Source organism: Corynebacterium sp. LaCa_23, assembly GCF_058182375.1.
The window spans coordinates 2,338,820-2,394,812 of the sequence record NZ_CP190825.1 but is presented as its reverse complement, the minus strand read 5'-3'; the positions used below and the strand labels follow the sequence as shown (position 1 = coordinate 2,394,812).

General features: G+C 58.1%; 54 protein-coding genes, 3 rRNA genes and 1 pseudogene (2 of these 58 cut by a window edge). 34 read left to right on the top strand and 24 right to left on the bottom strand.

What is annotated here, in order from left to right:
- The 3 genes in view from ACP8IT_RS11315 to ACP8IT_RS11305 are tightly spaced (at most 9 nt apart) and all read right to left on the bottom strand, a layout consistent with a single transcriptional unit that may run on beyond the window.
- A protein-coding gene (locus tag ACP8IT_RS11315) for an MFS transporter (protein WP_490290120.1) crosses the window boundary here: on the bottom strand, positions 1–116 show its beginning. The gene continues 1,186 nt to the left of window position 1, outside the view; the window shows 116 of its 1,302 coding nt (coding positions 1–116); it begins with the start codon at positions 114–116; its stop codon lies off the left edge, out of view.
- 3 nt (positions 117–119) lie between these two features.
- A complete protein-coding gene (locus ACP8IT_RS11310) occupies positions 120–2,309 on the bottom strand; it encodes a heavy metal translocating P-type ATPase (RefSeq protein WP_490290119.1) in 2,190 nt (729 codons plus the stop codon).
- 9 nt (positions 2,310–2,318) lie between these two features.
- Positions 2,319–2,519 (bottom strand): heavy-metal-associated domain-containing protein, encoded by a 201-nt coding sequence (locus ACP8IT_RS11305; RefSeq protein ID WP_023027975.1) that lies wholly within the window; start codon positions 2,517–2,519, stop codon positions 2,319–2,321.
- Between the two features lie 119 nt (positions 2,520–2,638).
- On the opposite strand from ACP8IT_RS11305, the gene trxA reads away from it, so the two are divergent.
- Both trxA and ACP8IT_RS11295 read left to right on the top strand, forming a co-directional pair.
- On the top strand, positions 2,639–3,010 hold the full coding sequence (gene trxA / locus ACP8IT_RS11300; protein ID WP_278722872.1) for a thioredoxin: 372 nt from the start codon (positions 2,639–2,641) through the stop codon (positions 3,008–3,010).
- A gap of 90 nt (positions 3,011–3,100) precedes the next feature.
- Positions 3,101–3,838: a PspA/IM30 family protein gene (locus ACP8IT_RS11295; RefSeq protein WP_005280399.1), complete on the top strand. Its 738-nt coding sequence runs from the start codon at positions 3,101–3,103 to the stop codon at positions 3,836–3,838.
- On the opposite strand, the gene ACP8IT_RS11290 is transcribed toward ACP8IT_RS11295, so the two are convergent.
- The gene (locus tag ACP8IT_RS11290; protein WP_023016349.1) at positions 3,835–4,989 is read right to left on the bottom strand and encodes an NYN domain-containing protein; all 1,155 of its coding nucleotides are present in this window, start codon (positions 4,987–4,989) and stop codon (positions 3,835–3,837) included. The genes ACP8IT_RS11295 and ACP8IT_RS11290 overlap by 4 nt on opposite strands.
- Positions 4,990–5,197: 208 nt before the next feature.
- On the opposite strand from ACP8IT_RS11290, the gene ACP8IT_RS11285 reads away from it, so the two are divergent.
- From ACP8IT_RS11285 to ACP8IT_RS11250, 8 genes and pseudogenes are all read left to right on the top strand, one after another.
- Positions 5,198–5,572 carry a GntR family transcriptional regulator gene (locus ACP8IT_RS11285; RefSeq protein ID WP_035108334.1) on the top strand — a complete coding sequence of 125 codons (375 nt, stop codon included), beginning with the start codon at positions 5,198–5,200 and terminating at the stop codon, positions 5,570–5,572.
- Positions 5,569–6,372, top strand: a complete 804-nt coding sequence (locus tag ACP8IT_RS11280; protein ID WP_490290118.1) for an ATP-binding cassette domain-containing protein — start codon at positions 5,569–5,571, stop codon at positions 6,370–6,372. Before ACP8IT_RS11285 ends, ACP8IT_RS11280 begins: the two co-directional genes overlap by 4 nt.
- Positions 6,369–7,349 carry a hypothetical protein gene (locus tag ACP8IT_RS11275; RefSeq protein WP_284612866.1) on the top strand — a complete coding sequence of 327 codons (981 nt, stop codon included), beginning with the start codon at positions 6,369–6,371 and terminating at the stop codon, positions 7,347–7,349. The genes ACP8IT_RS11280 and ACP8IT_RS11275 overlap by 4 nt, the downstream gene beginning before the upstream one ends.
- 583 nt (positions 7,350–7,932) lie before the next feature.
- Positions 7,933–9,451: ribosomal RNA gene (locus tag ACP8IT_RS11270) — 16S ribosomal RNA — on the top strand.
- 511 nt (positions 9,452–9,962) lie between these two features.
- Positions 9,963–13,042, top strand: a 23S ribosomal RNA gene (locus ACP8IT_RS11265).
- 160 nt (positions 13,043–13,202) lie between these two features.
- Positions 13,203–13,320 (top strand): 5S ribosomal RNA (gene rrf, locus ACP8IT_RS11260).
- Together the 16S, 23S and 5S rRNA genes form the textbook arrangement of a ribosomal RNA operon.
- A 256-nt stretch (positions 13,321–13,576) precedes the next feature.
- Entirely contained in the window at positions 13,577–14,539 is a 963-nt protein-coding gene (locus ACP8IT_RS11255; protein WP_490293048.1) for a hypothetical protein, read from the top strand.
- Between the two features lie 264 nt (positions 14,540–14,803).
- Positions 14,804–16,010 (top strand): annotated as a pseudogene (locus ACP8IT_RS11250) (IS256 family transposase).
- Positions 16,011–16,147: 137 nt separating this feature from the next.
- On the opposite strand, the gene ACP8IT_RS11245 reads toward ACP8IT_RS11250, so the two are convergent.
- The 4 genes from ACP8IT_RS11245 to ACP8IT_RS11230 all read right to left on the bottom strand — a co-directional run bounded on the left by ACP8IT_RS11245 (position 16,148) and on the right by ACP8IT_RS11230 (position 18,189).
- On the bottom strand, positions 16,148–16,594 hold the full coding sequence (locus ACP8IT_RS11245) for a hypothetical protein (protein WP_490290116.1): 447 nt from the start codon (positions 16,592–16,594) through the stop codon (positions 16,148–16,150).
- A gap of 89 nt (positions 16,595–16,683) precedes the next feature.
- Positions 16,684–16,905: an integrase core domain-containing protein gene (locus tag ACP8IT_RS11240; RefSeq protein ID WP_490290612.1), complete on the bottom strand. Its 222-nt coding sequence runs from the start codon at positions 16,903–16,905 to the stop codon at positions 16,684–16,686.
- Positions 16,866–17,159 (bottom strand): hypothetical protein, encoded by a 294-nt coding sequence (locus tag ACP8IT_RS11235; protein ID WP_490290611.1) that lies wholly within the window; start codon positions 17,157–17,159, stop codon positions 16,866–16,868. The genes ACP8IT_RS11240 and ACP8IT_RS11235 overlap by 40 nt, the downstream gene beginning before the upstream one ends.
- Before the next feature lie 46 nt (positions 17,160–17,205).
- On the bottom strand, positions 17,206–18,189 hold the full coding sequence (locus ACP8IT_RS11230) for a pseudouridine synthase (RefSeq protein ID WP_490290115.1): 984 nt from the start codon (positions 18,187–18,189) through the stop codon (positions 17,206–17,208).
- 183 nt (positions 18,190–18,372) lie between these two features.
- On the opposite strand from ACP8IT_RS11230, the gene ACP8IT_RS11225 reads away from it, so the two are divergent.
- The 3 genes from ACP8IT_RS11225 to ACP8IT_RS11215 all read left to right on the top strand — a co-directional run bounded on the left by ACP8IT_RS11225 (position 18,373) and on the right by ACP8IT_RS11215 (position 20,390).
- Positions 18,373–19,272: a universal stress protein gene (locus ACP8IT_RS11225; protein ID WP_023029486.1), complete on the top strand. Its 900-nt coding sequence runs from the start codon at positions 18,373–18,375 to the stop codon at positions 19,270–19,272.
- 179 nt (positions 19,273–19,451) lie between these two features.
- On the top strand, positions 19,452–19,703 hold the full coding sequence (locus ACP8IT_RS11220; protein ID WP_284609850.1) for a GlsB/YeaQ/YmgE family stress response membrane protein: 252 nt from the start codon (positions 19,452–19,454) through the stop codon (positions 19,701–19,703).
- Between the two features lie 78 nt (positions 19,704–19,781).
- A complete protein-coding gene (locus ACP8IT_RS11215) occupies positions 19,782–20,390 on the top strand; it encodes a TetR/AcrR family transcriptional regulator (RefSeq protein WP_005279669.1) in 609 nt (202 codons plus the stop codon).
- Here the strand turns inward: ACP8IT_RS11215 and yidC are convergent.
- The gene (yidC, locus tag ACP8IT_RS11210; RefSeq protein ID WP_284630714.1) at positions 20,347–21,291 is read right to left on the bottom strand and encodes a membrane protein insertase YidC; all 945 of its coding nucleotides are present in this window, start codon (positions 21,289–21,291) and stop codon (positions 20,347–20,349) included. The two genes, ACP8IT_RS11215 and yidC, sit on opposite strands and share 44 nt — an antisense overlap.
- Before the next feature lie 43 nt (positions 21,292–21,334).
- On the opposite strand from yidC, the gene ACP8IT_RS11205 reads away from it, so the two are divergent.
- Positions 21,335–21,997: a class E sortase gene (locus ACP8IT_RS11205; protein WP_284609849.1), complete on the top strand. Its 663-nt coding sequence runs from the start codon at positions 21,335–21,337 to the stop codon at positions 21,995–21,997.
- Positions 21,997–22,149 carry a hypothetical protein gene (locus ACP8IT_RS11200; protein WP_005285347.1) on the top strand — a complete coding sequence of 51 codons (153 nt, stop codon included), beginning with the start codon at positions 21,997–21,999 and terminating at the stop codon, positions 22,147–22,149. The genes ACP8IT_RS11205 and ACP8IT_RS11200 overlap by 1 nt, the downstream gene beginning before the upstream one ends.
- Here ACP8IT_RS11200 and ACP8IT_RS11195 read toward each other — a convergent pair.
- Positions 22,146–22,676 carry a DUF2020 domain-containing protein gene (locus ACP8IT_RS11195; RefSeq protein ID WP_284609848.1) on the bottom strand — a complete coding sequence of 177 codons (531 nt, stop codon included), beginning with the start codon at positions 22,674–22,676 and terminating at the stop codon, positions 22,146–22,148. The genes ACP8IT_RS11200 and ACP8IT_RS11195 overlap by 4 nt on opposite strands.
- On the opposite strand from ACP8IT_RS11195, the gene ACP8IT_RS11190 reads away from it, so the two are divergent.
- Positions 22,675–23,838: a sensor histidine kinase gene (locus ACP8IT_RS11190; protein ID WP_005279677.1), complete on the top strand. Its 1,164-nt coding sequence runs from the start codon at positions 22,675–22,677 to the stop codon at positions 23,836–23,838. The two genes, ACP8IT_RS11195 and ACP8IT_RS11190, sit on opposite strands and share 2 nt — an antisense overlap.
- Before the next feature lie 37 nt (positions 23,839–23,875).
- Positions 23,876–24,514 carry a response regulator gene (locus ACP8IT_RS11185; protein WP_023029700.1) on the top strand — a complete coding sequence of 213 codons (639 nt, stop codon included), beginning with the start codon at positions 23,876–23,878 and terminating at the stop codon, positions 24,512–24,514.
- 1 nt (position 24,515) lies between these two features.
- On the opposite strand, the gene ACP8IT_RS11180 is transcribed toward ACP8IT_RS11185, so the two are convergent.
- Together ACP8IT_RS11180 and ACP8IT_RS11175 are read right to left on the bottom strand one after the other, a co-directional pair.
- A complete protein-coding gene (locus ACP8IT_RS11180; protein ID WP_005279679.1) occupies positions 24,516–24,827 on the bottom strand; it encodes a histone-like nucleoid-structuring protein Lsr2 in 312 nt (103 codons plus the stop codon).
- Between the two features lie 185 nt (positions 24,828–25,012).
- Positions 25,013–25,645 (bottom strand): DUF6474 family protein, encoded by a 633-nt coding sequence (locus ACP8IT_RS11175; protein WP_284631857.1) that lies wholly within the window; start codon positions 25,643–25,645, stop codon positions 25,013–25,015.
- 68 nt (positions 25,646–25,713) lie between these two features.
- On the opposite strand from ACP8IT_RS11175, the gene ACP8IT_RS11170 reads away from it, so the two are divergent.
- Positions 25,714–27,147: a TM0106 family RecB-like putative nuclease gene (locus tag ACP8IT_RS11170; RefSeq protein WP_490290114.1), complete on the top strand. Its 1,434-nt coding sequence runs from the start codon at positions 25,714–25,716 to the stop codon at positions 27,145–27,147.
- Here the strand turns inward: ACP8IT_RS11170 and ACP8IT_RS11165 are convergent.
- From ACP8IT_RS11165 to ACP8IT_RS11155, 3 genes are all read right to left on the bottom strand, one after another.
- Positions 27,144–28,442, bottom strand: coding sequence for a copper oxidase (locus tag ACP8IT_RS11165; RefSeq protein WP_284609843.1), 1,299 nt, complete (start codon positions 28,440–28,442; stop codon positions 27,144–27,146). The two genes, ACP8IT_RS11170 and ACP8IT_RS11165, sit on opposite strands and share 4 nt — an antisense overlap.
- A 10-nt stretch (positions 28,443–28,452) precedes the next feature.
- The gene (locus tag ACP8IT_RS11160) at positions 28,453–29,604 is read right to left on the bottom strand and encodes an MFS transporter (protein WP_302526663.1); all 1,152 of its coding nucleotides are present in this window, start codon (positions 29,602–29,604) and stop codon (positions 28,453–28,455) included.
- 125 nt (positions 29,605–29,729) lie between these two features.
- On the bottom strand, positions 29,730–30,332 hold the full coding sequence (locus ACP8IT_RS11155; protein WP_005279684.1) for a superoxide dismutase: 603 nt from the start codon (positions 30,330–30,332) through the stop codon (positions 29,730–29,732).
- Positions 30,333–30,496: 164 nt separating this feature from the next.
- Here ACP8IT_RS11155 and msrA point away from each other — a divergent pair, with 164 nt between their 5' ends.
- Positions 30,497–31,144, top strand: a complete 648-nt coding sequence (msrA, locus tag ACP8IT_RS11150; RefSeq protein ID WP_490290113.1) for a peptide-methionine (S)-S-oxide reductase MsrA — start codon at positions 30,497–30,499, stop codon at positions 31,142–31,144.
- Here msrA and ACP8IT_RS11145 read toward each other — a convergent pair.
- Positions 31,141–32,883, bottom strand: coding sequence for an alpha/beta-hydrolase family protein (locus ACP8IT_RS11145; protein ID WP_284623346.1), 1,743 nt, complete (start codon positions 32,881–32,883; stop codon positions 31,141–31,143). The two genes, msrA and ACP8IT_RS11145, sit on opposite strands and share 4 nt — an antisense overlap.
- Positions 32,884–32,970: 87 nt before the next feature.
- Between ACP8IT_RS11145 and ACP8IT_RS11140 the strand changes: the two genes are divergently transcribed.
- The 4 genes from ACP8IT_RS11140 to ACP8IT_RS11125 all read left to right on the top strand — a co-directional run bounded on the left by ACP8IT_RS11140 (position 32,971) and on the right by ACP8IT_RS11125 (position 35,838).
- Positions 32,971–33,918, top strand: coding sequence for an L-lactate dehydrogenase (locus ACP8IT_RS11140; protein ID WP_005285324.1), 948 nt, complete (start codon positions 32,971–32,973; stop codon positions 33,916–33,918).
- Complete coding sequence (locus ACP8IT_RS11135; RefSeq protein ID WP_005279693.1) at positions 33,918–34,622, top strand: glycerophosphodiester phosphodiesterase family protein; 705 nt, start codon at positions 33,918–33,920, stop codon at positions 34,620–34,622. Before ACP8IT_RS11140 ends, ACP8IT_RS11135 begins: the two co-directional genes overlap by 1 nt.
- A gap of 20 nt (positions 34,623–34,642) precedes the next feature.
- A complete protein-coding gene (locus ACP8IT_RS11130; RefSeq protein WP_284623345.1) occupies positions 34,643–35,563 on the top strand; it encodes a DUF5926 family protein in 921 nt (306 codons plus the stop codon).
- Between the two features lie 86 nt (positions 35,564–35,649).
- Positions 35,650–35,838, top strand: coding sequence for a hypothetical protein (locus ACP8IT_RS11125; RefSeq protein WP_005285316.1), 189 nt, complete (start codon positions 35,650–35,652; stop codon positions 35,836–35,838).
- A gap of 8 nt (positions 35,839–35,846) precedes the next feature.
- Here the strand turns inward: ACP8IT_RS11125 and ACP8IT_RS11120 are convergent, their stop codons facing one another.
- Genes ACP8IT_RS11120 through ACP8IT_RS11110 form a run of 3 tightly spaced genes read right to left on the bottom strand, consistent with a single transcriptional unit; the run spans position 35,847 to position 39,033 of the window.
- Positions 35,847–37,130 carry an LCP family protein gene (locus ACP8IT_RS11120; RefSeq protein WP_490290112.1) on the bottom strand — a complete coding sequence of 428 codons (1,284 nt, stop codon included), beginning with the start codon at positions 37,128–37,130 and terminating at the stop codon, positions 35,847–35,849.
- 59 nt (positions 37,131–37,189) lie between these two features.
- On the bottom strand, positions 37,190–37,900 hold the full coding sequence (locus ACP8IT_RS11115; RefSeq protein WP_284610692.1) for a CPBP family intramembrane glutamic endopeptidase: 711 nt from the start codon (positions 37,898–37,900) through the stop codon (positions 37,190–37,192).
- The gene (locus ACP8IT_RS11110; protein ID WP_490290111.1) at positions 37,897–39,033 is read right to left on the bottom strand and encodes an amidase; all 1,137 of its coding nucleotides are present in this window, start codon (positions 39,031–39,033) and stop codon (positions 37,897–37,899) included. Before ACP8IT_RS11110 ends, ACP8IT_RS11115 begins: the two co-directional genes overlap by 4 nt.
- Positions 39,034–39,066: 33 nt before the next feature.
- Here ACP8IT_RS11110 and pheA point away from each other — a divergent pair, with 33 nt between their 5' ends.
- Together pheA and ACP8IT_RS11100 are read left to right on the top strand one after the other, a co-directional pair.
- Positions 39,067–39,975, top strand: a complete 909-nt coding sequence (gene pheA / locus ACP8IT_RS11105) for a prephenate dehydratase (protein ID WP_490290110.1) — start codon at positions 39,067–39,069, stop codon at positions 39,973–39,975.
- A 9-nt stretch (positions 39,976–39,984) separates the two neighbouring features.
- Entirely contained in the window at positions 39,985–40,638 is a 654-nt protein-coding gene (locus ACP8IT_RS11100) for a histidine phosphatase family protein (protein ID WP_490290109.1), read from the top strand.
- On the opposite strand, the gene ACP8IT_RS11095 is transcribed toward ACP8IT_RS11100, so the two are convergent.
- From ACP8IT_RS11095 to ACP8IT_RS11085, 3 genes are read right to left on the bottom strand one after another with little or no spacing between them, the layout of a single operon-like run.
- On the bottom strand, positions 40,635–40,982 hold the full coding sequence (locus ACP8IT_RS11095; protein WP_005279702.1) for a metallopeptidase family protein: 348 nt from the start codon (positions 40,980–40,982) through the stop codon (positions 40,635–40,637). The two genes, ACP8IT_RS11100 and ACP8IT_RS11095, sit on opposite strands and share 4 nt — an antisense overlap.
- Entirely contained in the window at positions 40,983–42,032 is a 1,050-nt protein-coding gene (locus tag ACP8IT_RS11090; RefSeq protein ID WP_005285303.1) for a septum formation family protein, read from the bottom strand.
- A 27-nt stretch (positions 42,033–42,059) separates the two neighbouring features.
- Complete coding sequence (locus ACP8IT_RS11085) at positions 42,060–42,809, bottom strand: GntR family transcriptional regulator (protein ID WP_023018149.1); 750 nt, start codon at positions 42,807–42,809, stop codon at positions 42,060–42,062.
- Between the two features lie 65 nt (positions 42,810–42,874).
- On the opposite strand from ACP8IT_RS11085, the gene serS reads away from it, so the two are divergent.
- From serS to ACP8IT_RS11055, 6 genes are all read left to right on the top strand, one after another.
- Positions 42,875–44,131 (top strand): serine--tRNA ligase, encoded by a 1,257-nt coding sequence (gene serS / locus ACP8IT_RS11080; protein ID WP_284610690.1) that lies wholly within the window; start codon positions 42,875–42,877, stop codon positions 44,129–44,131.
- A gap of 27 nt (positions 44,132–44,158) precedes the next feature.
- Positions 44,159–45,790 (top strand): lysophospholipid acyltransferase family protein, encoded by a 1,632-nt coding sequence (locus ACP8IT_RS11075; RefSeq protein ID WP_490290108.1) that lies wholly within the window; start codon positions 44,159–44,161, stop codon positions 45,788–45,790.
- 300 nt (positions 45,791–46,090) lie between these two features.
- Positions 46,091–47,815, top strand: a complete 1,725-nt coding sequence (locus tag ACP8IT_RS11070; RefSeq protein ID WP_005279711.1) for a glycerol-3-phosphate dehydrogenase/oxidase — start codon at positions 46,091–46,093, stop codon at positions 47,813–47,815.
- Between the two features lie 12 nt (positions 47,816–47,827).
- The gene (locus ACP8IT_RS11065) at positions 47,828–48,565 is read left to right on the top strand and encodes an MIP/aquaporin family protein (RefSeq protein WP_005279712.1); all 738 of its coding nucleotides are present in this window, start codon (positions 47,828–47,830) and stop codon (positions 48,563–48,565) included.
- 30 nt (positions 48,566–48,595) lie between these two features.
- Positions 48,596–50,143 carry a glycerol kinase GlpK gene (glpK, locus tag ACP8IT_RS11060; protein ID WP_005279713.1) on the top strand — a complete coding sequence of 516 codons (1,548 nt, stop codon included), beginning with the start codon at positions 48,596–48,598 and terminating at the stop codon, positions 50,141–50,143.
- Positions 50,144–50,165: 22 nt separating this feature from the next.
- On the top strand, positions 50,166–50,996 hold the full coding sequence (locus ACP8IT_RS11055; RefSeq protein ID WP_005279714.1) for a Cof-type HAD-IIB family hydrolase: 831 nt from the start codon (positions 50,166–50,168) through the stop codon (positions 50,994–50,996).
- Between the two features lie 22 nt (positions 50,997–51,018).
- On the opposite strand, the gene ACP8IT_RS11050 is transcribed toward ACP8IT_RS11055, so the two are convergent.
- A complete protein-coding gene (locus ACP8IT_RS11050; RefSeq protein ID WP_035108568.1) occupies positions 51,019–52,917 on the bottom strand; it encodes an N-acetylmuramoyl-L-alanine amidase in 1,899 nt (632 codons plus the stop codon).
- Between the two features lie 158 nt (positions 52,918–53,075).
- On the opposite strand from ACP8IT_RS11050, the gene glf reads away from it, so the two are divergent.
- The 3 genes from glf (at position 53,076) to ACP8IT_RS11035 (ending at position 55,503) form a co-directional block, all read left to right on the top strand.
- Complete coding sequence (glf, locus tag ACP8IT_RS11045) at positions 53,076–54,272, top strand: UDP-galactopyranose mutase (RefSeq protein ID WP_005279716.1); 1,197 nt, start codon at positions 53,076–53,078, stop codon at positions 54,270–54,272.
- Between the two features lie 62 nt (positions 54,273–54,334).
- Positions 54,335–54,547 (top strand): hypothetical protein, encoded by a 213-nt coding sequence (locus tag ACP8IT_RS11040; protein WP_005279717.1) that lies wholly within the window; start codon positions 54,335–54,337, stop codon positions 54,545–54,547.
- Between the two features lie 26 nt (positions 54,548–54,573).
- Positions 54,574–55,503, top strand: a complete 930-nt coding sequence (locus ACP8IT_RS11035; protein WP_005279719.1) for an alpha/beta hydrolase — start codon at positions 54,574–54,576, stop codon at positions 55,501–55,503.
- A 102-nt stretch (positions 55,504–55,605) separates the two neighbouring features.
- Here the strand turns inward: ACP8IT_RS11035 and ACP8IT_RS11030 are convergent, their stop codons facing one another.
- On the bottom strand, positions 55,606–55,993 hold the 3' portion of the coding sequence (locus ACP8IT_RS11030) for an aminotransferase class IV (RefSeq protein WP_035108575.1). The gene runs 365 nt beyond the window's last position; 388 of the gene's 753 nt are visible here — the last part of the coding sequence; its start codon lies off the right edge, out of view — the gene reads right to left on this strand; its stop codon occupies positions 55,606–55,608.

The following is a 55,993-nucleotide window of genomic DNA, read 5'->3' as shown; positions in this document are numbered from 1 at the left end:
GAAATAAGCCCCACATCCATAGCATCGAGCGCCCACCCTAGGCCGGAGCCCAAGAGTAGGCGCTTGTGTTTGCTGGTGACCGGGAGCCGGTCTAATCGTTCATTGCGGCTGAGCATGCGCTAATCATAGCGCTGGCTAGAAAATTTCCGAAGACGCAGGGAATTGGAGACGACGAATACGGAACTCAATGCCATAGCGATGCCGGCAAATAGCGGGTTGAGCAGGCCAAAGGCCGCTACGGGGATGAGAATAATATTATAGGCAAAGGCCCAGAACAGGTTGCCCTTAATGATCTGCAGCGTGCGGCGGGATAGGCGAATGGCATCGGCTGCGGACCGCAGGTCCCCATTCATCAAGGTGATATCGGAGGCCTCGATGGCAACGTCGGTACCGGCGCCCATCGCCAAGCCAAGGTCCGCTTGGGCCAAGGCCGCGGCATCGTTGACGCCGTCACCAACCATCGCCACATTGTGTCCCTCGGACTGCAGCTTCTTGATGACGTCGACCTTTTCCTCCGGAATCACGCCGGCCGTGACCTCGGTGATGCCAACTTCCTCTGCCACGCGCTTGGCCGCGCCCTCATTATCGCCGGTCAGCAGGTGCGGGGTCAGGCCCAGCTGCTTCATCTGCTGGACGGCCTCAGCGGAGGTGGGCTTGACAGTGTCGCGGACCTCAATGAGCCCAGCGAGCTCATCGTCTAGGTACACCGCCACCGGGGTAGCGCCCGCGGCCTCTGCCTCGCGGAAGGCCTCAGCGTACTGGCCTAGGTCTCCACGCGGCTTGCCGACGCCCACGCGCACCCCATCCGCCGTTGCTTCCACGCCAGCGGTGCTGGTGGAAAAATCGGTACCGGGCTCCACGTCGCGCTCGCGGGCAATGGCCTGGGCGATGGGGTGCTCGGAGTTCCGCTCGACGGCGGCGGCATAATCGAGGACATCGCCATGCACGGCCGTAACGGACATTTCCCCGGCGGTAACCGTGCCGGTCTTATCCATCACGATGGTATCGACCTGCTTGGTGGACTCAAGGATCTCCGGGCCTTTAATGAGCAGGCCTAACTGGGCGCCGCGGCCGGTGCCGACCAAGATGGCGGTCGGGGTGGCAAGGCCCAGTGCACATGGGCAGGCGATGATCAGCACGGAGACAGCGGCGATAAACGCCGGCGCCACGCCGCCAAAGATGAGGTGTACCAGCAGCGTGAGGACGGAAATGCCGATGACTACCGGCACGAAGACCTGCGCGATGCGGTCCACCAGGCGCTGCACGGGAGCCTTGGAGGCCTGCGCGTTGGTGACCAAGGTGGCCATTTGGGAAAGGACCGTGTCCTCGCCCACCTGGGTGGCCTTGACCTCCAACTTGCCGGAAGCATTAATGGTGGCGCCGGTAACGGTATCGCCCACGCCCACCTCTTCCGGGACGGATTCACCGGTGATCATGGAGGCATCCACGGCGGAATTGCCGGAGACGACCTCACCATCGGTGGCAATCTTTTCGCCCGGGCGCACAACGAAGACATCGCCTACCTGCAATTGGGAGATGGGAATGCGTTTTTCCTCGCCGTCCCGCAGCACGGAGGCTTCCTTCGCGCCCATGGATAGCAGGGTGCGCAGCGCCTCAGAAGACTGCCCCTTGGCCTTGACCTCGAACCAGCGGCCGAGGAGCAGGAAAGTAATGACCATTCCCACAGACTCAAAGTAGATATGGTCCATCTCGGCCGAGCTGGAGGACCACGACATGCTCATCGTCATGCCGGGCTCGCCGGCGTTGCCAAAGAATAGCGCGTACAGGGACCACAGGTAGGCGGCCGAGGTACCCATGGAAATCAAGGTATCCATGGTGAACGAGCCGTGCTTCAGGTTGGTCCACGTAGCGGAGTGGAAGGGGGCGCCACCAAAGATGAAGACCACGGTGGCCAGCATGGCGCAGGCCCACTGCCAGTTCTGGAACTGGAGGGCAGGCACCATGGAGACGACCATGATGGGGGCAGACAATACCGCGGAGATGATGGTGCGCCGCAGCAGGCTCTGTTGTTCTGCAGCGCGGGCATCATCAGCCGGCGTGCCCTCTGCGTCCCCGTCCTGGTCTGCGTCATCGTTGCCAGACATATCGAAAGCACTGTATCCGGCGCCTTCGACGACCTTGATCAGATCCGCGGGCGTGGAAGTCTCCGGATCGAACTCAATAGAGGCGGATTCGGTGGCGAAGTTAACGCTCGCCTCAACACCGTCTACCTTGTTGAGCTTGCGTTCTACCCGGGAAGAGCAGGACGTGCAGGTCATGCCCGAGACCCCGAGATCAACGTGTGACATGTTATTCGCCTACTTAAGGGTGTATCCGGCTTCGGCTACGGCGGCTGCTACTTGCTCATCGGTGAAATCGCTGCCGGAGACAGACACTGCGCCGGTGGTGTGGTCTGCGGAAACAGCGTCCACACCGGCGATTTCGCCGACCTCTTCGCGGATGGACATTTCGCAGTGTCCGCAGCTCATTCCTTCTACGGTGTAGTTCTTCGTTGCCATGACTATCATCCTTTCTCGATTGCTTATGCTTCCATGCTATACCCCCTAGGGGTATCAGGCAAGGAAGAAATTTAGGTACGGTGGGGAATAAACCATAATGTAAAGGAGTTACAACGAGTATGGCTACTATTGATGTCACTGAAGAGAACTTTGAACAGACCGTAACCGGCGAAGGCATTACGCTTGTCGATGCCTGGGCGGACTGGTGCGGCCCATGTAAGCGCTTTGCCCCTGTCTACGAGAAGGCATCCGAGGAGCACACGGATGCTACCTTTGCCAAGCTGGACACCGAGGCAAACCAGGGTCTTGCTTCCGCGCTGCAGATTCAGTCCATTCCTACCCTGATGATCTTCCGCGATGGCATCCTCGTCTTCCGCGAGGCTGGCGCACTGCCGCCCGCAGCGCTGGAGGATCTGCTCAAGCAGGTCAAGGACCTGGACATGGCTGAGGTTCGCCGCCAGGTTGAAGAGCAGAACGCACAGGAGGCATAGAATCTGAATTTTCAGAGCTTCCACGGCGCTTTCTGGTGAGTATCGCTAAACTCGCTAGAAAGCGTCTTTTTATGACCAAAGGAGATTGTGATGGCTAACCCCTTCAGCAAGGGCTGGAAGTACGTGATGAGTTCTCTCGATCAAAAGATTGATGAGAACGCCGATCCAAAGGTCCAAATCCAGCAGGCGGTTAAGGCCGCCAAGGAACAGCACCAAGAGATTTCTGATCATGCGGCAGAGATCATCGGGCACAAGTCTCAGTTGGAAATGCAGATGAACCGCCTGGTGAAGTCCCAGCAGGATTACCAATCCCAAACCCAGCGCGCATTGGAGCTTGCGGATTCCGCCGAGGACCCACAGAAGGCGAATGAGTACAACCAAGCCGCTGAGGTAGTGGCCTCCCAGCTCGTTGCGGTGGAACAGGAACTGGAAGACGTCAAGCAGCAGTACGCGGCGGCGGAGCAGGCGGCTGAACAGGCCAAGAACCAGCAAAAACAGTCCGAGGCCCGCTTGAAGGAGCAGCTGGCACAGGTCAGCCAGCTAGAAGCGCAGGCGGATCAGGCTGCAATGCAGGAAAAGAACGCGGAAGCGCTTGATTCCATGAACGAGCTCAAGCCCGACGATTCCGTGCCGAGCCTGGACTCCGTCCGCGCCAAGATTGAAAAGCGCTATGCCGATGCCCTTGGTGCACAAGAATTGCAGCAGGCAACCGGCGGCGACCGCATGAGCGAGATTCAAGCGGCCGGCAACGATATGAAGGCCAGCGCGCGGCTCGATGCGCTGCGCGCCGATATGGCCAAGAAGAAGGAAATCGAATCCGGGGATTAATTCTCGCGGCGGATATTAATAAGCACGCCGCGGATTCCTGAGTGGAACCCATCGCGTAAGTTCACGCGCTGGGTTTCCGTCAGGGTGTATTCATGCAGGGTTTCGCAGGCGAACTGCAGCAGCGGGCGGTCGATCTCCGGTGGCAATCCGCCGCCAGACAGTAAGTGGGCTTGGTCGCGCTGCTCTGAGTTGGCGGCATTATCAAACCACCATGATGCGTATTGCTGGCCCACATCGAATGGTGACTGGAACCCGGCAGAGCTCCAGACCTCTTCTGGCAGCGGGACGTACTTCGAGCGCAGCTTGCGCCGCGGTGCCATCATTGATGGTTTCGGCGCAGGCTTTGGTGCTGCTTGATCGGTAGCCTCGGCCTCTTCCGCGGCGGGCTTTTCCTGCTCTTGTTGGGCTGGGGTTGCGGCCTGCTGTGCGCTTTGAGGCGGCGCGGGCTTTGGGGTAGGTGCCGGCGTGGGCTTTTCTGGGGTGCCGAATGCGGTTTCTACCTCGGAGGGCTCTTCGCACTCGTCGCAGTGTTCGGTGCCCGGAAGCTCCTCTTCTGCTCCCTCTGCCTTCTGCGCTGCATCGCGCACAACTGGGGGAAGCGGTCCCTCGAGGACCTGCAGCTCCATGGAATCCGCGAAGTCCTCGCGTGGATCCAAGATGGTGGTGGAATCACACGTATGGCGCAGCGCCGCGGACATCGAGTCCCAGCCAAAGCCGTACAGGTGCACGCGGATGCCATTGTCTACGGCGGTCTGCGCGCCGGGGATCATGTCAGCATCGCCGCTGACCAGCACGAAGTCGGTGAACTGGTTCTTCACGGCGGCCATGACCATATCGGCCACAAGCCGGGTGTCGACGCCCTTTTGGGTGCGTCGCTCACCCCATTCAATGAGTTGTCCGGTGCGCAATTGCACGCCCTCGCAGGTGCGAAGGGCGCGTTGGTAGCGGTGCGGACCGGTATCCGGGATTCCGTCGTACCAGTATTGGCGCTGAATCGGGTTGCCTAATTGCTCCTCGATCATCCCGCCCATGGTGCTGACCACCTCGGGCAGATCGATTTCTAGCTGCGCGCGAGCCCCCGTTTCCCAGGAGTTATAAAAGCTCGCGAGCAGGTATGAGGTATCGACAAAGACAAGTGTGCGTTCAAGCATGGCTCCTAAGTTCCGTTCTAATTGTTCTAAATAAAATTCTTTGTTACCTCCAGTGTGCCTTATTCACCCCGAAACGTCGATCAGAATTCGCTAATTCCCAGTATATTGGCCGCAAATGAAAAGAATTCGGTGACCATTGCAGCGTCGGCAAGCGTGTTATATGGTTAGTTACACAACTAACTAAGTAACTAACGAGCCGAAGGTGATGATGGATAACTCCACGCAGCCGCTCTTTCGGCAGATTGCGTCCTTGGTGGAAGACACCATTGTGGACGGCACTCTGGCGGAGGGCGATAAGGCACCTTCCACCAATGAGCTGGCGGATTTCCACAACATCAACCCCGCAACCGCGCGAAAGGGGATCACCCTCTTGGTGGACTTAGGAGTGCTGGAAAAGCGGCGGGGCATCGGCATGTTTGTGGCCGAGGGTGCATCGCGTGCCATCCGCGAGCGCAGGCGAGGTGACTTCGCAGCGGAGTATATGGCCCCGCTTGTCGATGAAGCAGTACGCCTGGGCTACAACCGCGCCCAGCTCCATGACCTTTTTGATCGGGTTGCAGAAAGCAGAGGAATGTACTCATGATCACTACCCGCGATTTCACCTTTTCCGCAGGTCTTACCCATGGTCTGGTCGGCCGCAACGGAATTGGCAAGACCACCTTATTGCGAAAAATCGCCGGTCAAATTCAATCCGGCCGCATCACGGTCTTTGACCGCCAGCCCTTTGATAACCAATCCGTACTCAACCGGGTGATCCTCATGGGCATCGACAATCCGCTGCCGGATTCGTGGGGCAGCAAGAAGCTCGGCGCCGTTGGCCAAGCGCGGTGGCCCAACTGGAATGCTGAGCGCTACGAAGACCTCATCGCGCGCTTCGACATCCCCAATAAGGCGTATTCTGCGCTCTCGCGCGGGCAAAAATCGGCGTTGGGATTTGTCTTCGCCGTTGCGTCTGGTTGCGAAATAATGCTTTTGGACGAGCCTTATCTGGGCCTCGACCTGCCGCGTCGCGAACTCTTTTACCAGGTACTCCGGGAAGAGCACGGTCGTACCATCGTGGTATCCACCCATCACCTCAACGAGATAGAGGGCTTGCTGGACACTATTTCCCTTATGGGGGAGCACCCCATTAGCGGTCCCGTGGACGAATTTGTTGATTCCTTCCTGGAAATCAGCGGGCCCGAAGAGGCGATCTCCGCGGCCATTTCCGCACTGGACCTGCCGGTATTGGAGCACGCTTCAACCAGCCTGGGAGACCAGGTGCTTGTCGATGCCCGCACCTCCTCCCCCGATACCGTCTTCCGCTATGCCAACGAACATCACCTCCGGGTAACAGAGGTATCACTTGAAAAGGCTGTCCGAGCATTGGAGGAGCAGTCATGAAACTTCTATGGCACACAACGGAATGGGTTTGGGTTACAGTCCTCTTCTTCATTGCGCTTTACCCCGTACTTTTTGGCGAAAAGTGGGGAACTGTCACCTTGCTCTTGCCCCTTGTGCCCATCCTGACGTATCAACCCAGTTTTGATAAGTACCAAGTACTTGGCCTGAGCTCACAGATATGGAATGAACATCGCCGGATTATAGTCACGGTTTTCGCTGTCGTGGCCATGGCAGGAACGGCTGCACGGCAGGGCTGGTGGGCGTTGGCTGTTTATGCGGCGGCATTGGCATGGGCACTGTGGCGCAAACCAACCCCAACCAGGACGGGCTACTCGACGACCCCTTTGGGAATTGCATCCAAGCTTGGGCGTTTCCCGCCGACGCTCGACGCGCAGGCTGTATACCGCCGCCAGCTCCGCATGTGGCTGATGGTCGTCGTATTTTTAGCCATCAACGTTGTGCTTTCGCTAATGAGCACGCTGTGGGAACCGATGGAATTTATTGCTTTCATTGCTTGGGCACTCTCCGCCGTTTTCATCAGCCAGCCCATGGGCATATTGCGGGATACGCTCAGGGACTATGTCACGCTCGGCGGCACGCGTCGGCGCTGGGCTTCCATGACCGCAATGACCGGGCTCATCCTCATCCTTGGTTGCGCCGCCGTGGGCTTAGCCTTATCCCTCGGGGGAACCACGATCGAGATAGCCGCCGCCATGACCGCCATCGCGGCCGTCACCGTCCCGGGCCTTACGTACCTCGAGTTCCTAGAGAAGAGGACCCTTGGAGTTTTTGTCGCGTACCTCCTCGGTATCGCAGCACTGTTATGGCTTTTCGTCCAAGGCTATGTCTCGGCCGCGGTGGGGATGTTTATAAGCCTTGGCATCTACGCCGTATGGGCCGTAACCCTGCCGATATATGCACGCCGCATAAGCAGCCTGTGGGAGAAAGGCTTTGCGGGCTGGCTCGGCATGAAATAAATGCTTTCGAAACCAAGAGTGACCAGCGAGTTTGTGGAAATTTAAAGCGGTGTGTAACTTAATACGAGTCAGCGCGACCGACAGCGCCCCACAGAGACAGACACTGTCTCTGGCTGAAGCGGCGATAGGAAAACAGGCCCTGACGAAAACAATTTTTTACTCGCAACGAGTTCCATGCTTTTAGGCATGTAGCTGTTGTGTGCTGATGATGTCTGAGAACTCAATAGTGTGCCAATGTACTTATTTTTTATTTTTGTGTGCATGGTTGTGTGTTGATTGGTCTGTTGGCCGGCAAGCCTAGTGTGCTTGTTGGTTGGTGTGTGCCGGTAAGGTGTTGGAATACGCATCTTTTTGAATACTGTTTAGTGTTTCGGCTGCATTGATGGATTGGTTGGCATGTGATTGTGTTCAACTTTTTGTCTCCCTTTTTTGTGCCCCGTCGGGTTGGGGAGGCAGTTTATTTTTTTCTTTGTAGTAATTTTTGGACGCCAGCATGGGCCTGCTTTTGTGGGTTTGTGGTGGTTTGTTCTTTTGGTTAGGTTTGGGCTTTTCACGGCCTTTTCAGTGTTTTGCTGAAATTCTTTTTGTGGAGAGTTTGATCCTGGCTCAGGACGAACGCTGGCGGCGTGCTTAACACATGCAAGTCGAACGGAAAGGCCCTGCTTGCAGGGTACTCGAGTGGCGAACGGGTGAGTAACACGTGGGTGATCTGCCCTGCACTTCGGGATAAGCTTGGGAAACTGGGTCTAATACCGGATAGGAACCATCTTTAGTGTGGTGGTTGGAAAGTTTTTTCGGTGTAGGATGAGCTCGCGGCCTATCAGCTTGTTGGTGGGGTAATGGCCTACCAAGGCGGCGACGGGTAGCCGGCCTGAGAGGGTGTACGGCCACATTGGGACTGAGATACGGCCCAGACTCCTACGGGAGGCAGCAGTGGGGAATATTGCACAATGGGCGCAAGCCTGATGCAGCGACGCCGCGTGGGGGATGAAGGCCTTCGGGTTGTAAACTCCTTTCGCTAGGGACGAAGCTTTTTTGTGACGGTACCTAGATAAGAAGCACCGGCTAACTACGTGCCAGCAGCCGCGGTAATACGTAGGGTGCGAGCGTTGTCCGGAATTACTGGGCGTAAAGGGCTCGTAGGTGGTTTGTCGCGTCGTCTGTGAAATTCTGGGGCTTAACTCCGGGCGTGCAGGCGATACGGGCATAACTTGAGTGCTGTAGGGGTAACTGGAATTCCTGGTGTAGCGGTGAAATGCGCAGATATCAGGAGGAACACCGATGGCGAAGGCAGGTTACTGGGCAGTTACTGACGCTGAGGAGCGAAAGCATGGGTAGCGAACAGGATTAGATACCCTGGTAGTCCATGCCGTAAACGGTGGGCGCTAGGTGTGAGGGTCTTTCTACGACTTTCGTGCCGTAGCTAACGCATTAAGCGCCCCGCCTGGGGAGTACGGCCGCAAGGCTAAAACTCAAAGGAATTGACGGGGGCCCGCACAAGCGGCGGAGCATGTGGATTAATTCGATGCAACGCGAAGAACCTTACCTGGGCTTGACATACACCAGATTGGGCTAGAGATAGTTCGTCCCTTTGTGGTTGGTGTACAGGTGGTGCATGGTTGTCGTCAGCTCGTGTCGTGAGATGTTGGGTTAAGTCCCGCAACGAGCGCAACCCTTGTCTTATGTTGCCAGCATTTGGTTGGGGACTCATGAGAGACTGCCGGGGTTAACTCGGAGGAAGGTGGGGATGACGTCAAATCATCATGCCCCTTATGTCCAGGGCTTCACACATGCTACAATGGTCGGTACAACGCGTTGCGACACTGTGAGGTGGAGCGAATCGCTGAAAGCCGGCCTTAGTTCGGATTGGGGTCTGCAACTCGACCCCATGAAGTCGGAGTCGCTAGTAATCGCAGATCAGCAATGCTGCGGTGAATACGTTCCCGGGCCTTGTACACACCGCCCGTCACGTCATGAAAGTTGGTAACACCCGAAGCCGGTGGCCTAAACGTGTTAGGGAGCCGTCGAAGGTGGGATCGGCGATTGGGACGAAGTCGTAACAAGGTACCCGTACCGGAAGGTGCGGGTGGATCACCTCCTTTCTAAGGAGCTTTTATTTTGGCTGCAGTTGCAGCCATGACCCACAGTTGTGGGTTGTCCACTGTTGTTTGATGGTGGGTTGGTGGTTGAGTAGGCGAGTGTTCTGCTGCCACCGAATATGGCAATTCCGGGTAGGACATACACCTTAATCGACAGGACCGAGTGTTGAGACAGTGCTTTGTGACATGCGTAAAAGTGTCCATGCATACAGGAAGTAAAGTTGATTGGTAAGTCGTTGGTGCATTGTTGGGTGTCTGGGGCATTATCCCCCTTTTTTGTGTGCCTGACTGGTTGATGGATGCCATTCATTGTGGTGGTGTTTGTTGCTGGTTGGGGTGTTGTGTGAGAACTGTATAGTGGACGCGAGCATCTCACATGATGCCGCCTGCTTTTGTGGGTGGTGTTGTGTGTGTGATGTGATTTTTCTTTTTGTTTATTTTGTCAAGTTCACTTGTTGCTGCCACATGCTGGCTGCATGGCTTCGTGTTGTGTGGTTTGTGTGTGGTGGTTGGTGTGTTCGTTATTTAGGGCGCATGGTGGATGCCTTGGCATGCTGAGCCGATGAAGGACGTGTAAGGCTGCGTTAAGCCTCGGGGAGTTGTCAATAAAGCGTTGATCCGAGGATGTCCGAATGGGGAAACCTGGCCCTGGTTATGTGGGGTTACCCTTCAGTGAATTCATAGCTGTTGTGGGGGTTACGCGGGGAAGTGAAACATCTCAGTACCCGTAGGAGGAGAAAATAATAATGATTCTGCTAGTAGTGGCGAACGAACGTGGATGAGGCTAAACCGTGTGCATGTGATACCTGGTAGGGGTTGTGTGTGCGGTGTTGTGGGGCCTGATTTTGTGTCATCTACCAGTGGCACGCCCTTTTTGCATTGTTGTTAGGTGAAGTGGTTTGGAATGGCCTACCGGAGTAGGTGAGAGTCCTGTAGCTGAAGATGATGATGTGGGGGTTGTTGGGTTCCCGAGTAGCAACGGGCTCGTGGAATCTGTTGTGAATCTGCCGGGACCACCCGGTAAGCCTAAATACTCAGTGTGACCGATAGTGGATAGTACCGTGAGGGAATGGTGAAAAGTACCCCGGGAGGGGAGTGAAATAGTTCCTGAAACCATGTGCTTACAATCCGTCAGAGCGCTTTTTATTGTGTGATGGCGTGCCTTTTGAAGAATGAGCCTGCGAGTCAGCGGCATGTCGCGAGGTTAACCCGTGTGGGGTAGCCGTAGGGAAACCGAATCCTAATGGGGTGATAAGTGGCATGTCCTGGACCCGAAGCGGGGTGATCTACCCATGGCCAGTGTGAAGCAGCTGTAAGAGGTTGTGGAGGCGCGAACCCACGTAGGTTGAAAACTGCGGGGATGAGCTGTGGGTAGGGGTGAAAGGCCAATCAAACTCCGTGATAGCTGGTTCTCCCCGAAATGCATTTAGGTGCAGCGTCGCATTTAGCTTGGTGGAGGTAGAGCGACTGGTTGGTTGAGCGGGACTACAATCTTAGCAATGTCAGCCAAACTCCGAATGCCATCAATTGTGTTGTGCGGCAGTGAGACTGTGGGGGATAAGCTTCATAGTCGAGAGGGAAACAGCCCAGATCGCCGGTTAAGGCCCCTAAGGGTGTACTAAGTGGAAAAGGATGTGGGATCGCGAAGACAGCCAGGAGGTTGGCTTAGAAGCAGCCATCCTTGAAAGAGTGCGTAATAGCTCACTGGTCGAGTGGTTCTGCGCCGACAATGTAGTGGGGCTCAAGTACACCGCCGAAGCCGCGGCAAGCAACAATTTTTTGTTGTTTGGGTAGGGGAGCGTCGTGCATGGGTGGAAGCGTTACCGTGAGGAGGCGTGGACTGTGTGCGAGTGAGAATGCAGGCATGAGTAACGAATTGTAAGGTGAGAATCCTTACCGCCGGATGACTAAGGGTTCCTGGGTCAAGTTCGTCTTCCCAGGGTGAGTCGGGACCTAAGGCGAGGCCGACAGGCGTAGTCGATGGATAACCAGTTGATATTCTGGTACCCGTACATGTGCGCCCATGATAAAGCACGGATACTAACCACTGCGGATACGCTACCTTTTCACTTTTTTGAGTGTTGGTGGTGTTGATGTCGTGGGGCCTGATGTGTGGTTCAAGTGATGGGGTGACGCAGTGAGGTAGCCGCGCCACTTAGTGGATTGGTGGTGTAAGCGTGTAGGCCGTGTGGTAGGTAAATCCGCCACACTTTGTGGTTGAGGCGTGATGCGTAGACCCAAAAGGGTTGATGGTGGTGATCCTGTACTGTCGAGAAAAGCCTCTAGCGAGTGTGTGTATGGCCCGTACCCTAAACCGACACAGGTGGTCAGGTTGAAGATACTAAGGCGTTCGGGTGAACTGTGGTTAAGGAATTCGGCAAAATGCCCCCGTAACTTCGGGAGAAGGGGGGCCCTGTGACGTGAAGACCCTTGCGGTTGGAGTGTTGTGGGGTCGCAGAGAATAGAGGGAAGCGACTGTTTATCAAAAACACAGGTCCATGCGAAGACGTTAAGTTGATGTATATGGACTGACGCCTGCCCGGTGCTGGAAGGTTAAGAGGACCGGTTAGTTAACGTTTGTTAGCGAAGCTGAGAATTTAAGCCCCAGTAAACGGCGGTGGTAACTATAACCATCCTAAGGTAGCGAAATTCCTTGTCGGGTAAGTTCCGACCTGCACGAATGGCGTAACGACTTCTCTGCTGTCTCGACCACAGGCCCGGTGAAATTGCATTACGAGTAAAGATGCTCGTTACGCGCGGCAGGACGAAAAGACCCCGGGACCTTCACTATAGCTTGGTATTGGTGTTTGGTTCGGTTTGTGTAGGATAGGTGGGAGACTGTGAAACCGTCACGCTAGTGGTGGTGGAGTCGTTGTTGAAATACCACTCTGATCGGATTGAGCATCTAACCTTGGCCCATGATCTGGGTTGGGGACAGTGCCTGGTGGGTAGTTTAACTGGGGCGGTTGCCTCCCAAAATGTAACGGAGGCGCCCAAAGGTTCCCTCAGCCTGGTTGGCAATCAGGTGGTGAGTGTAAGTGCACAAGGGAGCTTGACTGTGAGACAGACATGTCGAGCAGGGACGAAAGTCGGGACTAGTGATCCGGCACCTACTTGTGGATGTGGTGTCGCTCAACGGATAAAAGGTACCCCGGGGATAACAGGCTGATCTTCCCCAAGAGTCCATATCGACGGGATGGTTTGGCACCTCGATGTCGGCTCGTCGCATCCTGGGGCTGGAGTAGGTCCCAAGGGTTGGGCTGTTCGCCCATTAAAGCGGCACGCGAGCTGGGTTCAGAACGTCGTGAGACAGTTCGGTCTCTATCCGCCGCGCGCGTTGAAACTTGAAGAAGGCTGTCCCTAGTACGAGAGGACCGGGACGGACGTACCTCTAGTGTGCCAGTTATCCCGCCAGGGGTATCGCTGGTTGGCTACGTACGGAAGGGATAACCGCTGAAAGCATCTAAGCGGGAAGCCTGTTTTAAGATGAGGTTTCTTTTGAGGTCCCCTAAAGACTATGGGGTAGATAGGCCAGACTTGGAAGCACTGTAAGGTGTGAAGGCTACTGGTACTAATTGACCAAAACAAACACACCACAACAACCCCCGAACACCACGTGTGGGGATGATTGTTGGGTGGACTTGTGAAGCGAGTAAACAAACAAAAATACACATTATCGTGTGTGTCGCGTCCACTATGCAGTATCTGACACAACACCACACACAAGTGTGGTGGGTAGTGTTCTGATAGGTTTGTCGGTGGTTCATAGCTGCAGGGAAACGCCCGGTCCCATTCCGAACCCGGAAGCTAAGCCTGTACGCGCTGATGGTACTGCAACCGGGAGGTTGTGGGAGAGTAAGTCACCGCCGACACCAAACAACAAAACAACAAAATAGTGATTCTGGTAGTCCCCGAAAGGCCACCACCCCGAATAATTGTGGGTGGTTGGTGTTTCGGGGACTACTTGGTGTTTTACCCCGCTTGTATTTGTGGGTTGTTCTCTGTCGAGCTGGGGGAATGCGTGGTAGGTGTCGTGGTGTTACCCCCTACTGTCAGGTGTGGTGGGTAGGGCGTACCCGTTATTTTCTCTTCACTTTGAAGTGGTCTTCTTTAACTAAAATAACATTCATGTTGAGGACTTCGAATACAGTACGAGGGAAGCTGGCCGAGCTACAAGTAGTGGCCGCACTCGAGAGTGCAGGAATTGCAACCAACTTGTTGACAATGGACGACAATGGGCTAGACATTAGCTGCCAGATCCCTATCCGTCCGCTCACGTTGAAACAAAGAAAAGGCATAAGAGCCGGATCGCCATTCACTTGGAAGATGAGCTTCGAAACAATAAGTATTCAAATTAAGTCCGGCGTTAGCCCTGTAAAGGTGCGAGACCTGCTTGGTTGGGATGCGGCCAATAAGTCATCCCCACTGGGGGCGCGAATTATGGCGGTATGGCTAGAACATAAAGAGCCTGACGTTGTATGGGTTTTCGATCCAGGCGCGATTTCTTCAATAGTTGAAGGACTTTCTGAAGATCAAGCTTCAGTTGCACTATCTGCGAAGGCTTACAAGAGTGCCGCAGTGAAGATTGATTGCACAAAGCCAGAAGTGCTCGGTCGATACTTATGGTTGTGGTCCAATTGTCCGGTAGCACTCGCGGAGGTTTGGGAAAAAGACATTCTTGAGTGTGCGCGAAACCCTACATGGCCCGACCTCGACGAACTCGAAGACCTTGCTTATGAATTCCTTCGGTGGGAATGTCGCGATGACGGACCTTGGGCCATTCAGGCTCTTTTTGACAAAGGTGGACCAAGCGCCGGTGAGGCCTTTCTAAATTGTAGAAATATCTTTAAGTCTTTTTACGTTAGGCAAGGCTTTGAGCAGTATTTAAACAACCCTACTGAAGCAGAATCTACTGTCATGGATCGTCTTTTCATTGGCGGTGACGTCTGGGCGGATCCTCAAAACCATCAGCAGGAGGGACCCGCTAACCAGTGGTGGACTCCGCCAGCGGTTGATCGAAAGAGTGTAGTTGAGCAATTTGATAAGCTCTTTGAGTTCTTTGCTTCTGAGAAGGGGTGGTTGGGTCGGTAAATACCCGCAATGCTCATAAGGTGCCAAGTTTTCCATCCGTACTGGTTAGGAGCAATAATCAATTGACGTAGCCTTGGGGTCTATGAATCAAAGCAAAAATAGTTCCCTACGGGGAGAAGAAAATAAGAGAGTGTCTAATGGTTTGTGTGTAGGTTCCCAACCTGCATAAGGAGATAAGCCAGAATGACTAGTGTGGCACGACGAGATCCGGCTGATAAGGCCAAGATTGATGCGATTGAAAAGAAGCTTCTTGCTAACCCTGAGATGGCGAAACTTATTGATGAGCTAGGCACTTCCACCACGGATGCCAATGACCTGGTTCGCGGTATGTTGCAAGCTTCAATTACCCGCAGGCTGAACGCGGAAATGGATACCCACCTGGGTTATGCATCCGGTGATAGCCCAGCTAAAGCTACTGCTGGAACGGATAATTACCGCAATGGGACATATCCGAAAACCGTAGATTCTAATTACGGGCCAGTAAGCATTGATGTTCCACGAGATAGAAACGGGACATTTGTTCCTACGATGGTGCCTAAAGGCTCCAGGCGGCTGACAGATGTTGACGATATGATTGTCAGTTTATATGCCGGCGGAATGACCATTCGGGATATCCAGCATCAGATGGCTACTGCACTGCGGGTAGATATCTCTCATGAAACAATTTCCCCGGTCACTGATGCCGTCGGCGATGAGGTCATGGTCTGGCAAAACCGCCAGTGAGATGAGTTCTACCCCGTTATCTTCCTGGATGCGTTGCGCATTAAAGTCCGCGATGGTGGCAGGGTTGTCAACAAGTCCGCGTACATGGCTATTGGCGTGGAGTTAGATGGTATCAAGCACATTTTGGGTCTATGGATTGCCAAAGAAGAAGGCGCTTCATTTTGGGCGCAGATATGTGCCAACTTATCTAACCGTGGGGTCAAAGACGTCTTTATTGTCTGCTGTGACGGGCTGAAAGGCTTGCCGCAGGCTGTAGAGGCAACATGGCCGAATTCAATGGTCCAAACCTGTATCGTGCACTTAATTCGCGCTGCCAACAGGTGGGTATCTTATGGTGACCGCAAGAGCGTATCAGCAGGTTCCTGACCCCCGACGTGTCCACTGTCCGGGGGTCAGGTCCGATTTCTGTACCGAGCGTTTCCCTGACGCAGCCGACTACCTGGAAGAATCATTAGATGAGATACTCTCGTTTACAACCACGCCCAAAGCTGTATGGACGAAGGTATGGTCCAATAATCCAACGGAGCGTTTGAACCGTGAAATCAGGCGGCGTACCGACGTTGTAGGAATCTTTCCCAACCGCGCAGCAGTCATCCGCCTCGTCGGCGCGGTAGTAGCTGAACAGCATGACGATTGGATTCAGCAAAAACGCTATATGTCACTAGCAAGCTTGGAACAAACCCGACGCCTGATAGCTACCAATACCGTCCACGCCAACGACGCAGACACCATCGAGGCAGCCTCTTAATGAACCAATATCAACCCCGAGCCGGACCCCAACACCGACCCTGACGCTGTCCCCCGATCCACCGATTCAGAAAGGACAGATATACCGCTCCACCGGACTTGGCCGCCCCTCGTGGCAATAGTCAAAAGGAAAAGCCTTTAATCCTGCATCCATATTCGAATCGATGCATCATTAAAATCGAGCAAATCGCGCCATGTAGAAGGAACGAAACTTTTCCTATCAGTTTTCAACCAAGTGATACGATTTGAATCTTCAAAATCGAGTTTTTTAAGAAACGATTCGCCAGCAATTTCGTACGCCCATAAGTCGTGGACATTTTCATACTCAACCGAGTAGTCTCGAAAAGTTCCCTCAGGATGAAAAATGGTTTCAAACCCTACAAAGGCTGTACCGTTAGGAGTTTCCACTTCTAAAACAATGTATAAAAAGGTATTAATCCAAGCAGCGACGCCACGAAATTTAGGTAATGATGTAGCGTCCTCATCCCTAAACCTATTTTCACTCAAAGCGTCCCTATTAAGGATTTCCGCCAAAGAGAACGCAGCGGCCTTTAAATCAAAATGACGCTCTGGTGCTACTGCCATTTCCATAAATCCTAAGTGGGAATATCTGTACTAAACCAGCTAGGAGCCTTGTCGCTCATTCCATGAGTGAAGTGCCCCGAGTTTTGTTCCTAGGCATGTTCCTTGATTTCTATTATTCCCTGTTGCGAGTTCTTCTTCCAAAAATCGGTCTCCACCTCGGCCGGGGTTCGATATCCCAAGCTTTGGTGGAGCCTTACCTCGTTCCACCATGACACCCACTCAAACGTGGCGATTTCTACCTCGACAACGTCATTCCACCTGCGAGTATGGATCAGCTCGTTCTTGTAAGAGCCGTTAACGTTTTCAGCCAGTGCATTGTCATTTCAGTCGCCAACAATCCCAATAGAAACAGTGATCCCGTGCTGGGCAAGTCGCTGGTTGTAGACAACGCTGACGTACTATAAGCCGTGATCCGAATGGTGAATAAGACCTGTTGTTTCCCTCGCACACTTGGGTCGCTTGATTGAGTGCTTGCAGCGGCAATGCCTGAAGTGCGCATCGAGTCCGATAATGCCCATCCGACGATCCGCCGGGAGTAAACGTCAGTGACAAACGTGGCATACACAAAGCCTTTCTTCGTACGCACGTAGGTAATGTCGGCCACCCACAGCTTAAAGCAACTTGTGCATGGCCAATGGAAGGCCAGAGGTGAAATGGCGTGGCTTTCCGCTGAGTGGATCCGTGAATTCTAAGGCCGTCGCTGTTAAGTGCATGGGTACGGCCATGTCTTCGGACTCCTCGGGGAAGATCGTGGGGTAGACCGGATCGCCGAGGATCGGTATGCCTGCCTGCCACATGTGCAGCCGCAATTGATGGGTCTTCCCAGTTTGTGGCTTTAGGGTGTAGATACCGAGGTCAGGCAGTGGCCCGTGAACCTTCTCATAAGGGGCCTTATCAATGGGTTCTACCGATTCTAGTGTGGTGAAAGCATTCGGTTCACCATCTGCTATCCGGCCCTGGATTTCACCGGGGGTTTTAGTCAGGTGGGAGGACCATTGGAGGGGCGTCGGCAAGCGGCGGAATTCCGCGACCGCCTGGTAGGTCTTGTGGACTTTCTTTTCCGCGAAGAGGGACTGGTAGGCGCCGCGGACATCCTTGTGCTTAGTGAATAGAAGGAGGCCGGAGGTAAGGCGGTCGAGGCGGTGTGCCGGCACTAATTCGTTATTTCCGGTGGAACGGCGGAGGCGAACGGTGGCGGTTTCGACGATGTGCCGGGCGCGCGGCATGGTGGCCATGAATGGGGGTTTATCGGCTACCAGGATGTTGTCATCTTCATAGATGATGGGGATGTCGTAGGGTACGGGTATTTCTGGTGCGGGGATGCGGTAGAAGAAGACATCGACATCCTTGCCGAGCACGGTACCTGGCTTCAGGGGAGTTTGATCGCGCAGGACCACCTCGCCCGCGGCAAATCGCTCGCGTAGTGCCTGTGCATCATCATTGGGGTGGCGGTGGCGCTGGGAGGAGATGACTTCGCTGAGAAAATCCCAGGTGCTAAGGCCTGCCTCCGGCGTGCGCACGCGCGTAGGGTTGAGCCCATTTTTGATGGGCAAAGGGGTGAATCCTTTTCTGCGATGTATTAGTGTGTTTGGCATGGATATTAATTCTCTCGCGGACCAGGTGATGGCTTTTTTCTCTGACGGAATTGGCGCGGTGTTAAGGGACGTATTCCGGATGCTCCTCGAAATTTTCTCTCCGTCCAATTCTGATCCTGCAACTGTCAACCACTAAGCCTAATCCGTACTATAATTAAGTTATAACCACTGAAAGGAAAGATCATGGCTAAGGAAGACATTGTAGTCGTCGCCGTCGACGGCTCTGACGCCTCAAAGAACGCCGTCCGTTGGGCAGCAAATACGGCGATGAAGAGGGAAATCCCCCTGCGCATCGCTTCGAGCTACACCATACCGCAGTTCCTGTATGCAGAAGGTATGGTCCCGCCGAAGGACCTCTACGATGATTTGCAGGACGAGACCCTGGAAAAGATCGAGGAAGCTCGTGCAATCGCTCACGAGGTAGCCCCAGAGCTCAAGATTGGGCACACCATCGCAGAGGGTTCTCCTATCGACATGCTGCTGGAAATGTCCCATGACGTCACCATGGTCGTGATGGGTTCCCGCGGCATGGGCGGCCTGTCCGGCATGGTTATGGGCTCTGTTTCCGCCGCGGTTGTTTCACACGCTGCGTGCCCGGTAGTGGTGGTTCGTGAAGATAATAACGTCACCGATTCCACCAAGTATGGCCCGGTGGTCGTTGGTGTGGACGGTTCCGAGGTCTCTCAGAAGGCCACCTCCTATGCTTTCCGCGAGGCTCAGGCTCGCGGCGCGGCCCTCGTTGCCGTGCACACCTGGATGGATATGCAAATCCAGGCATCCCTGGCCGGCCTTTCTGCAGCTCAATCTGAGTGGGCAGAAATTGAAAAGGAACAGACCGAGGTACTGGAAGAAAACCTGAAGGAGCCGCGCGAAGAGTTCCCAGATGTTGAGGTGAAGAAGCAGATCACCCGTGACCGCCCCGTCCGTGCGCTGACGGAGGCTGCCGAGGGTGCGCAGCTTCTCGTCGTTGGTTCCCACGGACGCGGTGGGTTCAAGGGCATGGTCCTTGGCTCTACCTCCCGCGCGTTGTTGCAGTCTGCACCGTGCCCGATGATGGTGGTGCGCCCAGACGACGAAGGCTAAATCTTTCGCTAGCCTGACTTCCCGGCGCTCTTCTCCCCGGCTTTTGCAGCTAGGGAGTGGAGCGCTTCTGGTGTTTTAGAGCCACTTTGCTACACAAATGTGTCGTATTTGTTATCCCTACTTGAGTCACAGGGGTTTACACTGGGAAATACTCGATACGTTTATATTAGGAGGAAATCATGGGACTAGGTTTGGGTCTATTCACCTCGATCATCGTTGGTATCATCGCCGGTTGGCTGGCGGAGAAGATTATGAAGCGTGACCACGGGTTGTTTACCAACCTAGTGGTGGGTGTTATCGGCGGCCTCATCGGTGGCAGCATCATCCAGCTGCTCAACATTGAGGCTAGCGGTGGATGGATCTTCTCCATCGTCGCGGCCACCGCGGGTGCTTGTATTTTGCTGTGGATTGTGGACAAAGTGAAGCAATAGTCCGCATATAATTAGCGTACATACCGGTTTGTCTATAAAGTATAGATGAACCGGTTTTGTCGTTGTAGAGAGGAATCCATGGCAGAGAAGAAGTCGCGCCGCAATCGGCCCAGCCCGCGAAGCAGGCTGCTGGAATCTGCAACCAAGCTCTTTAAAACCGAGGGCATTCGCGTCATCGGTATTGACCGCATCTTGCGCGAAGCGGATGTAGCCAAGGCGTCCCTATATTCTTTGTTTGGGTCCAAGGATGCCTTGGTCATTGCCTATGTAGAGTCTTTGGACGAGCAGTTCCGCCAAGACTGGGAGCAGCGCACGGCTGCCATGCAGGATCCGGATCAGAAGATTTTGGCCTTTTTTGACAAGGTTATTGAGGAAGAGCCGGAAGAAGGTTTTCGCGGCTCGCACTTCTTGAATGCAGCGGGCGAGTACCCACGGCCGGAAACGGATTCAGAGCGCGGCATCGTTGCGGCTTGCATGCAGCATCGCAATTGGGTGCACTCCACCTTGACGGCGCTGTTGACGGAGCGCAATGGCTATCCCTCGGCTTCTCAAGCAAGCCAGCTCTTGATTTTCCTTGATGGAGGTCTCGCCGGAGCCCGCTTGACCAAGGAAGCCGGGCCGCTATATACGGCCCGCGAGCTGGCTACTCAGATGTTGTCGGCCCCTCCTGCTGATTATTCGATTTAAGGTATTTTCGCGCCTCCAGGCGCAGCCGGTTGACCCGCTTCTTCTCCTCCTTGGAAAGGGCAGGCTTTTTATCTTTCTGGCGCCATGCGCGGATGCTCTCGCGGCGCATCTCGTGGACTTCTTCCGTGAGCGGGTAGCGCTTGTGCAGCATGATCTCAAAGACAATGGTTTGGACCAGCGTGAACAGGTAAGCCCAGCCCCAGTACAGGATGATGGCGACGGGAAGCGGACCGCTATGGGCCAGGTGCCAGAGCAAGATGGGCGCCACAATCAGCAGGATGCCGATGATAATGAAGATCCGCCGGTTGACCTTTTGATCAAATTGCGTGGTGAGGAAGCTGCGCACCACGGAGATGATCGAGTTGGCCAGGGTAAAGGCAATGGCGGCAATCACGATGGGATTGAGCAGATCACCATGATCGCGGGCGAAGTCCGTGATGGGGACCCCGGAGTAGGTGGTCTCCCGGAAGGCTGCGACATCGGCAGCATCAAGCATGCCCACCGTGGACGAGCCCTGTTCGATATTCGACATGCGCAAGATGACTTGGTACAAGCCAAGGAAGGCGGGGATCGTAATCAGTGGGGGAATACAGCCGGCAGCAGGCTTGTAGTTATAGCTCTTGGACAAATCCTGCTGTTTTTGGATGAGCTCCGCCATCTCCTCGGTGGTTTCGGCGTGATTCATCTGCTCGTTAATCCGCGTGCTTTCTGGGCGCATGAGGACGCTGATGCGGCCAGAGCGCAGCGCCATCCAGTTCAGCGGGGAGACGATACCGCGGACGGTAATCACCAGCAGGATAATGGAAACAAGCCAGGCGGTGGATTCATCGACGAAGCTACCGATAAGCCAATGCCAGAATTTCATGATTCCGGAAACCGGGTACATGAAGACTTCGAACATGCTTAACCTTTCGATGTGGCGGTATATATTAGGGTGTTAAAGCATGACTAAAGTTCTTGGGGAACTCATGCTTACCATTGGCGTGGTTTTGGTCCTCTTTGCATTCTATGAAGCCTATTGGACAAATGTGGAATCAGGGCGGCTACAGGATGAGGCCAATGCAAAGCTGGAACAGCAGTGGCGCAACCCACGGGAGAAAATGGACCCAGATTTGGGAGAGGCTTTCGCGCAGATGCGCATCCCTTCCTTTGGTTCGGATTATCACTTTGCCATCATCCAAGGCACGGATGACGATGATCTTCTGCGCGGCCCCGGCCACTATGAAGACACCCAAATGCCAGGTGAGGCGGGGAATTTTGCGGTGGCTGGGCACCGCGTGGGCAAGGGTGCCCCATTCAATGACTTGGGTTCCTTGCATACCTGCGATGACATCATCATCGAAACCCAAACGGAAAAGATTACCTACAAGGTGTTGCCCATTGATGGCGAGCACGCAGATTGCTTCGATGAAGTACCGGAAGAATATAGCCATGTTGCCGGCCGGCATATCACCACGCCTGGCGATGTCTCAGTGATCGACCCCGTGCCAGGAACTGAAGCGGACCCTACGCGGGGAATGCTGACCCTCACCACTTGTCACCCACAATTTTCCAACGCCGAGCGCATGATCGTGCACGCGATGGAAGTTGGAAAGGAAGCTAAGTAATGTATCGCGCTTTGTGGAACCTATTGCCGGGGCCGAAGCCAGTGAAGGCGCTGCTCGCCATCGCCATTGCGGTGGGAGTGTTCTTCCTCCTCATGGAGGTCGTCTTCCCCTGGGTTTCGCCGATGATGCCCTATAACGACGTCGCGGTTTAAAGCCCTAAATTGGCAATGGCTTCTTGGGCAATCTGCTCGGACTTGAAGGTTTGTTGCTGATTGCTCCACACCAGCACCGCGTGGGTATCCTTTTGTACGGCGTAGACGGCCTGCTCATTGACGATGCCCCGTCCGCCCTCCCAGCCTGCAAAGGAGGCGGGCTCGGTGGCATCGATTGGCGCAGCCCAATCCACCGCGGCGCGGGCGTCTTCTACGGTGGGCAAATCGCGCACGATAACGGTAGCTTGCGGGTTGTCTTGATAGGACCAAAAGACACACGCGGGGGTGGGAAAGCGCGTGTCGATGCCCTGCTTGGTAAGGCGCTCGCCGTTGGTATTTTCCAGCCAACCGGGATCGATATAGGGACAATCGCTCCACTCGTTGACCTCTGCGGTCTGTGCGACGTTGACGGCGGTGCTTTCCGATGCCACCTCGTGTTCCGGTTCGGTCTGGTCTGCTTGTTCGGTTTGGCATCCCGCGATCCCTATTCCGGTCACGGCGAGAAGGACAAGTAGGCTTTTGCGCATGAGCTCCACATTAGATCGGGATTCCGATGCACTGCGCACCGGCATTCATTTCTTAACTGCGGTCCTGTTGGTGGTGGGCATTTTTACCTCGGTGAAAATGCCGCTATCCCAGTCCCTTATCAACCTATTGTTATTGGTGGGGTTCGCGGCGGTCTACTTTGCGGGATCGATCTATGCGGAGCAGTGGCCGCGGCCCATGCACTACCTGTGGATAAGCATCCTCACGGTGTTATGGGGCGCGGATCTATTCGTGGCTCCCGCCGCCATCTACCTGGTATTCGTCATGTACTTTTTGTACCTGACCGTGCTGGATATGGCTGCGGGTATCCTATGCGTGATTGGCGCTACCGTTCTTACCATCGTGGTGCAGATACCGGGAGGGCTGACCTTTGGCGGGGTGATGGGCCCGGCGGTCTCGGCGCTGGTCACTGTGGCGATTACGTATGCGTTTCGCACCCTATCGCGCATGAACCGGGAGCTCATAGAAACCCGCACGCAATTGGCGGCCACGGAACGAGATGCCGGCATGGTGGCCGAGCGCCAGCGCATCGCCCACGAGATTCATGACACCTTGGCCCAGGGATTGTCATCGATTCAGATGCTCCTGCACTCCGCCGACCGGGATCTGGATAAGGGAGACATTCCCGCCGCCCGCCGGCGCATTGAGCTTGCGCGGCGGGCCGCCGCGGATAACCTGCATGAAGCGCGGGCCATGATTGCTGCGCTGCAGCCGCCCACTCTAACGGAGACGTCCCTCGAGGCGGCGCTGACGCGCATGGCGGAAAACTTCGCCGCTACGGCGGGGTTCCAGGTGGAGGTCGACAGCGAGGGTGCGGAGCAACAGCTGCCGATGAAAATAGAGGCGGCGCTATTGCGGATTGCACAGGGGGCGGTGGGGAACATCGTCAAGCATGCCGGTGCCAGCCGCGCCCGGATCACCGTCACCTATGAAACCGACGAGGTGCGCGTGGATGTGGTGGATAATGGGCAGGGTTTTGAGCCCGCGACGGTGGAAAGCGCGCCTGCGGGGCTGGGGCATATTGGCCTATCTGCCATGCGGCGCCGCGCGCAGGAGCTAGGCGGCGATGTGGTCATAGAATCCGCGCCGGGGGAGGGCACGGCTGTGTCAGTTAGTATGCCCTTGGATAAGGCGGTAGATTAAACTTTTGGTTGAGAAAAACATCGATAGGAGGGATGTCGTGATTCGGGTCCTTTTGGCAGATGACCACGAGATCGTGCGGCTGGGGCTGCGTTCGGTGCTCGAAGGCGCAGAAGATATCGACGTCGTGGGCGAGGTAGCGACGGCGGAGGCCGCTGTGTCCGCGGCGCAAGCAGGTGGTATCGATGTCATCCTCATGGACCTGCGATTCGGGGCGGGCCTCGAGGGAACGCGCGTGATGGGTGGCGTCGAAGCCACCGCGCAGATTCGCTCCTCCATGAGCACGCCGCCCAAGGTGCTGGTCATCACCAATTACGACACCGATGCGGATATCCTCGGCGCCATCGAAGCAGGCGCGGTGGGCTACCTCCTAAAAGACGCCCCGCCGCAGGAGCTTTTGGATGCCGTCCATTCGACGGCGGAGGGGGACTCGGCGCTTTCGCCCATCGTGGCCGATCGCCTCATGACCCGGGTCCGCACGCCCCGCACTTCATTGACCCCGCGCGAGCTAGAGGTTTTGCAATTGGTGGCGGCGGGGGCCTCGAACCGGCAGATTGGCCAAGACCTTATGCTTTCTGAGGCCACGGTGAAATCCCACCTCGTGCACATTTATGACAAGTTGGGCGTGCGCTCGCGCACCTCCGCGGTGGCGGCCGCCAGGGAACAGGGCGTGCTTTAATCTAGTGGGCCGCGTTGTAGGCGTCGATGATGTTCTGGGGGATCTTGCCGCGGCGTGCTACGTCATGGCCCTGCTTTTGCGCCCATTCGCGGACCTTGCGTGGATCGACCTGTGGGGATTCCGCATCGGGAGCGGCATGTGCGGCCTCGACAAAGGGGGCGATTGCCTCGTGGAAGCGGCGGGCATTGTCGCGGGATAGATCCATCAAGTAGCTGCGCCCATTGACGCTGAACCGGACTACCTCTAATTCATCCTCACCAATGAGTTGATTATCAAGGTCATCATAAAATTGCGTGATTTCGCGGCGTGCCATAGTACCTCCATGGTTTATTGCATCGATATGTTTACCTAATACCGGTATTTGGAATCCGAATTAACTCTAATTCAATTCTACCAGTGTGGAAAATAGTAGACAATAAAGTTTTAGTTAGTGGCCCTCGCGCATAAAAATATCGCCGCCACCTAAAAGGTGAACGGCGATGGGAGGCGGAGGAGAAACTATTCGCCCAGGCGCTGCTGAATCTCCGCGGTAACGGAATCGATCTCTCCGCTAATGGTCTTATGCGCGCGGCGGCGCTGCTGTTCCGTCATGAATTCGGCGTTATCGATCGCGGCATCAACCTCTTCGAGGCGCTCGCGCACGTCCCGCTTGAAGCCGGCGGGCAGATCCACGTCCTTGAGGGAATTACGGATGCTGGCGGTGCGGGCCTTGAGCGGCGCGCCGTAGCCGGAAAAGGAGGCCATTTCTGCCGAACTTACGCCCGCCTTGTGGGCCTTGCGCTTTTCTTTTTCGGACTTAAGGCCCACAAATGCGCGATAAACGAGGGGAAGCAACAGCGGGGCGGCGGTGCGCAATGCACCTGCATAGCGCTTGACCTTGCCGGCATTAAAGTGGCCCTCGCGCAGCTTTTCCAGTTCCTTTTCCGCCATCTTCTGTTCGTGTTTACGGCGCTTTTTGAGACCCTTTTCTTCGGTCTTAAGAAGGTGCTTTTCTTGCTTGGCAAGGAGCTTTTGTTGGCGGCGACGATCCTTCGACTGGGCCTTTACCTCAGCCTTGGCGCGCGCCTTCGCCGCCTTGGCCTGCGCGCGTGCTTCCTGGCGAGCCTTTTTCAATTTCTTGAGGATACTCATTATTTTCCCTTACGTTCGATCGAGTCTGGATTCAACATTACCTTGCTGTTCTATTAAGCTCACCCGGTGTGGAGGATGTCGTTGTAGCTTCGGATCTCGTTGGGTGCCGCTATCGCTTGGCGCAGCGGCGCGCCCACCCGGAGATTCCGCGCACCCGAGCCTCGATTGCTCGGGCCGAGCGCCACAGCGCCGCCGTAGACGCGGTCATGGAGTTATTCCCGCGTAAAGCCCCTGGCCGTTTCCGGCGCATCGATCTAGAAGGTGACGATTGGGAACGCGCCATGGCCACGCTGGAGGCCATTGCCTCCGGCTATACCCACATCACCAATGCGGTCTTTGCCACCGAAAAGTGGAAAGTGCACGTGGAATTGCTGTTGCGGGAGGCGGGTTCTTATACCCCCATTATTGTGAGCAACCACCGCGTCGCGCGCAAGGACCCAAAGAAAACTACGCTTGCCGTGCCCACCCACCGCCTTGGGATGAGCGAGCCCATGGAGGTTCCGTATAAGGCCCGCCACCATGCCGTCGATGGCTATCGTTTGGCGCTAGCCGCCGAGGCCCTAGAGGACATGGGCCTGAATTCCGGGCGGGGCGGGGCCATCGGTCAGGATCGCCAACAGGCCTTCTTCACGGAGACGGCGAAGTTTGACGTGCAGCGCGCCTGGGATAAGCCGCTGCCCACCGCGCCGGTGCGGGTCAAAGAGTGCACTAGCTGCAGGTTCTGGCCCTTGTGCGAACAAGAACTGGTGGCGGCGGACGATATTTCCCTTTTCTTACCGGGCGATCGCGCCCGCCCCTTTCGCGAGCGCGGCATTACCACGGTGCAGGCGCTTATCGATGCCGATTTGGGCGAGCCCTCCCGCCTCGCCGCCGCGTGGCGTGCCGGGCAGACGCTGCTGCGCCGCGGGGATACGTCGGTGCCGCGGGCGGATGTCGAGGTGGATGTGGACATGGAGGCCTACATGGACCAAGGCGCTTACCTGTGGGGCGCGTGGTTCGAGGGCGAGTACCACCCCTTCGTGACGTGGGAGCCGCTGGGCGGGCGCGCCGAGGCGGAGAACTTCGCCGAATTTTGGCGGTGGTTAATGCGGCTGCGCGATAAAGCGCACACGGAGGGCAAGACCTTTGCCGCTTATTGCTATTCCGCCCACGGCGAGAACCACTGGATGCGCCGCTCCGCGCAGCGCTTCCGGGAGGTGGATGAACGGGAAGTAGAAGATTTTATCTCTTCCCCAGAGTGGGTGGATATGTTTGCCTACGTGAAGAGATCCTTCGCGGGGCCCTTTGGGCTGGGGCTCAAAGTGGTGGCCCCAGTGGCGGGATTCCGGTGGCCGGAAGAGGACTTTGATGGCGAAGAATCCGTCAACGCGCGCCGGGAGGCCCTAGCGGGCGATATGAGCGTCCGGCAGCGCCTTTTGGACTATAACGCCGGCGATGTCCACGCCACCCGGATAGTGCGCGAGTGGATGAGCGCCGGCGCGCCGGGAATCCCGGAGCTCTAGAGCGCCGCGAACAGGGCGTAGATTACCGCCAGGATGGCGATGCCGATATAGATTTGGTTCCAGTCCGCGGTGGTTTTCGGCGCGGGACCTTCCGCCTTTTTCATCAACACCTGCTTTTGGGCCTTGACCGCACGGGCAATGAATATGGGGTAGACCGCCAAAGAACCGATGCATAGTAGCGAGGCCACCACCTTGAGCAAGGAGATATCCGTGCCCATCCAGATGAGCAGCCCCCCATTGACGAATGTGGCGCGCAACAGGCCCCACCGATCCAGCTCCTGAAGCCCCGCGCGGACCGCGCCGGGGCCACCGCCCATGGTGGTGGGAAGAAGATAGCTCATGACTCCGATGAGCAGCTGCGCCGCAAAGCCCACCACGAGGCCGAGCGTAGGAAGCCCTGGTTCTGCCACGAGGAAGTGCTGCGTGGTGTAGTACGCCAGGGATAGCACCAGCCAGAGCGTGGCCATCAGCGCCGAGACGGAGGCAAAGTTAACGCGGTCGCGCGGTGCGCGGGCGACGTCGATGACATTGCCAAGCCACTGCTGCAGGCTCAAGATCCAGCCGATGCAATAGATGATCAGCCCAAGCTGCGGGAAGTTCAGAAACGCGCCGATGGACGTTGCCACCACGCCCAAGGTAAGCAGCGCGAACGAGGAGGACATGCGCTCATTGGTGCCCTGCGTGCGCCAGATCGTGGGAAAGAGGATGGTCAAAGAACCTGCCGCAGCAAGGCCGATGAAACCGCCGATATTGGCGGCGATATGGGCCAAGAGCAACTGCGGATCACCCGGGTGAATGGCCAGGATCGCGCCGAAGACCGCACCGACCGGCAAGCACAGCGCGGATAGCACGTAGGCGCCGACAACTGGGCGGAAGCGCTTATCCTTAGCTGTTCGCCACTGGGCAAACAGGGACACCGCGTGCCATAAAACGGTAAGCGCGATAAGCGTGGCACCGATCTGGGTCAGTATCCAGTGGTGAGCCCAGAATTGCACGAGGATTTGGCCCGCGACGGCGATGATGATGCCGATATTGAGGATATAGATGCGCGCGAGCTGTTTGGGGCGGGCGGAATCCGGCAGTTTTTGTTGCACGAATTTTTCAGTCAGGTGCTGCGACCACACCAGGATGCTGTTGGTGACCAGGCCCAACGTGAAGAGGTGGATAAGTACCCAGCGATAATTGGGCACGAATATGTGCGCTGCGCCCACTACGATGAAGACCATCATCCAGATGGACACGGGGCGTGAGGCTTTGCGGTGCCAGGTGCGGCTCGACCACTTATCTTGAGGCATAAAACCGAGTTTAGTCGGATTTAATCTTGGTCCAAGTCAGCGCCGTGAGCGCGAGCGCGAAGGCGGTGAAGCAGGCGATGAATTGGTGCCAGGTGAGGGCATCGAAAAGCACGCCTGCCAAGGCGCCCACGATGGAAGAGCCCAGGTAATAGCAGAAAACGTACATTGAGGATGCCTCGGCGCGGTCGTGGGTGGCCAGTTGCCCCACCCAGCCAGACGCTGTGGAGTGCACCGCGAAGAAACCGACGGTCAGGCACACCATGCCGATAAGAGTCATGGCTAGGTTGCCGGCGCAGAGGATAATGCCCACGGTAAAGAGCGCGGCGGAACCGACCATGGTTTTACCGTGCCCAATGCGCGCGACCAGCGTGCCCGCCCGGGCCGAGGACCATGTGCCAGAGAGATAAAACAGGAAGGTAAAACCAGCCAGCGCCGGGGACAGGTCAAAATCCCCGGTTAGGCGGAAGGTAAGGAAGTTATACATGGACACGAACGTGCCCATGGATAAAAAGGCGACGATAAATAGTGTGGCGAGATCCTTATTCGCCCAGTGCCCAAAGACCGCACTCAGCTCGGAGCGGAAGTGAATTTCCTTGGGGTGAAAATTCCGCTGGGCGGGCAGGAGGAGCCAGCAGGTGATGGCAAAGGCCAGGGAGACTACGGCGGAACCGAGCAGCGCCCAGCGCCACGAGGAAAACTCCACCAAGCCCGCGGGAATGATGCGGCCGGTGAGCCCGCCCACGGAATTACCCGCGATATAAAGGCCCATCGCCTTAGGCAAGGCATTATCCTCGAGCTCTTCTGAAAGCCAGGCCATTGCGGTAGCTGGGGCGCCGGACAACATCGCGCCCTGCAGCCCGCGCAGGGCAATGAGCTGCCAGCTCTCTTGGGCTAGGGGCACAACAAGGCCCAGGATGGTGGCGGCGATGGCGGAAATGAGGAGGATGCGCCCGCGCCCATAGCGCTCAGAAAGAATGGACGCAGGAACCACGCAGATAGCCAACGCGCCGGTGGCGGCCGAAACAGTCATGGCCGCCTCGGTGTGCGAGATGCCCATATCCGTTACCAACGTGGGCAAAATTGCTTGGGTGGTATAGAGGCTAGAAAACACCGCCAAACCCAACAGGAGCATGGCGATGGTGGCGCGCCGGTTTCTGGTCATGCGTACCAGCATTCTCTTCACAGGCGGCGGTGTAAATTGTGCCACACCCTTGATGGGGTTAGTGCAAGCATAAAAATGCCGCCCTTCCAGTAAGGAAAGGCGGCGGAAAGTAACTAAGTTAAAAGTTACTTCTTAGCTGCAGCGAAACGCTCTGCAACGTCGTCCCAGTTGAAGACGTTCCAAGCGGCCTTGACGTAGTCGCCCTTCACGTTCTTGTACTGCAGGTAGTAAGCGTGCTCCCACATATCGAGCATGAGCAGCGGGGTGAAGTCAACGGAAACGTTGCCCTGCTGGTCAGTGAGCTGCTCGATGATCAGGCGGTCAGCGATGTGGTCGTAACCCAGCACTGCCCAGCCGGAACCCTGCAGGGAGGTAGCAGCACCAGCGAAGTGTGCCTGGAACTTCTCGAAGGAACCGAAGTCGCGGTCGATAGCCTCTGCCAGCTCGCCGGTGGGCTGGCCGCCACCGTTCGGGGACAGGTTCTTCCAGAAGATGGAGTGGTTGGTGTGGCCACCCAGGTTGAATGCCAAGTTCTTGGACAAGGCGCGGATGCGGTCCGGGTTAGCCTCGCCGTTGCGCTCTTCTTCCAGTGCCTCGAGGGCAGCGTTAGCACCCTTCACGTAGGTTGCGTGGTGCTTGTCGTGGTGGAGCTCCATAATCTCTGCGGAGATGTGTGGCTCCAGTGCGTCGTATGCGTATGGGAGATCAGGAAGTTCGTAAACAGCCATTTGTGTAATCCTTTCTTCGGGTACGTGTCCCGATGATAGGCACGATCGAAAGATTTCGCCATGATTAATTTGAAATCTGCAATTACCGCGAATATTTAGTGGCCCGGGAATCTATTTGCCCAGTACAACGTTATTAAGGGAAATGGAGAAAGGAGCATTACCTAATGTGGATGTTTAAACCAGAGCCGAAGATGGTGGCTGCGGAAGATGCCCTGCCGGGCCGCAGCGAGCCGGTCTTGGACCCAGCCCCGCACGCGGTGCTGAATACCCCAATTACCGGTCCGTGGAAGGACGGCCAGAAATCGATCTTGATTGCCCTGGGCTGTTTCTGGGGTGCAGAAAAGATGTTTTGGGAGACCGATGGCGTCGAGTCCACCTCGGTTGGCTACGCCGGTGGCACGACCCCGAACCCCACGTATTATGAGGTCTGCCGCGGGCAAACCAACCATGCAGAAACCGTGGAGGTCACCTATGACCCGGAGAAGATCTCCTTGCGCGAGCTCGTGGTGAAGGCCTTGGAGGCGCACGATCCAACGCAGGGCTTCCGCCAAGGAAATGACGTGGGCACGCAGTACCGTTCCGCGTTTTATCCCCGCACCGAAGAAGAGCGGGAGGAAATCCAGGAAATCGTGGATAGCTACGCGGATAAGCTGAAAGAATTTGGTGTTGGGGAAACTACGACCGAAGTAAAACGCTTAGCCGATACGGACTCTGGCGAGTACTACTTGGCCGAAGACGAGCACCAGCAGTACCTGCACAAGGTGCCGAATGGGTACTGCCCGCACCACAGCACCGGTGTGAAGTGCGATTAGGCATCGAGCCGGATAAAACCGGCGATTTTCCGGGCTAATTTAGGAGTGAGGTTCAGGCGCGATTGGGAGCCTAGGACCTCATTCCAGTACCAGAGCATCTCCTGAAAGTAGTTATGCCCGTGGCCACCTGGGACGTTCAGGGAGTTGATCTGGTCTAGGCCAATCTGCCACCAGGTAATAAACGGTGCCCAGCGCAGGTGGCGGAGCGTATCCGCTCGGAGTGTCTCCGGTTGGGGTTCGTGCATCCAGGTGGGGCGCCGAAACATCAGGTTCAGGTCCCACCACACGATGGCATCGGAGGCATGCTGGGCAATGAGCACGCGGGGCCGGCGCCAGCTGGAAGGAAAATCGTTGCCAAAGGCATCGCGGCGCGAGTGCTCCGGTTGGGCAACAAAGCGGACGTGTTGCCCGCCATCGATGACGGGGAGCCGCTCGAGCGAGCCGATATCGCGGCGCAGGCGCTGGGTAAAGCGCGTCATCCGCGGCGGGCCAGAAAAGACCGCGCCGCTACAAGCCGCGAGGAGTTCTTCCTTGTTCTGGAAATTATCCATAATGGCGTAGGCACCCAGGGATTCCCCTGCAAGGTAGAGCCGCGGGCGGTCTTCTTCTGGGAGCTTGTCAATTTCTTCTTGCACCACGGAAATGAGCTCGGCCGCGGCGCGCTTGGGCGCGTTTTTATCCACGAGGTAAGCGAAAACCGAGGGCAGGTAGGAATACTGCATGGTGACGGTGACGCAATCACCGGCGGTCAAAAACTCATAGGAGCTCGCGCTCCAGTTATTGATCCACCCGGATCCCGCGGGCATCTGAATGACGATGGTATCCCGGCGCAGCGCACCGGTGCGCTGCAATTCTGAGCGCACCTTCTTTGCCGCTTGGGCAAAGGAACGCCCGGGGATGTAGCCGGCATAAATGCGGATGGGTTCTTTGGCGGGAGCGCCGGTGATGGTGCGAATATCGCGGGCGCGCGGGCCGTTGGAGACAAAGCGCCGCCCCTGTTGCCCCAGCGCGGACCAAGGTTCAAGTGACCATGGGCTGCCGGAGCGCTCCGGCTCCCAGGGCATGGACGTGCCGGGAAAGATTTGCTTGTTTAAGCGCTGTGCCTTGTGGGAGAGCGAACGGATCCAGCGTCGGAATACCACGCGGTCCGATAGCCCCACCGCGGCCACGGTGAGCCCTGCGGTAACGACCGGCCAGGCCACGAGTGCTGGAACCCAGCGGCCCAATTGACGCGATAATTTGGTCACGGTCAGTTGTGCCGCCTCGCCTACCAGTAGCAGCGCGCCGTATCCGGCGGTGCCGGCGGCTAGGCCGATGGCCGCGGTAGCCGGACCGCGAACCAGTTGTTTATTGACCAGACCCGCCTGCTTTTCCTGGTTGCGCAGCGAGAGCGCCGCGTTGAAGGCGGTGCCGGCGCCAATAGCTAAGTGCAAAATCTGGCGGTGCTGCGGGCCCAAGCGATCTTGGGGGCGCTTGCCCAGCCGGTTGAGCACGAAACTCGTCGAGGCCGCCCCGAGGTGCCCGATGGCTTGCCCGATAGATACATTGGCCGCCGTTACCCACCACGGGCGGGGCAGCAGGGATGGGGATACGGCGGCCCACGTGGCCAGCTCTGCGCCTAAGATTCCGGCCGACATATGGGGCGGCAACGTCTGCCGACTGGTCATGCGGACGACGGGCGTGAGATCCGCGACTACGCCAAGAGAAATTAGTGCAGCGCGGCTGAAGGCGCGTTTCATGGTTGCCCATTATCCCAGAACGTACCGCGTTGTGCAGTGTGAAACATTACGCATGCAAAACCCCGCTGGGCGTTGCACAATAGGGTCATGGCAAAGCATGTAGGAAATAAAGTCGTTCTCATTGGCGCGGGTGACGTGGGAGTCGCTTACGCCTACGCACTGGTCAACCAGAGCATCGTCGACCACCTGGCCATCATCGACATCGATGAGCGGAAGCTGGAAGGCAATGTCATGGACCTCAACCACGGTGTGGTCTGGTCGCCACAGCGTACCCGCGTCACCAAGGGAACCTACGCGGATTGCGCGGACGCTGACATGGTCGTCATCTGCGCCGGCGCCGCCCAAAAGCCCGGCGAAACCCGCCTTGACTTGGTGGACAAGAACGTCAAGATCATGAACAGCATCGTCGCAGATGTCATCGCTAATGACTTCGACGGCATCTTCTTGGTCGCCTCCAACCCGGTCGATATCCTGACCTATGCGGTATGGAAGGCCTCCGGCTTTGACCACAAGCGGGTCATCGGCTCCGGTACGATTCTGGACTCCGCGCGCTTCCGCTACATGCTGGGTGAATTGGAAGGCGTGGCACCGAAGTCCGTGCACGCTTACATCATTGGTGAGCACGGCGATTCTGAGCTACCGGCCGTCTCCACCGCGAATGTCGCTGGCGTCCCGCTTTCGCAGAAGCTGGAAAAGGATCCGGAATACGCCGAGCGCATTGAAAAGATCTTTGAAGAAACCCGCGACGCCGCCTATTCCATTATCGATGCAAAGGGATCGACCTCCTATGGCATCGGCATGGGGCTTGCACGCATTACCGCCGCGATTATCCAGAACCAAGACGTGGCGCTTCCCGTCTCTGCTTACCTGCAGGGCGAGTACGGCGTGGAGGACCTCTACATCGGCACCGCGGCCATCGTAAACCGCACCGGCATCGTCCGCCCGGTGGAGTTGCAGCTCAACGAGCACGAAAAGGAGCGTTTCGACGCTTCTGCAAAGACGCTCAATGACATCAAAGAAAAGTTCTTTGGCTAGTGCACATCGTCGCGCATAGGGGATACTCCGGAAAATACCCGGAGCTATCCCCCTTAGCTTTTGAAAAGGCCCTGGAGCTTCCCATCCATGGCGTGGAGTGCGATGTGCGGTTAAGCCGCGACGGCAAGGTGGTGGTCCAGCATGATCCCACCTTGGAGCGGACGACGGGGCGCGCCGGGCGGGTTTCGGCGATGGACTGGCGGGAGCTGAGTGAGGTCGACATCGGCAAGGGGCAGCGCATGATGCTTCTCGATGACCTCCTGGCCATGCTGGGGGACAAGCCCCACCACCTCTATATTGAAACCAAGCACCCCTCCGGGCAAGGCAGCGCCTTGGAAAAGCGGGTCATGGAACGGCTGCGCGCCGCCGGGCTCGATGAGGATCCGCGCATGCACGTTATTTCCTTTTCCCATAAAGCCATCCGGCGCATGAAGATTTTGGCACCGCACATTGACCGCATTTACCTGCGCCGAGATTGGGAACGCCATTTTAATCGCTCGGATTTCATGTGGTCGCGGCCGAGCGCCCTGGGGGTTTCCCTGCTGCGCGCCAAGATGCAGGCGGCCATTATTGGTGCGCAGGGCTTGCCCACGTATATGTGGACCGTTGATAAGCCGGAGGACATGAAGTGGGCTTGGTCCAATGGCGTGGACATGCTTGCCACCAATCAGCCGGAGGTGGCCCTGCGCGCTATTGAGCTGTAGAAAGCAGGTATCTTGGAGGCATGGCCAAGAAGAAAAAGAAACAAGAAGATCTGCCTGAGGGCATGTCCCGCCGTCAGGCGAAGCTTGCTGCCCGCGCCAAAGAGCGCGCCGCCTTGGAAAAAGACCCGCGCCCCTATAGCGGCCTCGCGGCGGAGGCTTCCCTCGTTGCCATGCAAGAGTTCGTGCCCTCCGCTTTTGCCAAGCTCGACGTGAAGGGCTGCGATAGGAACGTCTACGTCTCCACCGTCCTTCCGGGCGCCACCGCGGCGCTGATCCGCGATGAGGAATTCGGCGGCGATGCTTTTGTGGCACTCCAGGTGCAGTCCCACACCCACAACCCTGGCCGGGATCTGGCCTTCGCCCTGAACTGGGTCAAGAACAACGAGCCAGGCTCTACCTTGGAATCGACCGCGGCCGATGGCTCGCAGCCGGAGCTTAGTGAGCTTATCGATGCCGCAACTACCCTCGACATCGAAGTCCACCAGGACTTCAGTTGGTGGATCCCGGAAGGCGCGCAGGTCACCCCTGAGGTATCGCAGTCCATGCGCGCCGCCAATGACTCGGTTATTGAATCCCACCAGGTGGGCAACGATATTACCGGTACCGCCTTTTGGGCCAATGCCGGCGGCGGCAAAGCGCATGTGCGCTGGGTGCGCCCGAACGACGATGAGGCCGCATTCCTCAACGCCCTGGCGCGAGTCGCCGCGCGCGGCGAGCTGAACTTGGGCGAGGACACCAAGTTCGCCGGAGTCTTCCGCACCCACGGCCTCATCGCTCCCGTCTTTGACGTGCAGCCTGAGGTTGATTATTCCTCTTATGAGGACAAGCTCGCGCGCGTAGATAAGGCCTTGGAAGAAGAAATCTCCAATGACGCGCAATTGAACGCAGAAGAGCGCAAGCAGCTAGAAAACATCAAGTCCCGCCAGGTGACGTTGCGCTAAACGAACCACACCAAAGCGGCTCTTTCCCTACAGCACGAGGAGGAAAGGGTCGCTTTCTTCGCAATCTAGCTAGGACGAGTTAAGGCATGAACAAGAAAAACTCAGGGCCTCGGCGCATAGCCTGGGCTTTCGCAGCCGCCGGCGCAATAGCCTTCATCCTTGGCATAATTAGGATGCTTTCTATGGATCCTGTGGAGTGGAGAATTCTCCCTGAATTCTTCATAGCAACCACACTTGCTGGTTTCTCAATAGCGTTTTTCCGATACGAAGATTGAGTTCAGTCCTATTTCATGGAGTCCCAGAGCTGTTGGGCGCCTTCATCGTCCCAGAGCACGACATTGCCCACGACGGTGTCCTGGAACCCGCCAATGGGAACGGTTTCCGTATCCACGCCGGAGCCCATTGCAAGTGCTACGCGGGCTAGGTGCCATACGTGGTCGCCATCGCCCACGATGAAAGAGGAAGCGGTGTGGTTAATCAGGGAAATCGACCGGAAGGGGTTAATCAGGGTGGCTGGGGAGGTGATCTTATCTAGCAGCGCCGCGAAGAACTCGCGCTGGCGCTGCACGCGGTCAAGATCGCCCATTGCGGTGGCGCGGGTGCGCACATAACCCAGCGCATCGCTTCCCTCTAGCTTCTGGCAGCCTTCCTGCAGATCGATGCCCGCCAACGGGTCATTGATGGGCTCTGGCACGCAGATATCAACGCCGCCGACGGAATCGACCACATTGGCCAAACCACCCATACCGATTTCGGCATAGTGGTCAATGTGCAGGCCAGTATTGCCCTCCACGGTTTGCGTGAGGAGCTTTGGCCCGCCGTAGGCAAAGGCGGCGTTGATCTTATCCATGCCGAAGCCTGGTACTTCCACGTAGCTATCGCGCGGAATGGAGACCAGCTGGGCTTGGCCGGAGCGCGGGATATGCAGGAGCATGATGGTATCGGTGCGTCCCTCGCCCACATCGCCACCGGTGCCGAGCGCTTGTTGGTCTTCTTCGGATAGGCCCTGGCGGGAATCGGATCCCACCAACAGCCAATTGGTGCCAGAGGTATTGGCCACCTGCTCATCCGGGAGCGCATCCACGCGGGTCAGGCGCGTATCGGCCCACAGCGCGAAGATAAGGCTGCACACCACGACGACGAGGACAAAGATGCCGGCGCAGCCAAAGAACCGCTTGACCGGATTGGTCTTTTTCCGGCGGCTGTGCGGCTTAGAGTGGCGGCGGGGCGGTTGCTGAGCTTGTTGTGGCTGGTAGCGCTGTTGCAGCTGCTGCGGCGATTGCGGCTGCGATCGCTGTGGTGGTCGCTGCTGCGGCGGCCGTTGCTGTGGTGGTTGCTGCGCGGAACGCTGCTGCTGGGCCCGGTACTGGCTGGGGTAGCGGGTAGGGGTTTCCTGGCGCGGGATGTGCTGATGCGGCTCGGAACGATTCGTGCGCGGTCGGCGGCGAATGGGCCGACCATAGCGGTCCTTGAGGGGACGGCCATCGGCCCCAAGGACGAACTCACTGGATGAGCTATCGCCAGCGCGGCGCGCCTCCCGATGCGGATCTCGTCCTGATTCAGTCATGCGCTATACCTTACAAGGCGCCGGCCAATTCCCCCGCTTTCTTCGCGAGCACGCCACTATTAAAGCACGGAAAGACCGAAGGAATAGCCGAGGAAAGCGATGGCATCGATAAGAAAGTGCGCGATGACAAGCGGCCACACGCGGCCGGTGCGGTGATAGTAGTAGCCGTAGATTACGCCCATGATGATATTGCCAAAACCGGCCGATACCCCCTGGTACAGGTGATATGAACCGCGCAGGATAGAGCTTGCCGCCAAGGCCGCCGGCAGCGTCCAGCTCGCCTGGCGCAGCCTGGTCATCAGCCACATGACCACCACGGTCTCTTCCGCAAAGGCATTGGCGGCGGCCTTGATGAGGGACACCGGGATTTCTAACCACGCATTATCGAAGTCACCGGGGATGACCTCTTTGCTCCAGCCAAACTGCACCGCGGCGAAATACAAAACTAACCCTGGGAGGCCGATGAGCGCGGCGAGTCCCGCGCCGTGCAACCAATCAGAGGCGCGGTAGGCGGCCGGTTTAATGTGGTCTTGTGCCAGCAGTAAAAGTACCAGCGCACCATAAGCAAACAGGACCGCCGCCGAGCACAATTGCAGGCCCAAATCCACCCACGCCAGAGCGGATTGGCTGGAGTTGAGTGTGACGGATTGCTCATTGAGCGACTGCGGGGCGGCCAGCGAATTGATAAGCCGCAGCACCGCCCGGACCCCGGAAATACCAAAGGTCAGGGTCAGGACGATGAGCAGCTCGGCGCGGAGATTCTTGGTCATGGGTGCAGGAGGTGGGCGAGGCCTAAAAGTTGGGCATCGGAAAGCGTAATGCCTCCCACATGCACGCCGACGGGCGGGTGCGCGGGGATGGCCCAAGGAACGGAGATGGCGGGCAATTGGGCCATATTAAACAGCGAGGCCCACGGGGACCAGCGCGTTTGGGCGTCGAAATTCTCCGCGTGCGGAAGGGACAGGAAATGCCCCCGCGGCGGGGGATCCGCGGTGAGCATGGGCGTGATAATGGCATCGACCCGCCACTGCTGCGCTAGGAGCTCCGGGAGGTGGCGGACATGGCGCTGCGCGGCGCTTAGCTCGGCGGCGGATACGGTAGCGCCTTGCTGGGCCACCCAAGCCGCGTAGCCCTCTGCCTGTGGCAGACCCACAAACCGGGAGGTAAAGATCTCGCGGAAGTGCGCAAACGTGGCCCCTGCCTGCGGATAAGGCGCAATGGGGACGACCTCAAACCCCGCGGTGCGCAGCCGATCTGCGGCCTCGCGTGCCGCCCGCAGGTGGTGGGCTTCCACCCGGGTCGCGGCAAAAAGCGGCTCCAGCAAGAGCCCAATGCGGGCGCGCGGGGTGATCATGCGGTGGCCGTGCAGGAACGCATTATCGGCCACGGTGCGGGTAATAAACCCCTCCGTGCCGAGGTTGCTGCCCGCAGGCTTAAAGCCCACGACCCCGCAGGCGGCTGCGGGAACGCGAATGGAACCGCCGCCATCGCTGGCCTGCGCCGCGCGCACGAGGCCGCGGGCTACCTGGACGGCCGCGCCGCCAGAAGAGCCGCCCGGGGTGCGGCCTGGATAAAGAGGATTATCGGGGTGGGGAAGATCCACCGGCTCGGTATCGACGCGCAAGCCCAACTCCGGGGTGGAGGACTTGCCAATGAATACCGCGCCCTGCTTCTCCAATGTCGCGATGAACGGCTCGCTGACCGCGGGATAATACGTGCGCTTGGCATTGCCCAAAGTGGTGGGCGTGCCCGCGACATCGTTGAGATCCTTTGCAGATAGGACCCACCCGCGCAGCCGGCCGGTGCGGGCGGGCGCGCGGTGCAGATCCAGGTAGGTAAAACCGTGCTCTGCGGGGCCCATGCCCTGCACATCCGCGCGGAGTCGTTCTATGGAAAAGTCCATGGCGCACCAGTCTAGTGGGCTAAGGTGACGGGCATGACTACAACCATCGCTTTCTTAGGTCCCGCCGGTACGTTCACGGAGGCCGCCGTGCACAAATTCGCCGCCGAGTGGGAAGCGCGCGGGGAGACCGTGGAGACCCTACCGGTGGACTCGCCTTCAGCGGCGGTGGCGGCCGTGCGCGCCGGGCAGGCCGGTTATGCCTGCGTCGCCATCGAAAATTCCGTGGATGGTGCGGTGACGACGACCTTTGACGCGCTGGTAGAAGGCGATCCCGTACAGATTTACCGCGAGGTAGATATCCCCGTTACCTTCAGCATTATGACAAGGCCGGGAACGAAAGACATCGCGCGCCTGAGCACGCACCCGGTGGCCTTCCAACAAATCCGCGGCTGGGTAGCAGAGAACGCGCCGGGCGTGGAATTCGTGCCGGCTAGTTCGAATGCGGCGGCGGCGCAGGCCGTAGCGCGCGGGGAGGTCGACGCGGCGGCGGCGCCAGCGCGGGCGGCTGAAATCTTCGGCCTAGAAACCAGGGCGAGCGGCGTGGCCGACGTGCAGGGAGCGGCCACCCGCTTTGTGTTGGTGGGCCTGCCGGGGCGCCCGACCGCGCGCACCGGCCAGGATCGCACCAGCGTCATTTTCACCCTGCCCAACCAGCCGGGAACCCTAGTGGGGGCGTTACAAGATTTCGCCCACCGCGGGGTGGATCTCTCCCGGATTGAGTCGCGGCCGACGCGCCAAACCTTTGGTAACTACCGCTTCTATGTGGACTTGATTGGGCATATCGATGACCAGCCGGTTGCTGAGGCCCTGCGTGCGGTGTGGTTGCGGGCGGAGGAACTGCGGTTTTTGGGCTCCTGGCCCACCGCGACGCCCGCCGGCCACCCACCGCGGGATCTGGCGGAGGCAGATGCCTGGGTGGCGAGGGCGCGCAGGGGTCAATAATCTGGACGCATGACTGGAAGAATCATCCTGCTGCGCCACGGCCAAACCCATTCCAATGTCTCCCGGCTGCTTGATACCCGGCCGCCGGGCGCGGAGCTTACGGATCTGGGGCGCAACCAGGCCACGGAGGTGGGCCGGGAATTAGCAGGCTTTGTGGGCGAGCGCGAGGTCGACTTCAAGTGCTCGATTGCGCTGCGGGCGCAGCAGACCGCCACCTTGGCGGCGCGCGCCTTTGAACAGGAGCGGGACCTGCCGCGCTTTTCCATTCCCATCGATGTCATCCCGAACGTGCAGGAGATTTTCGCCGGTGATTGGGAGCTCGATGCTAGCGAGGCCGCCCACCGCAGCCACGATACGGCCATGCGCGGCTGGTGCTACGGCGATAGCCAGGCCGCCATGGAAGGCGGCGAGCGGCTCCAGGACGTGCTTTCGCGTTTCCAGCCCGCATTGGAAGAGATTGCGGCGCAGCTTGCCGATGACTGCGATGTCATCCTCGTCAGCCACGGCGCCGCCATCCGGGTGGTGACCAAGCACGCTACCGGCGCGGATGCGGACTTTGCCTATACCGGTTATATGCCCAATTGCCGCTTTACCGTGATGGAGCCGCGCGGCAAGAAATTTGGCGAGTGGACGCTTACCCGCTGGGCCGATATTGAGCTCTAGCCCCAGCCCAGCTGGTGCAGTTCGTGTTCTTCCATGCCAAAGTAATGGCCTAGCTCGTGGAAAACCGTGACCTTGACCTGCTCGGCCAAGTCTTCTTCTGACGCGGCCCAGCGCTGCAAAGTGCTGCGGTAGATGAAGATGGCATCGGGCAAATACCCGGTGTGGTCGAAGGTGCGCTGGGGCAGGGCGACGCCCTCATAGAGCCCTAGCAAGGTGGGATCATCGGGGTTTTCTTCTTCCACCATGATCACCAGGTTGCGCATCTTGCGCACGAATTCATCGGGCACCTGATCGAGGGCGTCATTGACCATTTCCTCGAAGCGTTCTTCCGATACGGAATACATTTACGGTGCCGGCTTATTATCGCGAATCGGGTTGCGCTCCGGGCGCTCCTCCGGCGGGTTGCCGTCGATGGAGAGCGCCTGGCGGCCGCCGGTGGCGGCACCGGTGATGGAAGAAAAGCCGCCATCATCGCGGGCGTGGACGAGCGAGCAGTTCACGGACTTGGTGCCGCCATTCCAGGACTCTTCAGACACGGTGCCCCAGAACGGCTGCAGCGTGGATTGGTAGAGCTGTTCTTCCCCGCCCAGGTAGTCCTCGGCGGCAGCGGTGCAGGAATCCGAGAGGAATTTATCCATCTCCTTGCCATCCGGGTACGCGTCGGGGAATTTCTTGCCCAGGTCGATGACGGATACCGTCTCCAGCTGGTGCGGCTGGGCGCAGTCCACCACATGCGGTACTTGCTGATCATCGATGGCCAGGCACTCGCCCGGCTTGGCCAGGTTGGCCTGCTCGGAGGCCTCAACATTGCCGGTGGTCAACTGCGGCACGCCGTGATCATCGGTGGTCTGTAGGCCGCACAGCAGGGTGCGGTCACCGTTATTCCACGCGGATTCCGGCGGCAAGATGGAGGCAATATCGTACTTGCCGTGCGGATCCCACTTGCTGTGCAGGTAACTCACCGTGGCGGACTCACAGAGCTCATCGCGCAGCTGGTGCTGGCGGGTAAGCGCGGGCCGCGAGGCATCCGGGCCGAATTCACTGGTGGGGTAGACGCTGAGATCCTCCACGGTGGAAACCTCGAAGCGGTGCTGCTCCGAGCATTCCACCTCCTTGAAGGAAGCGGCAGAGCCATCCTCATTGATATCCCACGTCACGCAGGACCCAGCGGAAGCGGAGGTAAAAGGCTCCACCTTTGCATCGGAGGATCCTGAGCCATCGGCACCGCCCGCAGAGGACTGTTCGGACGCGGCGGTAGTATCGCCCCCGTTAGACCCGTGGTTGCTGACAATGCCGTAGATGCCCATGAAAACGGCCGCCGCGATTGCTGAGATCAAGGCAATCTGGACGGCCACAGCGGAACGCCACGCAGGTGATTTCTTCATAAGGCCCATTATCTTACCCTTTAAGCAGGGTGTTTTCTATATTGAGGTATCCCGGGAAACGCGGGTATTCAGGTGGTACCTATCGGTGCGGTAGACCGAGGAACACCACTCCACGGGCTTATCCCCCGAGCGCGAGCAGCGCACGATGTGCAGCAATGGGGAACCCACGGGGACATCGAGAAGCGGCGCAATCTCCTCATTGGCGGCAATGGCGGAGACGGTCTGGTCCGCGTCCGTGATGGGGACGCCAAACGTCTTATCCAAAATGGAATACACCGAATTATAGGTGTCATTTTCCAGCAGGCTCGGCGCAAAAGCGGAGTTATACCAGCCGTCATCGATGGAATAGGGCTCGCCATCGCCCAAGCGCAGTCGGCGCAAATGAATCTGTTCTTCCGTGGCAGGGGTGCCAAAGAAGTTGGTGGCCGCCTCCGGGGCGCTCGCGCGGCCGCTGTTGAGGATCTTGGAGGAAGCCACCACATCCTGAGCACTCATTTCATCGGAAAAGGAGGCCAGGTGCAGGCGCGATACCAAGGGGTTGGGGGCAACGAAGGTGCCCTTACCGCGCACGCGGCGCAATCTGCCGGCGGCTACGAGATCCCCGATGGCCCGGCGCACCGTAATGCGGGAGACACCGTAGGTCTCCTCCAGGAGCCTCTCACCGGGGAGGATATCACCGGGTTTGAGGGTGGTATTACATAATTCCTCCAGAATATCGTGCAATTGGGCGTGCTTTGGGGTGGGGCCATCGCTGATTTCGCGGGCCGGTAATTCTAGGGAGGACATGATTCCATAATAATTCGCTGGTTATTACCACGGCAAGGCAATGGCAGTGCGCTAGAATCAGTTCCGTGATTGATCTCAAGCTACTCCGTGAAAACCCAGACGTTGTCCGCGCCTCCCAGGTCACCCGTGGGGAAGACCCCTCGCTCGTGGATCAGCTCCTCGCAGCCGATGAGAAGCGCCGCCTTGCCATCCAGAAGGCCGACGAGGTGCGTTCCCAGCAGAAATCCCTGGGCAAGAAGATTGGTCAGGCCTCCCCGGAAGAGCGCCCGGCGTTGCTGGAAGGCGCAGATGAGCTCAAGGCCAAGGTCAAAGAGGCTGAAGAGGCTCGGTCCGCGGCTGAGGCCACGGTGGAAGAGCTGCAGTACAAGATCGATAACGTCGTCGAAGGCGCACCCGCCGGCGGCGAGGATGACTTTGTCCTCGTTGAAGAGGTAGGTGAGATCCCGCACTTCGATTTCGAGCCCAAGGACCACCTTGAACTCGGTGAATCCCTGGGGCTCATTGACGTCAAGCGCGGTGCGAAGGTCGGCGGCGCCCGCTTCTACTACCTCACCGGCGATGGCGCATTCCTGCAGCTGGGCATGCTGATGTTGGCTGCGCAAAAGGCGCGGGAAGCCGGCTTCCAGCTGATGTTCCCGCCGGTTCTAGTGCGCCCAGAGATCATGTCCGGCACGGGCTTTTTGGGCCAGCACTCCGATGAGATTTACTACCTGCCAGCCGATGACCGCTACCTCGTGGGTACCTCCGAAGTCGCGCTGGCTGGCTACCACAAGGATGAGATCATCGATCTATCCAATGGTCCCCTGCAGTACGCGGGTTGGTCCTCCTGCTTCCGCCGGGAGGCCGGTTCCCACGGCAAGGACACCCGCGGCATCCTGCGCGTGCACCAATTCGACAAGCTAGAAATGTTTGTCTACTGCAAGCCGGAAGACGCCGAGGACATGCACCAAAAGCTCCTCGATATGGAAAAGGAAATGCTGGCTGCGATGGAATTGCCGTACCGCACCATCGATATCGCCGGCGGTGACTTGGGCTCTTCGGCGGCCCGCAAATTCGATAACGAGGCGTGGGTGCCAACCCAAGGCACCTACCGCGAGCTGACCTCCACCTCCAATTGCACCACCTTCCAGGCCCGCCGCCTGTCCACCCGTTACCGCGATGAGAACGGGAAGACGCAGGTGGCCGCCACCTTGAACGGGACCCTGGCCACCACCCGTTGGATCGTGGCGATCTTGGAAAACCACCAGCAAGCCGATGGCTCCGTCGTTGTTCCAGAGGCCCTGCGCCCATTCGTGGGCAAGGATGTCCTCACGCCGCAGTAGCCTGCGGAACAAAGCTAAAGGAGCACCATGAACGCTGCGACGAATTTCTTGTACCGCCAGATCACCCACATCGGGCGCGGCCTCACCTTGGCCCAAGGCCTGCAGATGCGCCTGTCTGGGGAGGAGAATATTCCCGATGACGGCGGTGCCGTCCTTGTGTGCAATCACACCGGGTATATGGATTTTCTGTTCGGCGCGTTCATTGCCTATCGCAAAAAACGGCTGGTGCGCTTTCTAGCCAAGGCCAGCATCTTTAGCACCCCAGGCGTGGGCGCCCTGCTGCGCGCTATGGGGCACGTGCCGGTAGACCGCATCGATGGCAAAGAGTCCTTGCGCAAGGCGGTAGAGCTTGCCGAGGCCGGTGAGCTCGTCGGCGTCTTTTCTGAAGGCACGATTTCCCGCAGCTTTGAAATTCGCAGCATGAAAACCGGCGCCTCCCGCATCGCTTTTGAAGCCGGTGTGCCGGTTGTTCCGCAGGTGATGTTCGGCTCGCAGCGCCTGTGGACAAAGGGCCACAAAAAGAACTTGGGCCGCACCAAGACTCCGGTCTTTATTACCGCGCTCGAGCCGTATTACCCCACCGGGGATCCGGAGGCCGATACCGCAGAAATCCGCCGCCGCATGCAGGAGGCCTTGGAGGGACTCTGGGAGGATTATGAAGCGGAGTTCGGACCCATGCCCGCCGGCGAATATTGGGTGCCCGCGCGCAAGGGCGGTTCCGCCCCGACGCTGGAAGAGGCCGAAGCCCGCGATGCGGAGGTAGAAACGGAGCGGCACCGTGTGCGGCGCTTGCGCGATGACCTGGTAGGACTCAAAGACCGCGTTTCCGTGTCCACCGTGGAACTCGTGCGCAACCACATGGCTTCTGCCAAGGGTGAGGAAGGCCAAGACACACACGAAGGTGATGAGTCGCAGGAAAAGAAGCACATCGCAGCCGATACCTTGGAGTGGGTTAAGACCAACCTCAACGCCGTGGTGGAAGAGGCAACCCGCGGCTTGGATGAGGGCAAGGATAAGGTCGCCGATGTTATGGCCCAGTTGAAGACCGATGTTGCGCAGGCCCAGGCCTCTATTGCCGCAAGCAGCAAGGAGATCTGGGAAGGATCCGTGGTAGAGCAGGGACTGCTCGCCGCGGCGACCCAATCGCGCTTGATCGTCTCCCGCCTGCCGCACCGGCTCAAGGCCCAGTTTTCTGCCATCCCGCGCGTAGTGGTGGCGCATCAAAGCACGCTGAACTGGGAAGACGATGCCCTGACCCCGCGCCTGAAGGCGGCGCTAGAAAGCATCTACCCCGCAGCGGAGGTGCTCATCGTGGTCTCGTGCGATGCGGATCTCGATGTCCCGCAGGCGGTGTGGCATATCCAGCTTGATGAGCAGGCCGAAAAGCCGCTCTTGGATAAGGAAGCGATGAAGGTTACCTCCGCCACGGCCGCCGCCGGCGTGGACTGCATCCTGGATGATTTGGACGCCAAGCCGAGCGAGGCATTGGTCTTTGGTAATGAGCCGGGGGATGAGGGGTTTTTGAATCACATCCCGGTCGTTGCCCTGGAGACAGCACCCATCGAAGTGGTCAAGGATGCGCAGGCTGTGACGTATTCCGCCGAGCGCGCAGGCATGTCCGAGGTTTTGGAAGCGATGGCCCGGTTACAAAAAGACTAGGCGCGTGCAAACGTTGGCGTTACCACCCCCGCGAGGGGGTGGTTTTCTTTTTGGTTGGCTAATCAAAGGGCGGGAATTGACTGCTTACGGGGCCGGAAGTTACGTGTGAGAAACCTCTAGTGAATGTTTAAGCGGTGACCTCTACCATAGGAGATAGGAGATATTGGCTCTACTTTTTAGAGCGCAATAGTCGCCATCATGAATCATCCAAAACTTGCTTTTAGCTGTGCTTACGCCATCTCATTCATCGTTTGTCGGAGCAAGCACACATGAGCACCAAGGAAGGAGATGCGGTCTCTAATGACCCAGCAAAGCAATCAATCCTTTAACCCCGAATATTTTGAAAATGTGTGGAATGGCTACGCGGATGAGGACTACGACGTCGTCATCATCGGTGGTGGCTCCGTAGGTGCCGGCGCGGCACTGGATGCGGCAACCCGTGGTTTGAAGACCGCGGTGCTGGAGTCCCGCGACTTCGCCGCTGGTACCTCTTCTCGCTCTTCCAAGATGTTCCATGGTGGCCTGCGCTACCTTGCAATGTTTGACTTCCGCCTCGTGGCAGAGTCGCTGAAGGAGCGCGAGCTCAACATGTCCACGTTGGCTCCCCACCTAGTTAAGCCGCTGAAGTTCATCTTCCCGCTCACCCATCACGTATGGGAGCGCGTCATGATGTTCGGTGGCTTTACCCTTTATGACCTCATGGGTGGCGCAAAGAGCGTGCCGATGCAAAAGCACCTCACCCGCAAGGGCGCCCTCAAAGTCACCCCTGGCCTGAAGGAAGACGCCATCGTCGGCGGTGTGCGCTACTACGACACCCTGGTGGACGATGCCCGCCACACCATGACTGTGCTGCGCAGCGCCGCTGAATACGGCGCCGATGTGCGCACCAATACCGAGGTCATCGGCTTTGACAAGGACCGCGGCGGCCGCGTCGTTGGCGCTAAAGTCCGTGATACCGCCACCGGCCGCGAGGCCACCGTGCGCGGTAAGGTCTTCATCAACGCCACCGGTGTCTGGAACGACAAGATCCAGGAGCTGGCCGGCGTGGAAGGAAAGTTCACCGTTCACGCCTCCAAGGGTGTGCACATCGTCGTGCCAAAGGATGCCCTGGATGCAGAAGCAGCACTGTGCTTCGTCACTGAAAAGTCCGTCCTCTTCGTCATTCCATGGGGCGACTACTGGATCATCGGTACCACCGATACCGACTGGGAAAAGGGCCTATCCCTTCCGGATCCCGCCCCCACCAAGGCGGATATTGACTACATCCTGGATGAGGTCAACCAGCGCGTGCGCCGCCAGATCACCCGCGATGACATCGTCGGCGTCTACTCCGGCCTGCGCCCGCTGCTATCCGGTAAGTCCGATTCCACCACCAACCTGTCCCGTAACCACGCCGTGGCTCGCGTGGCCCCGGGTATGGTCTCCGTTGCCGGTGGTAAGTACACCACCTACCGCGTCATCGGTAAGGATGCCGTTGACCTAGCCGTGGAAGAACTCGGCGGCAAGGTGCCAGAGTCCATCACCGAGCACACCCCGATCCTGGGCGCTGCCGGCTACCACGCTCTGGCCAACCAGATTCCTACCTTGGCCCGCCGCTACAACCTGAGCGAGGACTTCATCGAGCACCTGCTCGGCCGCTACGGTTCGCTTTTGGGCGAGGTTCTGGCTCCTGCGCAGGACGATGAGTCCCTGCTCGAGCCCGTTCCCGGTGCTGAAACCTACCTCTGGGCTGAGGTGCGCTACGCCGTTACCCACGAGGGCGCCCTGCACTTGGACGATATCTTGACCCGTCGCCTCCGCGTTGCCATTGAGTTCGGTGACCGTGGCGTCAATGCAGCTCCCGCCGTTGCGGACTTCGTTGCTCCGCTGCTGGATTGGAGCGAGGAAGACAAGCAGCTCGAGGTGGATACCTTCACCAAGCACACCGAGGCAGAGCTGGCCGCCGAGGCAGCTGTGACTGACCGCGAAGCTAACGACATCCTGGTCCGCGCTGGCTCCGCTCGTCCGACCGAGACTCAAGGATAAGGGGAGGCGCTAATGGCTGGATCTGATGCATTCTTGTGGGAGTTTATCGGCACCACACTGCTGCTGCTTCTTGGTAACGGCGTGTGCGCGCTGGTAAACCTCCGCACCTCGGGCGCTCGTGGCTCCGACTGGATTGTTATTGCCTTGGGCTGGGGCATGGGCGTCTTCGTCGGCGCCAGCGTGGCCGACCCCTCTGGCGGCCACTTGAACCCTGCGGTAACGCTCATGCTTGCGCTCAATGGTTCGCTTGAATGGAACCTGGTTCCGTTCTACGCGCTGGGCCAAATCCTGGGTGCTATGTTCGGTGCCTTCCTGGCATGGGCTGCGTTCAAGCAACTCTTCGATGCGAATAACTACGACGAAGAGGGCAAGGTTACCGGCGCCAATTCTGAAACCGGGGGAATCTTCTTCACCGCCCCCGCGCACCCACACAATGGCTGGAATACGGTAACCGAGTTCATCGCCACCACCGTATTGTTGATGTTCATCGCCTTCGGTCCTGCCGGTGGCGAGCTGGGCCCACTGAGCTACTTCGGCGTGGCATTCGTCGTTGTCGCCGTCGGCCTGTCCCTTGGTACGCCTACGGGATATGCCATCAACCCGGTCCGTGACTTGGGACCGCGTTTGATGTACGCCTTCGTCCTTCCCATTAAGGACAAGGGCAGCGCTAACTGGGGCTATGCATGGGTGCCGATTGTTGGCCCGCTGCTTTCGGCCGTTGCCGTTGGCCTATTGTCCATTGCGCTTTAATCCACCCCCTATACAGGAGAAATTAGACACATGAGTGATAAGAAATACGTCGCAGCTATTGACCAAGGAACCACCTCAACCCGCTGCATCATCTTCAACCACGATGGCGATCAGGTATCCGTGGGCCAGCTCGAGCACGAGCAGATCTTCCCAGAAAAGGGCTGGGTAGAACACGACCCGCAGGAGATCTGGAGCAACACCCGCCGTGCTGTGGGGGAGGCTTTGGCCAATGGCGATATAACAGTAGAAGATATCGACTCCGTCGGTATCACCAACCAGCGCGAAACCACCGTGGTGTGGGATAAGAACACTGGTGAGCCCGTCTACAACGCCATCGTCTGGCAGGACACCCGCACCTCCGCCATCTGTAAGGAACTGGCAGGTGAAGAGGGCCCGGATAAGTGGCGCCGCCGCACCGGCCTGCTGATCAACTCCTACCCAGCGGGCCCGAAGGTCAAGTGGATCCTCGATAATGTTGATGGTGTCCGCGAGCGCGCCGAAAAGGGCGAGCTGCTCTTCGGCACCATTGACTCCTGGCTGCTGTGGAACCTGACCGGCGGTGCCGAGGGCGACGGCGACAAGGAAGCGCTGCACGCAACGGACGTGACCAACGCTTCGCGTACGCTGCTCATGGACATCGAAAAGCTGGAGTGGGACGAAGATCTGTGCAAGGAAATGGGCATTCCGATGTCCATGCTGCCGGAGATTCGCCCGTCCCTGGGTGATTTCCGCACCGTCCGCGAGCGCGGTTCCCTCGCCGGCGTTCCCATTCGCGCCATCTTGGGTGACCAGCAGTCCGCTATGTTTGGCCAGGGCTGCTTCCGCGCGGGTTCGGCCAAGAACACCTACGGCACCGGCCTCTTCCTGCTGCTGAACACCGGTACCACCCCGAAGTTCTCCGAAAACGGCCTGCTGACCACCGTCTGCTTCCAGCGCGAGGGCGAGCGCCCCGTGTACGCACTGGAAGGCTCCGTTTCCATGGGTGGCTCCCTCGTGCAGTGGCTGCGCGATAACCTGCAGCTCATCCCCAACTCCTCTGCCATCGAGAACCTGGCACGCGAGACCAAGGACAACGGTGGCGTGTACATCGTCCCAGCGTTCTCTGGTCTCTTCGCTCCGCACTGGCGTTCCGATGCCCGCGGCGTCATCGTCGGCCTGACCCGCTTTGCCAACCGTGGACACCTGGCACGCGCCGTCCTCGAGGCAACCGCTTACCAGACCCGCGATGTGGCGGATGCCATGGTGGCGGACTCCGGCGTGGAGATCACCGAGCTGCGCGTGGATGGCGGCATGACCACCAACGAGCTACTCATGCAGTTCCAGTCTGACATCCTGGGCGTGGAGGTGCACCGCCCGAAGAACATTGAGACCACCGCAACCGGCGCCGCTGTTGCTGCCGGCTTGGACAATGGCTTCTGGGAGGACCTGAGCATCCTGGATACCCAGCGCGGTGACCTCACCGTATTCAAGCCCAAGATGGAGCAAGAAGAGGTGGACTACCTCTACGGTGAATGGAAGCGCGCTATCAAGCGTTCCTTGAACTGGGAAGACTCCGATGAGGATGAGATGGACTTCTAAATCCTGAAGTAAACTCGCGGGTATGGATACTTTCCCTACCCGGGCCCCTCGGCTCATCGCGAGCGATATTGACGGCACCCTGTTGGACCGCAATCATCGCGTCCCGCGTCGCAACCGCGACGCAGTGGCGCGGGCGGTGCAGCAGGGTGCTTATTTTGCGTTATCCACCGGCAGGCCCTTTCGCTGGATAGAGCCGGTGCTGGAGCAGCTCACGGTGCGCCCGGTATGCGTGACCTCAAATGGGGCGGTGCTCTATGATTCCGCGGAGGACCGCGTCTTATCCGCGCGCGAGCTGTACCCAGACGCGCTAGAAGAGGTGGTGACGGTAGCCCAGCGCGTCCTCGGTACCGTCGGCTTTGGCGCGGAACGCGCGGGCGGTTCGCTTGCCGATGCCCCCGAGGAGCTTTTCGTGGTCGATCCTCGCTACTCAGAAAATGCCCTCTTTGAGGGTTTTGGCGTGGTCAGCGTGGGCGAGCTGGTGGCACAGCCGGTGGTCAAACTGCTTATCCGGAACACGGATTATTCCGCACCGGAACTCTATGACTTGATTGCTCCCCATATCGATCCGGAGCTGGCGCATATCACCTACTCCATGCAGGAGGGCGTGCTCGAGGTCGCGGCCCCCAACGTCACCAAGCGCCGCGGCGTGGAGTGGTTGGCCAAGCAGCATGGGATAGCGCAGGAAGAGACCATTGCCTTTGGTGATATGCCCAATGACATTGAGATGCTCACCTGGGCCGGCTGCGGGGTGGCAATGGAAAACGCCCTCCCGGCGGTAAAGGCGGCCGCTGATGCGGTCACCGTGGCCAACCACCAGGCGGGCGTGGCGAAGGTGTTGGAGCGCTGGTTCTAGCGCCCCTTCTCCATGGGCGAGACTATTTGGTGTAAATGTCTACCTTTTCGGTATTCATGTTGTAGACAATCTCGCCGCCCTGGAACTGGACGCGGATTTCCTTGCCGTTCTTAATCTCGTTGGTCGTGGGCAGGCCGAGCTTGGAGGCGTTATCGCCCTCTGCCCACTTCTTAGCAATCTCCCCGGTCAGGGCCTTGGCGCCGGAGTCCTTGGAGGAGAGGACCACGCCGTTTTGGAAGAGCTGGTACATGATCTTGCCGGAATCGGTGGAGTTCGGTCCGCCTACGGCGAGGCCCAGGACTGGGCCAAAGGCGTTGAGGACGGAGGTCCAGGATTCCTTGAGTCCTTCATTATTAGAAAGCTGCACAACCTTGTTGACGATATTCGGAATATCGCCTGCGGTCAGGTTGCCGGCAACCTTTTTATCAGTATCCGGCTGTGCCACGCGGTCGTTGGCAACCAGGACGCCGAAGACGGCGGCGGCGATGCCAGCCAAGGCCTGGATGGTCGATACCGGAACATCGACCCCTCCGATGGAGGAGGTGGTCCCGTCCGGGGCGGACTGATCGCCGCTAATCGATGGCTTCTTATCCCAATTCATTGCAGCGGCGCTGCCGCCGGCCTTGACCGCGTTGTACTTCTGCTTGGTGTTATCGCGGATCTCTTTCCAGTGCTGCACGGTGTGGCTACCCGGGCACTGGGTGTAGTGGAAATCATTGTGTCCGCTGAAGGCAGGCACGGTTGCCTGCGTGCCGGCCGCATATTTGGATCCGCCGAAGCCACCAGAGGTCAGGGTAGCGGTGCCGGTGGGATCGATGCCGGAGATAGCGGCCTTCCATCCGGCGATTTCTGCTACCGAGTTCAGCATCTTCTGTGATGGTTCTGCAATTTCGTAGTTACCAATCATGGAAATGCCCCAGTTATGGGAGTTGAAGCCACCAACGTGGGCGCCCTGGACGGCCTTGTCGAGTCCGCCGTAACGGCCTTCGTAGATGGTGCCGAACTTATCCACGAGCACGTTGTATCCAATATCGCACCAGCCCAGGTTCTGTGCGTGGTATTCGTAGGCAGCGCGAACCTGCGCGGCGGCCTGTGCCGGGGTGTAGTTATTGGAGCCCGCGGTGTGGTGCAGCGTCATCGCCTTGATGCCGTCATCGTAGGTGGGCTGCTGGCAGCGCTTGGATTCATCGGCGCCCCATCCGGAGCGAGAAACTACCTTTGGCATGCCATCGGTGGTGGCAGTAGGTTCGATGGCTTGGCCTTCTTGGGCATTGCCGTCCATGAAGACGGCATCTAGGTCCGATACGGTGGTGCGGTCGGTGTTGTTCTCATCAGCTACAGGGGCGATATCGCCGACGTTATAGGGCAGCGGTGCGGCACGGTTGGCATCCGCAGCGCCGGCTGCTTTTTCGAGCAATTCAGCATCGTCATCCAGGTTGGAGCCGGTCACGAGGTCCACATTGGCCATGGATACCTGCACATCGTTGGTATCGCCCACGTAAATAAGCTCGGTACCGTTCTTGCCATCGCCGTAGTTCATGGCATCCATATCGAACCACTCGCTCCAGGAGCCGTCCTCCTGCTTGGAGCGGACGAAGGAGTGCACGTCGCGCTTGCCCTCCCAGGTCACAGCGAACATGTTGAATGGTTCGTCGCGGTGGAAGTGCTTGACGGCACGCGGGCCCTCGCCATCGCCTTGCGCTGCCACGGCGGGATCATCAACGACGACGGAGTCGGCGTCGCTAAAGCTTTCTGAGGCGTTTTTCACCTCGATGGGCCCGCCGGACCCAGAGTCCTGGGTTTTGAGGACCTGCTGGCCGCCGAATGCGGCCGCCATGACGAGGGCAATGGAGGAAACCGTCGCGATGACGGGTGTGGTCCACGGTGACCTCGTGGGGACTAGTCGACGTCGTTGCTTCACTCTATTCTCCCTGGGTTGAGTTAGGTGCCGATGTAGCTGTAAAAACGGTTGCCAAAAGTTAACAGTTGATAGTGATGCTACGAGTGTGACAACTGTGAATCTTGTTGCGACACGCCGATGACCCGTGTTCCTCGCTGGAGTGCAATAAAGTGGGAACCATGACTTCTTATGACCTCATCGTTGTTGGTTCCGGATTCTTTGGCCTGACCGTTGCGGAAAGGGCCGCTAGCCAGCTGGGAAAGAAGGTGCTCATCGTTGAGCGCCGCGAGCACCTGGGCGGCAATGCCTACTCCGAGGCGGAACCCACCACCGGAATTGAAGTGCACAAATACGGCGCGCACCTCTTTCACACCTCCAATAAGCGGGTGTGGGAGTACTGTAACCAGTTCACCGATTTCACCGACTACCAGCACCGCGTCTTTGCCATGCACGATGGCACCGCCTACCAATTCCCCATGGGGCTAGGGCTTATCAACCAATTCTTCGGCCGGTACTACTCACCCGATGAGGCCCGCGAATTGATCAAGGACCAGGCCGGCGAATTCTCTGTGGATGAGGCCAAGAACCTGGAGGAAAAGGCCATTGCCCTTATCGGCCGTCCGCTCTATGAGGCGTTCATTCGCGACTACACCGCCAAGCAGTGGCAGACCGACCCCAAGGAACTGCCGGCCAGCAATATCACCCGCCTGCCGGTGCGCTACACCTTCAATAATCGCTACTTCAACGACACCTATGAAGGCCTGCCCGTCGATGGTTATGCGGCGTGGCTAGAAAACATGGCGGATCATGAAAACATTGAGGTCCGCCTGGATACCGATTGGTTCGATGTGCGCGATGATCTGCGCGCCGAGTCTCCGGACGCCCCCGTTATCTACACCGGCCCGCTGGACCGCTACTTCGACTTCGCCGAAGGCGAGCTCGGCTGGCGCACCTTGGACTTCGACCTCGAGGTGCTCGAGACCGGTGACTTCCAGGGCACCCCGGTGATGAACTACAACGATGCCGACGTGGACTTCACCCGCATCCACGAGTTTCGCCACTTCCACCCAGAGCGCAAGGACCGTTACCCCTCCGATAAGACGGTCATCATGAAGGAATACTCGCGCTTTGCCGATAAGGGCGATGAGCCGTATTACCCCATCAACACCCCGGAGGATCGCTCCAAGTTGGAGGCGTACCGCAAACTAGCCGCCCAAGAAGCCAAGGAGAACAAGGTGTTATTCGGCGGCCGCCTGGGCACCTACCAGTACTTGGATATGCACATGGCCATCGGCGCTGCGCTCTCCCTTTTCGATAACAAGCTCGTGCCCTTCTGGAACGAGGGCAAGGCCATCGAGCAAGAGCGCGGGCACTAAGAGCTGCTAATCCGCCCTGGGCACGCTATGCTTAGTCACCTCACAGGTTAGGAGGTGACGGCATGGCTCAACGCAAGAAATACACCAAGCCCGGGCACGCGGACCGCAGCATGTGGAAGATGTCCCCGGAGCGGCTCCAGGAGCATTTGAAACTGCGCAGCCGCGCAACGCGCATTCCCGATAAGAAAAAGCAGCAAGCAAAGAAGGCCTGCCGGAACACCCGGCGGGCCTTTCCGCTATCCAACCCAGCTATGATGAGTGCTCGCATCGCTTAATAGGTGCAGTACTGGAAAGTATTTTTATGGTGTTTATTCAGCCCGAAGCCCAAAAATTCCTCGAGCTGAACAGGGATGCCTCGCAGCTGGACACGCGCACCCCTGAAGAAAACCGCGCCGCCCAGCAGAAGACGGCAGCGGCTTGGGGCAAGAAAACCCCGATGGCTTCCGTGTACGAGACCTCGGTGCGCGGTGTCACGGTGCGGGTTTATATACCACAGGAGCCCGCGCTTTCCGATGCCCAGCCAGCAGAGCCTGCCTTCATCTTCTTCCACGGCGGCGGCTGGGTGCTGGGGGATTTAGAGACCACGGATACAACCGTGCGGGACATTGCCGCAGAAGCGGGAATCATCTGTATCAGCGTGCACTATCGCCGTGCACCGGAACACCCCTTCCCAGCACCACTAGATGATTGCCGTGCAGTAGTAGACGGGGTGTTACAAGGAGAACTGGGGATTGGCATCGATCCAACGCGCGTTGCCGTGGGCGGAGACAGCGCGGGCGGCAATATCGCAGCGGTGATTGCACAAGAACTGCGCGATAAGCTGGCTCATCAAGTGTTGATCTATCCCGTCATGGATTTATCCACCTTTGACACGCAATCCCATTCGGATTTTAGTGACGGCTACTACCTCACCCGGCGGCGCCTTAACTATTTTTATGATTCTTACGCGGGCACCGCAGACCGCACGGATATCCGTATGTCACCCGGCAGGAATGGCGATCTGGTGGGGCTACCTCCAGCGACGGTGATTACCGGTGAGCTTGATCCGTTGGTCTCTGAGGTAAGTGACTACGTTGAGCGAATGCTCAATGCGGGAAATGTAGTGAGCTCGATCGAATTTAAAGGCCAAGTTCATCCGTTCGTCCAGATGGGCGGGATTATTTCGGATGCGTTGATTGCGCGCACCATTATCGGCAGCGAATTAAAGCGTGCGCTGCGGGGCCGAGGCTAAAGGCCGCGATCTGCCCGAGCTAATAGAAATCTCGGCGTGAACACTCAACACAACACCCAACACTCAACACAACACTGCACATGTTGAGTGTTGTGTTGAGTGTTATGTGTAGTGTTCACCCATAGTTTCGGTGCTAAAACCCTGCCACCACCAGTTTTGCCAGCTGGCGGCCTCTGGGTGCGGTGGCGGAGTGATGGTGCCGTGTGGTGTGTGCATAGAGCTGACAGGGCTGATGCCGTGCAGTGAGTTGATAAACCATAGAGGGCATTCCGCAGCGAGTGCCGGGGTCAACGGGCGCTGAACGGTGGAAAGTCCTGCGTCATTGCAGCGGTGCAGGACCTGGCGCAGGGTCACGCTGGGCAGGCGCACGCCGGTAGGAAGCAGGAGGGTGTCGCCGTCCCAGGCGATGAGCGCGCCGGTGGTGATTTCTGCGATAGCGCCGTGGGCATCGACAATCGCGGTGTCATCGGTGCCGCTTACCTGATACTGC

Bases quoted from the DNA above. Each gene is read 5' to 3' on its own strand.
- ACP8IT_RS11305 (WP_023027975.1), bottom strand. From the start codon at position 2,519: ATGGCAACGAAGAACTACACCGTAGAAGGAATGAGCTGCGGACACTGC.
- trxA (WP_278722872.1), top strand. From the start codon at position 2,639: ATGGCTACTATTGATGTCACTGAAGAGAACTTTGAACAGACCGTAACC.
- ACP8IT_RS11275 (WP_284612866.1), top strand. From the start codon at position 6,369: ATGAAACTTCTATGGCACACAACGGAATGGGTTTGGGTTACAGTCCTC.
- ACP8IT_RS11285 (WP_035108334.1), top strand. From the start codon at position 5,198: ATGGATAACTCCACGCAGCCGCTCTTTCGGCAGATTGCGTCCTTGGTG.
- ACP8IT_RS11110 (WP_490290111.1), bottom strand. From the start codon at position 39,033: ATGGACTTTTCCATAGAACGACTCCGCGCGGATGTGCAGGGCATGGGC.
- ACP8IT_RS11205 (WP_284609849.1), top strand. From the start codon at position 21,335: ATGACTAAAGTTCTTGGGGAACTCATGCTTACCATTGGCGTGGTTTTG.
- ACP8IT_RS11100 (WP_490290109.1), top strand. From the start codon at position 39,985: ATGACTGGAAGAATCATCCTGCTGCGCCACGGCCAAACCCATTCCAAT.
- ACP8IT_RS11295 (WP_005280399.1), top strand. From the start codon at position 3,101: ATGGCTAACCCCTTCAGCAAGGGCTGGAAGTACGTGATGAGTTCTCTC.
- ACP8IT_RS11070 (WP_005279711.1), top strand. From the start codon at position 46,091: ATGACCCAGCAAAGCAATCAATCCTTTAACCCCGAATATTTTGAAAAT.
- ACP8IT_RS11220 (WP_284609850.1), top strand. From the start codon at position 19,452: ATGGGACTAGGTTTGGGTCTATTCACCTCGATCATCGTTGGTATCATC.
- ACP8IT_RS11255 (WP_490293048.1), top strand. From the start codon at position 13,577: ATGTTGAGGACTTCGAATACAGTACGAGGGAAGCTGGCCGAGCTACAA.
- ACP8IT_RS11095 (WP_005279702.1), bottom strand. From the start codon at position 40,982: ATGTATTCCGTATCGGAAGAACGCTTCGAGGAAATGGTCAATGACGCC.
- ACP8IT_RS11125 (WP_005285316.1), top strand. From the start codon at position 35,650: ATGAACAAGAAAAACTCAGGGCCTCGGCGCATAGCCTGGGCTTTCGCA.
- ACP8IT_RS11130 (WP_284623345.1), top strand. From the start codon at position 34,643: ATGGCCAAGAAGAAAAAGAAACAAGAAGATCTGCCTGAGGGCATGTCC.
- ACP8IT_RS11075 (WP_490290108.1), top strand. From the start codon at position 44,159: ATGAACGCTGCGACGAATTTCTTGTACCGCCAGATCACCCACATCGGG.
- ACP8IT_RS11290 (WP_023016349.1), bottom strand. From the start codon at position 4,989: ATGCTTGAACGCACACTTGTCTTTGTCGATACCTCATACCTGCTCGCG.
- ACP8IT_RS11200 (WP_005285347.1), top strand. From the start codon at position 21,997: ATGTATCGCGCTTTGTGGAACCTATTGCCGGGGCCGAAGCCAGTGAAG.
- ACP8IT_RS11225 (WP_023029486.1), top strand. From the start codon at position 18,373: ATGGCTAAGGAAGACATTGTAGTCGTCGCCGTCGACGGCTCTGACGCC.
- ACP8IT_RS11175 (WP_284631857.1), bottom strand. From the start codon at position 25,645: ATGAGTATCCTCAAGAAATTGAAAAAGGCTCGCCAGGAAGCACGCGCG.
- msrA (WP_490290113.1), top strand. From the start codon at position 30,497: ATGTGGATGTTTAAACCAGAGCCGAAGATGGTGGCTGCGGAAGATGCC.
- pheA (WP_490290110.1), top strand. From the start codon at position 39,067: ATGACTACAACCATCGCTTTCTTAGGTCCCGCCGGTACGTTCACGGAG.
- ACP8IT_RS11085 (WP_023018149.1), bottom strand. From the start codon at position 42,809: ATGTCCTCCCTAGAATTACCGGCCCGCGAAATCAGCGATGGCCCCACC.
- ACP8IT_RS11035 (WP_005279719.1), top strand. From the start codon at position 54,574: ATGGTGTTTATTCAGCCCGAAGCCCAAAAATTCCTCGAGCTGAACAGG.
- ACP8IT_RS11090 (WP_005285303.1), bottom strand. From the start codon at position 42,032: ATGGGCCTTATGAAGAAATCACCTGCGTGGCGTTCCGCTGTGGCCGTC.
- ACP8IT_RS11040 (WP_005279717.1), top strand. From the start codon at position 54,335: ATGGCTCAACGCAAGAAATACACCAAGCCCGGGCACGCGGACCGCAGC.
- ACP8IT_RS11215 (WP_005279669.1), top strand. From the start codon at position 19,782: ATGGCAGAGAAGAAGTCGCGCCGCAATCGGCCCAGCCCGCGAAGCAGG.
- ACP8IT_RS11180 (WP_005279679.1), bottom strand. From the start codon at position 24,827: ATGGCACGCCGCGAAATCACGCAATTTTATGATGACCTTGATAATCAA.
- ACP8IT_RS11065 (WP_005279712.1), top strand. From the start codon at position 47,828: ATGGCTGGATCTGATGCATTCTTGTGGGAGTTTATCGGCACCACACTG.
- ACP8IT_RS11145 (WP_284623346.1), bottom strand. From the start codon at position 32,883: ATGAAACGCGCCTTCAGCCGCGCTGCACTAATTTCTCTTGGCGTAGTC.
- ACP8IT_RS11160 (WP_302526663.1), bottom strand. From the start codon at position 29,604: ATGACCAGAAACCGGCGCGCCACCATCGCCATGCTCCTGTTGGGTTTG.
- yidC (WP_284630714.1), bottom strand. From the start codon at position 21,291: ATGTTCGAAGTCTTCATGTACCCGGTTTCCGGAATCATGAAATTCTGG.
- ACP8IT_RS11230 (WP_490290115.1), bottom strand. From the start codon at position 18,189: ATGCCAAACACACTAATACATCGCAGAAAAGGATTCACCCCTTTGCCC.
- glf (WP_005279716.1), top strand. From the start codon at position 53,076: ATGACTTCTTATGACCTCATCGTTGTTGGTTCCGGATTCTTTGGCCTG.
- ACP8IT_RS11165 (WP_284609843.1), bottom strand. From the start codon at position 28,442: ATGCCTCAAGATAAGTGGTCGAGCCGCACCTGGCACCGCAAAGCCTCA.
- ACP8IT_RS11140 (WP_005285324.1), top strand. From the start codon at position 32,971: ATGGCAAAGCATGTAGGAAATAAAGTCGTTCTCATTGGCGCGGGTGAC.
- ACP8IT_RS11120 (WP_490290112.1), bottom strand. From the start codon at position 37,130: ATGACTGAATCAGGACGAGATCCGCATCGGGAGGCGCGCCGCGCTGGC.
- ACP8IT_RS11055 (WP_005279714.1), top strand. From the start codon at position 50,166: ATGGATACTTTCCCTACCCGGGCCCCTCGGCTCATCGCGAGCGATATT.
- ACP8IT_RS11310 (WP_490290119.1), bottom strand. From the start codon at position 2,309: ATGTCACACGTTGATCTCGGGGTCTCGGGCATGACCTGCACGTCCTGC.
- ACP8IT_RS11245 (WP_490290116.1), bottom strand. From the start codon at position 16,594: ATGGCAGTAGCACCAGAGCGTCATTTTGATTTAAAGGCCGCTGCGTTC.
- ACP8IT_RS11155 (WP_005279684.1), bottom strand. From the start codon at position 30,332: ATGGCTGTTTACGAACTTCCTGATCTCCCATACGCATACGACGCACTG.
- glpK (WP_005279713.1), top strand. From the start codon at position 48,596: ATGAGTGATAAGAAATACGTCGCAGCTATTGACCAAGGAACCACCTCA.
- ACP8IT_RS11115 (WP_284610692.1), bottom strand. From the start codon at position 37,900: ATGACCAAGAATCTCCGCGCCGAGCTGCTCATCGTCCTGACCCTGACC.
- ACP8IT_RS11190 (WP_005279677.1), top strand. From the start codon at position 22,675: ATGAGCTCCACATTAGATCGGGATTCCGATGCACTGCGCACCGGCATT.
- ACP8IT_RS11195 (WP_284609848.1), bottom strand. From the start codon at position 22,676: ATGCGCAAAAGCCTACTTGTCCTTCTCGCCGTGACCGGAATAGGGATC.
- ACP8IT_RS11280 (WP_490290118.1), top strand. From the start codon at position 5,569: ATGATCACTACCCGCGATTTCACCTTTTCCGCAGGTCTTACCCATGGT.